Source organism: Paracoccus aerius (assembly GCF_014656455.1).
In the GTDB taxonomy this organism is placed as follows: domain Bacteria; phylum Pseudomonadota; class Alphaproteobacteria; order Rhodobacterales; family Rhodobacteraceae; genus Paracoccus; species Paracoccus aerius.
This window is the reverse complement of the sequence record NZ_BNCL01000003.1, coordinates 110398-164808: the sequence shown is the minus strand read 5'-3', so window position 1 is coordinate 164808 and position 54411 is coordinate 110398. Positions and strand designations below refer to the sequence as shown.

Here is a 54411-nt window from a genome sequence, read left to right as displayed (position 1 = left end):
GACCGTAGGCAGTATCTTCGCATACTGGCGTGCAGGCCCTGCGGCAAGGCCGGCACCGCCGGTTGATGAATGAAGGATGGTTGAATGAGCAAGTCGCCCGCTTTCCAGGAAGGCGCCAAGGAACTGCGCAAGGCCCGCGCCGCGGGCCTGCCGCTGCTGGGCGCGGTGGCGCTGTTTTCGGCGGTCGTGAACCTGCTGATGCTGACCGGTCCGCTGTTCATGCTGCAGGTCTATGACCGCGTCCTGGCATCCCGGTCGGTCGAGACGCTGACGGCGCTGTTCGTGCTGGTGGTGTTCCTGTTCCTGCTGATGGGGTTCGTGGACTTCATCCGGGCGCGCGTGATGCAGCGGCTGGCCGCGCGTTTCCAGGACAAGCTGGAAGGGCGGGTCTTCACCGCCGCCCTGCGCGAGGGTGCGATCTCGGGCGACGAATCTGCGGCGGCGGCCAGCGGGATGCGCGACCTGGACACGGTCCAGCGGCTGATCGGATCGCCGGTGCTTCTGGCGGTTTTCGACCTGCCCTGGGCGCCCCTGTTCCTGGCGGCCGTCTATATCTTCCACCCGCTGCTGGGCGTGGTGGCGACCATCGGCGGCGCGATCCTTGTCGTGTCCACGCTTGCCAACCGAACCCTGACGAAGACGCCGCTGCAGCAATCCAATGTCGCTTCGGCCCAGGCCCAGCGCATGGCGGATCTGTACCGGGACGAGGGCGAGGTCATCGGCGCCCTGGGGATGCGCGGCGCGACCTATGCCCGCTGGCGCAAGGCCAGGGCCGAGGCGCAAGAGCAATCGGTCCGCGGGGCAGACCTTCAGTCCGGCTTCACGGTCTTTTCGAAAAGCTTCCGGCTGTTCCTGCAAAGCGCGATGCTGGCCGCAGGCGCATGGCTTGTGCTGCAGCAGGCGGTGACGCCCGGCGCGATGATCGCAAGCTCGATCATGATGGGCCGCGCGCTTGCGCCGGTGGAGCAACTGGTCGGCGGCTGGCCAATGGTGCAGGCTGCGCAGGATGCCTGGGAACGGCTGGCCCGCCTGCTGTCGCGCCAGCCCGCCCAGGTGCCGCAGACGCCCCTGCCCCGCCCCGAGGCCGTGATCGAGGTGCGCCAGTTGTCGGTCGCGCCTCCGGGGCAGAACGTGGCGACCGTGCGCGGCGTGACCTTCGCCGTGGCGCCGGGGCAGGCGCTTGGCGTGATCGGCCCGTCGGGTGCCGGCAAATCGACCCTGGCCAAGGCGCTGATCGGCGCATGGCCGGTTGGCGCGGGCTCGATACGGCTGGGCGGCGCGACGCTGGACCAATATGACCCCGACGTGCTGGGCAACATGATCGGCTATCTGCCGCAGCAGGTGACGCTGTTCGACGGCACCATTGCCGAAAACATCGCGCGCCTGTCGCCCGACATGGACCCGGCCCGCGTGGTTCGCGCCGCCCAGGCGGCTGCGGCGCACCAGATGATCCTGGATTTGCCGCAGGGCTATGACACGCGGATCAGCCAGGCGACGGGCCGGCTGTCGGGCGGCCAGATCCAGCGGGTCGGCCTGGCGCGGGCGCTGTATCCGGACCCGGTCATGCTGGTGCTGGACGAGCCCAACTCGAACCTCGACAACGAGGGGTCGATGGCGCTGAACGCGGCGATCCGCCGGATCAAGGCGCAGAACGGCTGCGTCATCATCATGGCCCACCGGCCGGCGGCGATCAACGAATGCGACCTGCTGCTGGTCATGGAACAAGGAATGCGACGTGCCTTCGGGCCGCGCGACAAGGTGTTGCAGGAAATGGTGCAGAACTCGGCACAGATTCTCAAGTCCCAGGAAGCCGGTCGCACGGGGGGCGTATCATGAGCGACGACCAGAAGAAGCCCGAAGGCGGCCAGACCCCCGCCCCGCGTCCCGGCGGGATACAGACCGGCATCCTGTCCAGCCGCATCGCGCCGCCGGTCGACGCGCCGGTTCCCGGACCTCAACCGCGCCCCGCCGCGGCCCCCGCGCAGCCGGCCCCGCCGGTCGAGCCGCCGCAGCCCCCCGCCCCGCCCCGGCCGATCGCGCCGCCGGACCCGTCCCGCTGGTCCGTGCGCGGCGCGATGATCGCGGGGCTGGCCGCCATTGCCCTGCTGTTGGGCGGCTTCGCGGTTTGGGCAATCCAGAGCCGCATTGCCGGCGCGGTCGTCGCCTCGGGCCAGGTCGAGGTCGAACAGCAGCGCCAGGTCGTGCAGCATCCCGACGGCGGCGTGGTCGAGGAAATCCTGGTCAAGGACGGCCAGTCGGTCAAGGCGGGACAAACCCTGATGCGCCTGGACGGCAGCCTTTTGCGCACGGAACATGCCATCGTCGAGGGCCAGTATTTCGAGATCCTCGCCCGCCGCGGCCGGCTGGAAGCCGAACGCGCCGATGCCGAGACCATGGAAGTCCCACAGCAGTTGCTGGACGCGGCCTCGGGCAACGCCGAACTGCAGGAGCTGGTCGAAGGACAGCGCAGCCTGTTCGAGACCCGCCGCGACACGTTGCGCCAGTCGATCGAGCAGCTCGAAAAGCAGTCCGAGCAGGTCCGCCAGCAGGTCGACGGCATCGACGCGCAGATCGTCGCGCTCGACCGGCAGCGCGAACTGATCGGCGAGGAACTGGAGGACCAGCAATCGCTGCTGGATCGCGGTCTGGCCCAAGCCTCGCGCGTGCTGGCGCTTGAGCGCGAGGCGGCAAGTCTCGACGGCCGGCTGGGCGAGTTGAAGGCCAGCCGCGCGGCCGCCGAGACGCGCCAGACCGAATTGGATATCCAGCGGCTGCGCCTGGGGGCCGAACGCCGCGAGGAAGCGGAAACGGAACTGCGCGACCTGGGTTACCGGGAACTGGAACTGGCCGAACGCCGGCGCGGCCTAACCGAACAGATCGACCGGCTGGACATTCGCGCGCCCGCCGCAGGCGTCATCTACAACCTCCAGGTGACCACGCCCCGTTCGGTGATCCGCCCTGCCGACCCCGTGCTTTACGTGATCCCGCAGGACCGCCCGCTGGTCGTCAGCGCGCGCCTGGCCACGATCAACGTGGACGAGGTTCAGGTGGGCCAGCCGGTGGTGCTGCGGTTCTCGGCCTTTTCGTCGCGCACGACGCCGGAAATCGACGGGGTTCTGGGCCGCGTCTCGGCCGATGCCCTGACCGACGAGGCGACGCAGATGCCCTATTACCGCGCCGAGGTCACGATCCCGGCCGATCAGCTTGAAAAGCTGGGCGACCTGGCCCTGGTCCCGGGGATGCCGGTCGAGGTCTTCATCCAGACCGGAGAGCGCAGCCCGATGGATTACCTGATGAAGCCCCTGGCGGACTACTTCAACAGGGCCTTCCGGGAAAGCTGACGGCGTGGGGGGCCAGCTCCCCACGCCCCCCGGGATATTGTCGCCAAGATGAAGAGGCGCCTAGCGCTTGCGGCGGCGCTTGGTCGCGCGCTTGATTTCCGAAAGCCGGGACTTGGTGGACATGGGACGCGGTCCGCGCCTGCCCTTGCCCTTCTGCGGGCTTCGCGGCAGGGGCTGGCCCTCCAACTCCAGCAGGTCCAGCGTCAAGCCTCCGGTCATCGGGACTGCCTCGGCCAGGCGCACGGTGACCCGCTGACCCAGCCCGATTTCCAGCCCCGTATCGCTGCCGATCAGCATCTGCGCGTCAGGATCGAAGTGGAAATATTCGTTCCCGATGGCGCGGATCGGCAGAAGCCCATCGGCCCCGGTCTCGTCCAGCTTGACGAAGGCGCCGAATTTCTGGACGCCGCTGATCCGGCCGGTCATCTCGGTGCCCACGCGTTCGGACAGGAAGGCCGCCAGATAGCGGTCCGTCGTGTCGCGTTCGGCGGCCATGCTGCGGCGTTCGGTTTCGCTGATATGGGTGGCGGTTTCAGACAGGCGGTCCATGTCCTGGGGGCTGAGGCCGTCCTTGCCCCAGCCATGGCCGCTGATCAGCGCCCGGTGCACCACCAGGTCGGAATAGCGCCGGATGGGCGAGGTGAAATGGGCATAGCTTTTCAGCGCAAGCCCGAAATGGCCGAAGTTTTCCGGATGGTAATAGGCCTGCGTCATGGACCGCAGCGTGCTGATGTTGATCAGCTCGTCGAAATCGGTGCCTTCTGACTGGGCCAGCAGGCGGTTCAGGTGGCTGGTATGCAGCACCTGCCCCTTGGCCAGCGTAAAGCCCGAAGCCTGGGCCACCTCGCGCAGCGCGTCGATCTTGGCGAGGCTCGGTTCCTCATGCACCCGGAACAGAAGCGGGCGCTGGCGGCGGGTCAGTTCCTCGGCCGCGGCGACATTGGCCAAGACCATGAACTCCTCGATCAGGCGATGGGCATCGAAGCGTTCGCGGAAGTTGACCGACTTGACGCGGCCGTCCGGGGTCAGTTCGATCCGGCGTTCCGGAAGGTCCAGATCCAGCGGCTGGCGACGGGCGCGGGCATCCTTAAGCAGACCGTAGGCGTGCCACAGCGGGCGGATCACGTTGTCCATCAGCGGCTCGGACTGCGCATCCGGGTTGCCGTCGGCTGCCGCCTGCGCCTGTTCATAGGCAAGGCTGGCGCGGCTGTTCATCATGCCGCGATGGAAATTGTGGCTGATCTTGTTGCCCTGCGCGTCCAGCCGCATCCGCACCGCGATGACCGGCCGGTCCACGCCTTCGTGCAGCGAACACAGGTCGGCCGACAGCGCCTCGGGCAGCATCGGCACGACGCGGTCGGGGAAATAGGTGGAATTGCCGCGCAGCCATGCCTCGCGATCAAGGGCGCTGCCGGGGGTGACGTAATGGGCGACATCGGCGATGGCGACCCAGATGGTGGCGCCGCCGTCATCCTCGATATGGGCGGCCACCGCGTCGTCATGGTCGCGCGCATCCGAGGGGTCGATGGTCACCAGGGGCAGGTCGCGCAGATCCTCGCGCCCCTTCATGGTGGCGGGCTTGGCGCCCTCGGCCTCGGCGATCACGGCGTCGGGGAAATCGTCGGGAATACCGTGCTGGTGGATGGCAATCAGGCTGACCGCGCGGGGGGCGGAAGGATCGCCCAGCCGCTCGATGATCCGCGCACTGGGCAGGCCCAGCCGGCCCTTGGGTCCGACCTGTTCGGCCTGAACCAGTTCGCCGTTCTGCGCGCCCTGCGTGGCGTCATGGCGGACGCGCCATTCCTTGTCCTGGCCCTTGTCGATGGGGATGATCCGGCCGCCCTCGGCCTCCTTGCGGAAGATGCCGGTGATGCGGTGGGGCGCGGCCGTGATGCGGCGGATCAGACGGGCCTGATACTGGTAATCCTCGCCCTGCACTTCGACCAGGCGGCCCAGGAAGCGGTCTCCCCTGCCAAGCGCGGGGTCGCTGTCGCGCGGGGCGTAAAGGATGCGTGGCATCGGGCCGTCGCCCTGCCATTCCATCGGCCGCGCGAACAGGTCGCCCGACCCGTCCGGCGGCAGAAGTTCCAGCACCGTCACCGGCGGCAGGCGTTCCGCGTCAAGGTAATGACGGCGGCGGCGTTCCAGATGACCCTCGCCTTCCAGTTCCTTCAGCAGGCGCTTCAACTCGATCCGCTCGGCGCCCTTGATGCCGAAGGCCTTGGCGATGTCGCGCTTGGAATTGGCGTCGGGATGTTCCGCGACCCATTCCATGATCTGTTCCTTGCTGGGAAGCTGGGCCATGTTTCGGTCCTTCAAAGGTCGCGGGTCATGTCACGATGCGGGATTCCGGCATCGTCGTAAACCGGACCATAAGCGGTGAAGCCCAGCTTTTCGTAAAAGCCAAGCGCATGGGTCTGCGCCCCCAGCTTGGCGCGCGTGATGCCCGGCTGGACCCGCAGCACGTCAAGCGCGGCCCGGATCAGCGCCGCGCCCAGGCCCGTGCCGCGCGCCTGCGGCAGCACGCAGACGCGGCCGATCTTGCCCGTGTCGCCGTCCAGCAGGATGCGGGCGCTGCCGATGGGCTGGCCGTCCTTGGTCGCCAGCAGGTGGAGGGCGCTGTCGTCCAGCCCGTCGATCTCGCGATCCTCGGGGACGCGCTGCTCCTCGATGAACACGGTGCGGCGCAGGGCAAGGCAGGCGGCAAGGTCGGTGGTCTGTTCGATCTTCATTCGAAATATTTTTCCAGGATCCGCTGGTAGATGGTCTTGAGTTGCTGGACCTGCGCCACGGGCACGCGTTCGTCCACCTGGTGCATATAGGCGCCGACAAGGCCGAATTCGACCACCGGGCAGTGGTTCTTGACAAAGCGCGCGTCGGATGTGCCGCCGCTGGTGGACAGGACCGGCTGGCGGTTGGTTTCCTGCGTGACGACGCTTTGCACCAGATCGACGAAGGGGCCGGGCTGGGTCAGGAAGGCCTCGCCGCTGACATAGCTGTCGATGGTCAGGCTGACGCCGGTCGCCTCGGTCACGCGGGCAGCGCGGGTCTTCAGTTCGGCTTCCAGGCTGGCCCCGGTATGCAGGTCGTTGAAGCGGATGTTGACCACGGCGCGCGCCGTTTCGGGGATCACGTTGGACGCAGGATTGCCGCAGTCGATACTGGTGATCTGCAACCCTGTCGGGTCGAAGTGGTCGGTGCCTGCGTCCAGTGGCGCGGCGATCAGGTCGTTCAGGTATGCCGTCAGCGCGTGCAGCGGGTTTTTCGCGCGGTGCGGATAGGCCGCGTGACCCTGCTTGCCCTTGGCGGTCACGGTATAGGTCGCCGAGCCGCGGCGGCCGATCTTCATCATCTCGCCCATGTATTCGGGGTTGGACGGTTCGCCCACGATGCAGGCCTCCATCCGCTCGCCATTCGCCTCCATCCAGTCGAGGATCGCGATGGTGCCGTCGCGCGAGGTTCCCTCCTCGTCCCCGGTGATGGTCAGGATCACGGCACCGTCGGGGGGCGTCTGGCGCACGAAGTCGATGGCGGCGGCGACAAAGGCCGCGACGCCCGACTTCATGTCGGTGGCACCGCGTCCCCAGATGATGCCGTCCTCGACATGGCCGCTGAAGGGGGGATGGGTCCAGGACCCAAGGTCACCGGGGGGGACCACGTCGGTATGGCCGTTGAAGCCCAAGGCACGCGCGCCCTTGGCCCCCCAGCGGGCGAACAGGTTGGGCGTGCTGTTGCGATCGACGCGGTGGACCTCGAACCCCGCATCGGCCAAAAGGTCGCCCAGCAGCACCAAGGCACCGCCTTCTTCCGGCGTGACGGAAGGGCATCGGATCAGGCGAGCGGTCAGGTCGGCGGCATCGATCATGTCAAATCCAGTCTGAGAAGGCGCGGCGGACAAGGTTCAGGCCGGTGATGACCAGCAGGATCAGCGTCCAGCGGCGAAATTGCGCGACATCCATGCGGTCCTGCAAGGCAAAGCCCGCCAGCATCCCCCCGAAGGCAGGGATGCACAGGGCCGCGGACAAGGGAATGGTCTGCGCGTTGAGGATGCCCGAAACCAGGTGGGCCAAGGTCAGTCCGGTCGCCCCCAGCAGGAAGACCACGCCCTGCACGCGGACCTGTTCGCGCTTGTCCACCCCCAGCGACAGCAGCAGCACGACCAGCGGCGGCCCCCAGATGCCGGACACGCCGCCGTAAAGCCCGCCGACGATGCCGGTCGCGATCTCGGCCCGGCGGCGGTGGTGGATGGACAGGGTCATCGGCCGGCCTGCCAGTTGCCACAGCGCGAAGCCCAGGATCGGCAGGCCCAGCAGCGCATACATCAGCCCCTGCGGGATCTGGCGCGCCATTCCCGCCGACAGCATCAGGAAGACCAGCACCATCGCGATGTGCCAGCGGAAGTTGCGCACCGACTGGGCGGCGGCTGCCGGTCCCTGGCGAAGGGCCTGGTGGACGTTGGTGGTCAGCACCGGCAGGATCAGCGCCGCAAGCGCCACCTGCGGCGGCAGGATGGACGCGAAGGCCGAGGCCATGATCAGCGGCATGGCAAAGCCGATCGCCCCCTTCACGAAGCCCGCAAAGCCCGTCACGGCGAAGATCGTCCAGAATTGCCAGGGATCCAGTCCAAACATGCTTGGCAAGCTAGCCGTCCTTGCAGGGAATGAAAATGCCACATCCCTCGCAACCCGTCTCGACATATTCGTTCAATCTGAAAGGTTGAACCGCATTAATCTTGCGCTGCGCATGCGAAGGCGCTACCCATGCTGCAATGCCGCAAAAGGGTCGAATCCATGAAAGACATGCCGCACCAGTTCGAAACCGTCCTGTCCGAGCTTGCCGACCTCCAGTCACACGCGACCGAGGGGCTGCGTGCCAGCGTTTCGGCCAATGGCAAGGTGGATGCCGAGGCCCTGGAACGCCACCAGCACGCGGCCCATGCGCTGTCCTGGCTTGCGACCTATGTCAAATCGCTGCGCCAGCTTGCGGGATGGTCCGGCCGCGTCAGCGGAGAGATCGAGGATCTGATCACGCGGATCGGCTTTGGCGAATACCTGACCCAGATTGCGGGCGGTATCCCGATGAGCCAGACTGAATTCGCCCGCCTGTCCGACCTGGGCGTGGACTGGCAGCCGTCCGATGCGGCCCGCGCCCTGATGGCCGGCAACACGCCCGAGGCCCGCGCCCGCCTTGCCGCCCTGATCGCCGAGAACAAGGGCAGCGCGACATTCGGCGCCTCGGGCCTGGACGAGGATCTGGAAATGATCCGCGACCAGTTCCGCCGCTGGACCGACGACAAGGTTGTGCCCCATGCCCATGGCTGGCATCTGAAGGACAAGTTGATCCCCATGGAGATCATCACCGAGCTGGCAGAGCTTGGCGTCTTCGGCCTGACCATCCCCGAGGAGTTCGGCGGCCTCGGCATGTCGAAGGCGGCGATGGTGGTTGTCAGCGAGGAACTGTCGCGCGGCTATATTGGCGTGGGTTCGCTGGGCACGCGGTCCGAAATCGCCGCCGAACTGATCCTGGGCGGCGGCACCGACGCGCAGAAGGCCCACTGGCTGCCCCGCCTGGCATCGGGGGAAACCCTGCCAACGGCGGTTTTCACCGAGCCCAACACCGGCAGCGACCTGGGCAGCCTTCGCACGCGGGCCGTGAAGGATGGCGACACCTGGACGATCACCGGAAACAAGACCTGGATCACCCATGCCGCGCGCACCCATGTGATGACCCTGCTGGCCCGCACCGATCCCGACACCACCGATTACCGCGGCCTGTCGATGTTCCTGGCTGAAAAGACGCCGGGCACGGACGACAACCCCTTCCCCACCCCCGGCATGAGTGGCGGAGAGATCGAGGTGCTGGGCTATCGCGGCATGAAGGAATACGAGCTTGGCTTCGACGGCTTCACCGTCAGCGCCGAAAACCTGCTGGGCGGCGTGACCGGCCAGGGCTTCAAGCAGTTGATGCAGACCTTCGAATCCGCGCGCATCCAGACGGCGGCGCGGGCTATTGGCGTCGCACAGAACGCCCTGGAACTGGGCCTGCAATATGCGCTGGACCGCAAGCAGTTCGGCAAGCCGCTGATCGCCTTTCCGCGCGTGGCCGACAAGCTAGCGATGATGGCGGTGGAAATCATGATCGCGCGGCAGCTGACCTATTTCAGTGCCTGGGAAAAGGACCACGGCCACCGCTGCGACCTGGAGGCCGGAATGGCCAAGCTGCTTGGCGCGCGCGTGGCCTGGGCATCGGCCGACAACGCGCTGCAAATCCATGGTGGCAACGGCTTCGCCCTTGAATACCAGATCAGCCGTGTGTTGTGCGATGCACGCATCCTCAATATTTTTGAAGGCGCGGCGGAAATTCAGGCGCAAGTGATCGCCCGGCGTCTGTTAGGCTAGTGGCGTTTGCTCTAGGGTGCTGCAACCAAAGCGGTTTTGCCGCATTCCCCTTTGACGATCGCCCACAGGAGCCTTGATCATGTCCCGCCCTGCCCGATTTGGCACATTCGGCGCCCTGACCGCCGCAGCCTTCGCCCTTGCCGCCTGCGAACCCACCACGCCGCCCGTGGATCCTGCCAACGACCGCGGCTTCATTCCGGGCGGCAGCTATGCCCTGGTCGGCATGGATGGCGCGACCGTGCCGCTGCGCAACATGACGCTGACCATCGCCGAGAAAAGCGTGTCCGGCCGCGGCCCCTGCAACGGCTATGGCGCGGTCAACAATGCCGAACTGCCGCTGGTGGCCCTGTCGCCCCTGCAGACCACCGGCGTTCCCTGCGGCAAGAACACCACCATCGAGAACCGTTTCTTCCAGGTCCTGCAATCCGCGACCGAGATGGAATATTATGGCGGCGTCCTGAAGGTGAAGTCGCCCCAGACCTGGCTGATCTTCGAACGCGGCGTGACCGAGGCGCAAGCGCAGGTGACCGCACTGGACCAGGCCCGCGCGGGTCAGTAACCGGGTTTCTGCTGGCCCCGCGCCAGCCGGTCCACAAGACGCTGGCGGGCCGCCGGAACGGGCCGGCCCACCAGTTCACCGGCAATGCGCGTGGTCAGGAAATGGCCGGTGATCGCCAGCCCTTCTGCCAGACCCTGGCCGCGATTGTCGCCCGCCCCGCCCAGCATCCCCGGCAGGGGCAGCAGGCGGTCTGCCCATTCCCCCGCCCCTTCCCGGCTGACCGCGCGCCCGGACCGAGGGCTGACATAGGCCAGCCCGTCGCGCGCGCCTGTCACCGCGCAGGCCGACAGGTCAAGACCGAAGCCCATCTCCTCCAGCAGGCGGATTTCCCAGTGCAGGTAGTCGGCGCCCCAGTCGGCACCCGTTTCCATCCGGTCCAGCAGGCGTTCCGTGTCACTGACAAGGGCCGGGTGCGGGTCGCGTTCGGGCAGTGCGAAGACCAGCAGCGAACAGACCGCGTTCAGCCCGGCAAGCGCCAGAGGATCGGCCATCAGCCCCGACCGCAGGCGCACGGGTTCGACGGCAAAGGTGCCAAGCTGGTCGTCGCGCCGCGCCCGCCATCGCAGATCCAGCCGCGTGCCGGGTTGCAGCATCGCCGCGCGCTTTTGCGACACGCCGCCGGGCACCAGCCCGGAATGGCGGCCGTGCAGGTCGGTCAAGACGTCCAGGATCACCGCCGTCTCGCCGTGGGTCCGGCGGGCCAGGACGGTGCCTTCGGCCTGCCACTCCATCAGGCGCCGGGCAGGGTCAGCGACCCGTCGGCGGACAGGGGCCAGAAGGGATTGGTCGCGATTTCCCAGACATGTCCGTCGGGATCGGCGAAATAGCCGGAGTAACCGCCCCAGAAGACCTTTTCGGGCCGTTTCAGGACCGTCGCGCCCGCGTCCACCGCCGCCCGGAAGACCGCATCGGTTTCCGCATCATCCGTGCAATTCTGTGCCAGCGTCACCGCCCCCGTGCCAAGGGCCACACCGGGCCGCCCCTGGTCGGCGGCCAGATCGGCAAGCCCGAACAAGGCCAGAACCGCGCCGTTCATCTGGTAGAAGGTGACGCCCGGCTGGGAACCGGCGTGCGGCACCCATCCCCAGCCTTCATAGAACCACCGGGCGCGGTCCATGTCGGCGACGCCCAAGGTGACAAGCGTGATGCGCTGACGGGTCAGGGACATGGAACCTCCGATCGCAGCTTGGCACGAGGCCGGGTGACTGCCAAGTCAGGACATCGCCCGGCGCCGCGCCCCTGCGCCACGCAGCATCGACAGCGTATAGATCACCAAGGCCGCCCAGATCATCGGAAAGGCGATCATCTGTGCCGCGCCGAAGGGTTCGTCAAAGATCAGCACCGCGGTCAGGAAGATCATCGTCGGCGCGATGTATTGCAGGATGCCGATGGTCGACAGCCGCAACTGCTTGGCAGCCGTCGCATAGCAGATCAGGGGTACTGCCGTCACCGGCCCGCAGGCGATCAGCAGCAGCGTGTCGGCCAGGCTTCCCGACGCGAAATGCGACTGCCCGCTTGCCCCCAGCCAAAGGACATAGGCCAGGGCGAATGGCGTCAGCAGCAGCACTTCCAGCGTGAAGCCCTGGGTCGGCCCCAGCGGCAGGCTTTTCTTGCAGAAGGCATAGAAGCCCCAGGTCAGCATCAGCCCGATCGCCACCAGCGGCAGCCGCCCAAGCTGCACCGTCAGCACCACGACCGCCAGCGAGGCAAGCGCGATTGCCACCATCTGCGCCCGGTTCAGGCGTTCGCGCAGCAGCGTGGCCCCCATCAGGACGCTGAACAGCGGGTTGATGTAGTATCCAAGCGCTGCGTCAAGCGCGTGGTTGTTGCCCACGGCCCAGACATAGATCATCCAGTTCACCGAGATCAGCGCGGCGGTGATCAGCGCCATGCCCAGCAGGCGCGGCTGGCGCAAGGCGCCCGCGACCTCTCGCCAGCGGCGCTGCAGCAGCAGGACCGCAAGCGCGATGGGCAGCGACCACAGGACGCGATGGGCGATCACCTCGGACGGGGGAACGTGGGCCAGTTCCTTCATGAACAGCGGCAGAAAGCCCCACATGACATAGGTCGCGATGGCCAGGATCAGGCCACGGGGCGAATCAGCGGGTTGGGAAAGGCTGCTCATGCCGATTGCATAGGCTGCAAAAGAGGCCCGCGCCAGATGGATCAGGCAAGCCCGGCTTCGTCCAGCAGCGTCCGGCCATCGCGGTTTTCGATCTCGATCACCCACAGGTCGGGGTCGAAGCCGCGCTGCCGGGCGATGGCCTCATCGACCTCGCGTTCCGGGCCCTGGGCGATGACCTGCCAAGGGCGGCTGTCGCTGTCGAAGTCCCATTCGCGGCCATAAAGCGCGGCGGTTCCGTTTAGCATGGCGCATTTCACCAGAACCGCGCCGGCCGTTCCGTCGCCCCGCGCGGTCACATAGGCCGGGATATGGGCAAGCCCCAGCCGCGCCAGATAGGCCGAGACCCAGATGCCTGTCGCGAGCCTCGGCTCAGGCATCGCCGTCGCGGAAATCGAGTCCCATCTCGTTGTAGCGCTCGGCCTCGTCCAGCCAGTTCTCGCGCACCTTCACCTGCAGGAACAGGTGGACGCGGCGGCCCATGAATTCTTCCAGTTCGGCGCGCGCGGCCTGGCCCACGGCCTTGATCGTCTCGCCGCCCTTGCCCAGGACGATGCCCTTGTGGCCCGCGCGGGCGACATAGACGACCTGGTCGACCTTGGCGGACCCGTCCTTGCGTTCCTCCCAGGCTTCGGTTTCCACCGTCAGTTGATAGGGGATTTCCTCGTGCAGGCGCAGGGTCAGCTTTTCGCGGGTGATTTCCGCCGCGATCATGCGCATGGGCAGGTCGGCGATCTGGTCCTCGGGGTAAAGCCAGGGGCTTTCCGGCAGCGTTCCGGCCAGCCAGTCGCGCAACTGGTCGCAGCCATAGCCCTTCTCGGCGCTGATCATGAAGGTCTGCACAAAGGGGAAGGCAGCGTTCAGTTCGGCCGACAGGGCCAGCAGGGTTTCGGCCTTCACGCGGTCGATCTTGTTGATGACAAGCCCCACGGGGGTCTGGCTGTCCAGTCCCTTCAGCGATTCGATGATCGCCTTGGCGCCTTCGGTCAGTCCGCGATGCGCCTCGACCAGCAGCAGGATGATGTCGGCGTCGGCCGCCCCGCCCCAGGCGGCCTTGACCATGGACCGGTCCAGCCGGCGGCGCGGGCGGAAGATGCCCGGCGTGTCCACGAAGACGATCTGCGCCGCGTCATGGATGGCGATGCCGCGGATGCGGGCGCGGGTGGTCTGCACCTTGTGGGTGACGATGCTGACCTTGGCGCCGACCATTTGGTTCAGCAGCGTGGATTTTCCGGCATTGGGCTCGCCGATCAGGGCGACGAAGCCGGCGCGGGTGGATGTGTTGTCGGTCATGCGCGGCCCTCCAGCCGGTCCAGCAGCGCCTGCGCCGCCGCCTGTTCGATGCTGCGTTTCGTGCCCGCGCCCTGGGCCTGCGCCTCGCGACCGTCGGCCAGGCGCGCGGTGATCAGGAAGACGGGCGCGTGATCCGGACCGCTGCGTTCGGTCTGTTCATAGGCGGGCGGAGGCATTCCGTTTGCCTGCGCCCATTCCTGAAGCGCCGTCTTGGCGTCGCGGGGATCGTCCTCGAGCGTATCGAGGCGGCCGCCCCACAGGCGCAGCACGATCCGGCGCGCCGCTTCAAAGCCCGCGTCCAGATAGACAGCGGCCAGCACGGCCTCCATCGCGTCTGCCAGCAGGGCTTCCTTGCGGCGGCCGCCCGACATCATCTCGGACCGTCCCAGCTTCAGCACGTCGCCCAGCCCGATCTCGCGCGCAATGGAGGCGCAGGTTTCACCGCGGACAAGCGCGTTGTAGCGGGGGGCAAGCTGGCCTTCGCTGGCGGACTTGTCGGCGTCGAACAGCGCCTCGGCCATTACCAGGCCCAGGACGCGGTCGCCCAGGAACTCCAGCCGCTGGTTGTCCGGCCGGGTGGCGCTGGCGATGGATCCGTGGGTCAGCGCGCGCACCAGCAGTTCGGGACGCGCGAAGTCGTGCCCCAGCCGGGCCATGAAGGCGCGGATGTCGGCGCCGGGTTTCAATCGACCGCCTTGAAGAAGCGGTCCGCCCGCCAGGTCCAGAAATACAGAAGCGACCGCCCCGCGGACGAGAACATGATCCGGTCGGCGCGGCCGATCAGGTATTGCGACGGCACGAAGCCAAGGCCACCGATTTCCTGCGGAAAACGCGAATCCTCGGAATTGTCGCGGTTGTCGCCCATGAAGAAATACTGGCCTTCGGGGACCGTGAAGGTGGGCGTGTCGTCGGCGAATGCGCCGTCCTGGATGTTCAGGATGTCGTGGCTGCGTCCGCCGGGCAGGGTCTCGGTGAAACGCTGCTTGATGCACTGGCCACCCTCAGCGACCGGATCGTTGACGCAGCGCGGGATCAGCCCTTGCGGCCCCTGCTGTTCCTTGATTTCCACGAACTCGCCTGCGGGGGTGACGGGCACTTCCTCGCCGTTGATCCACAGCCGGCCGTTGCGCATCTGGATCGTGTCGCCCGGCAGGCCGATCAGCCGCTTGATGAAATCGACCCCCCGCGTGGGGTGGCGGAAGACGACCACGTCGCCCCGTTCGGGTTCCGATGCCAGGATGCGGCCGCTGATCGGGCAGATCGAGAAAGGGCAGGAATACTGAGAATAGCCGTAAGCCATCTTGTTGACGAACAGGAAGTCGCCGATCAGCAGCGTGTCCTTCATTGACCCGGACGGAATCCAGAAGGGCTGGAAGAACAGCGTGCGGAAGATGCCCGCAATGACAAGCGCCCAGAAGACGGTCTTGACCGTTTCCCACAGGCCTTCCTTTTTCTTGCCCGCCGTGCTGTCGGCCATGATGTCGTCCTTCGTCAACTAAGCGCGGGCGATTGGCCGCATTGGCGCGTTCATGGTCCCCGGCGGGGGGCAAAGTCAAGATTGGCCGGGACCGGGACGCGCCTCGATCACCACGAAAGCCTGCGCCCAGGGGTGATCGTCGGTCAAGGTGACGTGAACGATCGCGTGGTGGCCCGGCGGCGTCATCGCGGCCAGGCGGTCGGCGGCCCAGCCGGTCAGTTCCATCACCGGCTGGCCCGACCGCAGGTTGCTCACTGCCATGTCGCGCCAACTGATCCCCATGGCAAGCCCGGTGCCAAGCGCCTTGCTGCACGCCTCCTTGGCGGCCCATCGCTTGGCCAGCGTCCCGGCCTCGTCCCGGCGGCGGGCGGCCTTGGCCAGTTCCGTGGGCGTGAAGACGCGATGGCGAAAGCGGTCGCCGAAGCGGTCGAGCGTGCCGGCGATGCGCTCGATATTGGCAAGGTCCGTGCCGATGCCCAGGATCATGCGGCCTGTCCGATGCTGAAGGGGGCCGTCATTCCCGCACCTCGGTCCCGATCTCTCCGGTCTGCTGGTTGATCGTGACGACCAGCGTATAGGGTTCGCCCTCGGGCGCGGCGTCGGCATAGCGGGTTGCGCGAAACGTCACCACCAGCTCCTGCTGGGGATCGTAGGTCGCCCGGCGCGAAGCGAAATCCAGGCCATAGAAGCCGATCCCGTCCGCCCCGATGACGCGGCATTGCCGCAGCCCCAACTCGTCGCGCGGTGGGCTGATGACGACCAGCTTCCAGGCGCCACCGGCGGGTTCCACCATGTCCAGCAACACAAGGCGGACCTCGCCATTGGCATAGGTTGCCGTGTTCTGCTCCCACGGCTCGGCGATGGTATCGACACGCGGGCCGTCGCCGCAGGGCGTCACCTCGACCTGCTGGGATTGCGCTGCGCCCCCAAGCAGCGTCAAGGCGGCTGCCAGATGGATCATCCCCAGCCGGATCATGCCCGGGCCTCGTCCATGCAGCGCCGCATTTCCCGGATCGCGCCGTCAAGGCCGATGAAGACCGATTCCGCGATCAGGAAATGGCCGATGTTGAGTTCCTTGACCTGCGGGATGGCGGCGATGGGGCCGACGGTGTCGAAGGTCAGGCCGTGGCCTGCGTGAACCTCCAGCCCCAGGCTGGCGGCCAGCCGCGCGCCCTCGACCAGGCCCGCCAGTTCGCGGTCACGGTCGGTGTGGCGGCCCTCGGTGTCGTAATCGCAATAGGCGCCGGTATGCAGTTCCACGACCGCCGCGCCGATCCGCGCCGAGGCCTCGATCTGCGCCGGGTCATGGCCGATGAACAGCGACACGCGGCAGCCGGCATCCCGCAGGGGGGCGATGTAGTCGGCCAGCATCGCCTCGTTTCCCGCCACGTCCAGACCGCCTTCGGTGGTGCGTTCCTCTCGCTTTTCCGGGACGATGCAGACCGCATGGGGGCGGTGGCGCAGGGCAATGGCCTGCATTTCCGGGGTCGCGGCCATTTCCAGGTTCAGGGGCAGCGTCAGGTTCGCCATCAGGGCGTCGATGTCGGCGTCGCTGATATGGCGGCGATCCTCGCGCAGGTGGGCGGTGATGCCGTCGGCGCCTGCCGCCTCGGCCATGCGGGCGGCGCGCAGCGGATCGGGCCAGGGCGTGCCGCGGGCGTTGCGAATGGTTGCGACGTGATCGATGTTGACGCCAAGACGCAGCATGAAATCCCTCGTGCGGTTTTCGCCAGCTTAACGGGGCGCGGGCGGCGGTGCCAGTTCCGTGGCGACGGCCCACCAGCCATGCTGTTTCAACACGGTGGCGGAAATGCTGGCGCGTTCGGCAGTGTCGAAAAGCCCGAAGCAGGTGGCCCCGGAACCCGACATCCGCGCAAATGCCGCGCCTGTCGCCCGCAACGCCTTAAGCACCTGGCCGATCAGCGGCGCGATGGCCTGGGCAGGCGCTTCCAGGTCATTGCGGGTGGCGGCCAGCCAGTCCGCCAGGTCCGCAAGGCCGGTAAACGGCGGGATCGGCGGCAAGGGGTCGTTCTCTCGCCGCTCCATGGCGGCGAAAACCTGCGGCGTGGACACCGCCACGCCGGGATTGACCAGCACCAGCGGGATGGCGGGCAGCGGCGGAAGGGGTGTCACGATTTCGCCCACCCCCTGCATCCGGGCGGGGCGCGAGCCGATGCAGACCGGCACATCGGCGCCAAGCCGTTCGGGATGGTGGGGCATCGGTTGGCCCATCCGCGCCAGCCCGCGCAGGACGGCCGCCGCATCGGCCGAGCCGCCGCCGATGCCCGAGGCGACGGGCAGGTTCTTGGTCAGCCGGATCGCGGCCTCGCCGCCCGCCAGCCGCGCGGCGTGCAGGCAAAGGTTGTTCTCGGTCGAAAGGCCTGCCGCGAACGGCCCGTCGATCCGCAGCGACAATGGCCCCGGCTCCAGCATCACCCTGTCGCCCATGCCTGCAAAGGCCACCAGCGAATCCAGCAGGTGATAGCCGTCGGCGCGGCGGCCGGTCACATGCAGCGCAAGGTTCAGCTTGGCCGGCGCAGCCTCAAGGATGGGCATGGATCAGTTGTTCGCGGCCTGCGGGGCGGGGGCCGGGGTCTGGACCGCGCCTGCGGCTTCCTCGGCAAGGACGGCGTCCAGGCCGCGATCCAGCTTGGCGCGAAGCCGGTCGGGATCGACATCGTCGGTCTCGGTCGGGTCCAGCGACAGGGCGCGCTGCCACTGGATCTCGGCCTCGCGATAGCGGCCGACCTTCCAGTAGATGTCGCCCAGGTGGTCATTGACCAGCGGGTCCTGCGACATGGTCAGGATCGCCTTTTCCATCGGCGCGACCGCTTCCTGATAGCGGCCCAGCCGGTAATAGGCCCAGGCCAGAGAGTCGAGGATGTAGCCATCGTCCGGCGACAGCTCGACCGCCTTCTTGATGAGGTCGAGCGCCTGGTCCAGGTTCTCGTTCCGGTCGATCCAGCTATAGCCCAGGTAGTTCAGCAGGCTGGCCTGGTTCGGTCGGATCTCGATCGCGGCCAGGAAATCGGCCTCGGCCCGGTCGAACTGCCGGGACCGTTCCAGGGCGATGCCGCGCGCGTAAAGCGGGAACCACCGCGCGTCGTCGGGGGCACCTTCCAGCAGGGCCAGCGCCTTGTCATAGGCCGGCACGGCCTGGGCGAACTTCTCCTGCTGGCGCAGAAGATCGCCAAGCGCGATCCAGGCCTGGGCCAGGTCGGGATAAGCTGCAGTCAGCGACAAGGCGGCCTTGCCGGCCTCGTCCGTGCGGCCTGCGCGCGACAGGGTGTCGATGCGCGCCAGTTCCGCCGCGGGCCGCATCTGGCCCATGCGGCGCAAGGCGTCGTATTCGGGTTCAGCCAGGTCGAACTGCTGACGTTCCTGCAGGATCTGGGCCACCATCAGCCGCGCCTCGGCGGTTTCGGGCGACAGCCAGGCGGCCAGCCGGGCATGGATCAGCGACAGCGGTTCGGGATCCGGGCTGCTGACCAGGGCCGAGGCGAAGGTCAGGAAAACCTGCGATATGCCGTCGGCTGGCGTCTTGACCACATCGAAGGTGACCGGCTGGCCCGCCTTGATCCGGTCGCGCAGGGCCAGAAGCTGCGGCTCGGCCTCGACGCCGGGCACGGCCTCGATCATGGCAACGGCCTCGTCGCGGCGTTCCAGTTGCGCCAGGATCTGCGCCCGGGCGGTGAAGCCCAGGATATGGGCGCCGGTCAGGTCGTCCGCCAGCAGTGATTCGGCCCCTTCGTAGTCGCCGACAAGCGCGCGGGCCAGGGCCAGGTGATAATTCACCATCGGCGCCACGCCCTCGACGCGGGCCAGACGTTCGAACTCGGCAAGCGCCTCGGACGCCTTGCCGGCGCCCAGCAGCCCCCAACCGCGCAGCATCCCGGCCAGCAGGTCGGCCTCGGAATCCGGATCGGTGGGGGTGCCGACATCGGCCAGAAGCCCGGTCCAGTCGCCGGAATGGACCAGCTTTGCCCGGTCGATCAGGCGCGACAGTTCGGTCGGCTCGCCCTCGGACCCGATGCGGGTGGCAAGGGCCACGGCGCGGTCGATTTCCCCTGCCGAAACCAGGGCCACAAGGGCGCTGTCCTGCAGGAAACGGTCGTCGGGATCATGGGCCACGGCCTGCACGAAAAAGCGCGCGGCGGCCTGGAAGTCGTTTTCCACCGTCGCCATGCGCGCCGCCAGGAACGGCCCGGCCAGGCCAAAGGTCACGGGCGCCGGACCGGATACGGGCGCCTCGGCGGCAGGGGCGTCACCCTCGGGGCGCGGATCGGGGCGATCCTGGGCCTGGGCAGGCAGCGACATCGCCGCCAGAAGGGCTGCGATCAGGGCCAGGTTCGGGCGGGTTAGGGTCACGGCATCCATCCCGGAAAGTCACGAAAGCGTTTGACCGACCCTAGCCTGCGCCCCGGCGCGGGGCAACGCCGGGGTCCGCCCTTCTCATCACATATTCGGGTAATTCGGCCCGTCGCCGCCCTGCGGGGTCGTCCAGACGATGTTCTGGCTGGGGTCCTTGATGTCGCAGGTCTTGCAGTGGACGCAGTTCTGGAAGTTGATCACGAAGCGCGGGCCGTTGGCGTCCTCGACCACCTCATAGACGCCCGCCGGGCAATAGCGCTGCGCGGGTTCCGCATATTCAGGCAGGTTGACCGCAATCGGAATCGAGGGATCCTTCAGCTTCAGGTGGCAGGGCTGGCTTTCCTCGTGGTTGGTAAAGGAAAAGGCCACGTTGGTCAGCCGGTCGAAGGACAGCCTGCCGTCGGGCTTGGGATAGTCGATGGGCTTGAACTTGGCGGCCTTGCCCGTGGCCTCGGCATCCGTCTTGCCGTGCTTCCAGGTCCGCAGGATGTTGCGGCCCGTCAGCCCGGCCCCCCACATGTCCATGCCGCCCAGCACCAGCGATGGCCAGAGCCCATAGCGCGACCAGGCCGGCTTGACGTTGCGCACCTTCCTGAGATCCTGGCCGATGGCGCCCGTCCGCACGGCGGTGTCGTAATCCGTCAGCCGGTCGCCCTCGCGCCCCGCGGCAATCGCCGCCGCCGCCGCCTCGGCCGCCTCGATCCCCGAGATCATGGCGTTGTGGTTGCCCTTGATGCGCGGCACGTTGACCATGCCCGCCGAACAGCCCAGCAGCACGCCGCCCGCAAAGGACAGCTCCGGCAGCGACTGGTAGCCGCCTTCGGAGATCGCGCGGGCGCCATAGGAGATGCGCTTGCCGCCTTCCAGCAGTTCCGCCACCATCGGGTGGTGCTTGAAGCGCTGGAACTCCATGTAGGGATAAAGATAGGGGTTCTCGTAGTTCAGGTGGACCACGAAGCCCACCATCACCAGGTTGTCCTCGTAGTGATAGATGAAGGAGCCGCCGCCGGTGTTCTTGCCCAGGGGCCAGCCCATCGTGTGGACCACGCGGCCCTTCTGGAACTTCGAAGGATCGACCTCCCAGATCTCCTTCATGCCGAGGCCGTATTTCTGCGGCTCGTGGCCCTCGGAAAGGTTCAGGCGGTTGATGATCTCCTTGGCCAGGCTGCCGCGCACGCCTTCGCCGATGAAGACATATTTCCCGTGCAGCTCCATGCCGGGTTCATAATGGGGGCCGGGGGTGCCGTCGGACTGCAACCCCATCTCGCCCGCGACCACGCCCTTCACGCGCTCGCCATCCCAGACGACCTGCGACGCCGCCATGCCGGGGAAGATCTCGACGCCCAGTTCCTCGGCCTGTTCGGCCAGCCAGCGACAGACGCTGCCCATGCTGACGATATAGTTGCCGTGGTTGTTCATCAGGCGCGGCATCGGCCAGTTCGGCACGCGGACCTGCCCCGCCTCGCCCAGGACATAGAAGTTGTCGTCGACGACCTCGGTCTTGACCGGGGCGCCGCGTTCCTTCCAGTCGGGGATCAGGCGGTTCAGCCCGATGGGATCCAGCACCGCGCCCGACAGGATATGCGCGCCGACCTCGGACCCCTTTTCCAGGACCACCACGGACAGATCCGGGTCGATCTGCTTCAGCCGGATCGCCGCGGACAGACCCGAAGGTCCCGCCCCCACGATCACGACGTCATACTCCATCGACTCGCGCTCGGGCTGCGTGGTGACGGTCATGGCTCGGCTCCCCCTTGCTTGGCTTTTGTCATGTAGCGATTCTGCCGCGCTGCGGCAATGCTGACGCGACGGCCAAAAACTGCCGGGGATCCGGCCTCTGGTCTTGCAATGGCACGGCAGTTCGGGGCACTTTGCCTCCAACCAAGGTCGCGCCCCTGCCATTCGGATGGCAGGGGCGTTGCCTTAGCATTTGGACGAAACCGCATCCCGCAAAGGTTTGCATCCCGCAGAGGATTGGGCAGCGATGGACAAGATTCCGATGACCCGCAGCGGCTATGCCGCGCTTGAACGCGAATTGGGCGAGCTGAAGTCCAAGGAACGCCCCGCGATCATCCGCCAGATCGCCGAGGCGCGCGAACATGGCGACCTGTCGGAAAACGCCGAATACCACGCCGCGCGCGAAAAGCAGGGCTTCATCGAGGGCCGGATCAAGGAACTGGAATCGATCCTGTCGAGGGCCGAGCAGATCGACCCGTCCAAGCTGTCGGGTTCCGTCAAGTTCGGCGCAATCGTCAACCTTGTGGACGAGGACACCGACGAGGAACGCACCTACCAGATCGTGGGCGAGGCCGAAGCGAATATCGAAAGCGGGCTTTTGAACATCCGCTCGCCCCTGGCCCGCGCGCTGATCGGCAAGGACGTGGGCGACAGCGTCGAGGTGGCGACACCGGGTGGGCAGCGCAGCTATGAAATCCTGGCAATCCGGTACGAATAGCCCATGTCCCTGGTCGCCCGCATCACCTCTCTGGCGCAGCGCGACGCGCTGAGCGTCACCGGCATCGCGCTGTCCGCGGCCTGGCTGTTCCTTGTGGCGCTGTTCTGGCTGATGTCCCCGGGCGGCGAGGGCAGCCAGGGCGGGATCGCCAGGCTGGTCACGATCATGGGCGCGATCCTGCCGCTGGTCCTGATCTGGCTGGCCGTCGGCATGGCCCGCGCCCTGGCCGTCCTGCGCGCCGAGGCGGACGACCTGCGCCATCGCCTGGTCCAGCTTCGCGATGCCGCAGCGACCCGAGGCGCCCCTCTGCAGCGCCCGGCCGCGGAAGGGGCCGTCGCCGAGGACGCCGATTCCCTGCCCCGCACGCCCGCGCCCATGCCTGCACCCGCGCCCTCGCGTCCGGCGCCGCGCCCTGCGGAACAGCGCGCCCTGCCCCCCAGGGCCGAGCCTGCCCCTGCCGCGCCGGTCGATCCCGACACGCTGATCCGCGCGCTGAACTTTCCCGATGGCGCGGATGATGCGCCCGCCATCGCCGCGCTGCGCACGGCCTTGCAGGACCCCGATCATGCCCGCGTCCTGCGCGCGGCGCAGGATGTGGTGACGCTGCTGGCAGGCCAGGATCTGTATATGGACGACCTGTTGCCGGATCCCGCGCCCCTGCCTGCCTGGCGGCGTTATGCCCAGGGCGAAAGAGGCAGCGCGGTCGCGCCCTTGGGCGGCATCCAGGATCCGGTTGCCCTGGACATCGCGGCGGGCCTTCTGCAGCGCGACGAGATCTTCCGCGACACGGCCCACCATTTCCTGCGCCATTTCGACGGGATGCTTGCCCGGCAACTGCCGCAGATGGACGACGCGCAGATCGCCGTGCTGGCCGAAACCCGGTCCGCCCGGGCCTTCATGCTGCTGGGCCGGCTTTCCGGCAACTTCGGCTGATCCCGGGCCGGCCTAGACGGGCCGGCGCAGCAGGGCGACGGGTCCCGACCACGGCCAGCCAAAGCGACCGCGCCCGATCTCGGCAAAGCCCAGGGCGGCATAAAAGGCCATGGCGGCGTGGTTCCTGACCTCGACTTCGGCCCGCAAGCCGGGATGGCCCGATCGGCGCGCGGCACCGGACGCGTTTTCCAGCAGCGCCCGCCCGACACCCTGCCCCCGCCTTGCCGCAACGATCCCGTCGATCACAAGGTCGGCCGTGGGCGGCGCGGCGCGGTAAAGCAGCCGCGCCGCCATGGGCAGGCCGGCAAGAAAGCCGCCGCCCGAGTCGCGAAGCCCTGCCACGCCACCAAGCCGGCCTGCCGCATCGATGGCCGCGATGCCGTGGCAGGCGCGGACAAGGGGCGGGCCGGGCGACAAGGGCGGGGCAAAGGCTGCCCACCAAAGCTGCGCGGCGGGGATCAGGTAGGCGGCGGGAATGGGGCTTGCGATCTTCACCCGGCCTTGCCTTCCGTTTGCGCATCGTGCAACCAAGGTGCCGCGTTCCCGTCTGATGCGAAAGCCCCCATGTCCCCGATCCCCCATCCCGGCGCGTCGTCGCGGCAAGCCCCCGCCGATGCGGCCGAGGCACGGCCTCCTCGCGCGATGTTCCTGCAGGGCGCGGTCAAGTCCTTGCCCTTCCTGATCGTGATGATCCCCTTCGCCGTCCTGTTCGGCGTCGTCGCGACCGAGGCGGGCATGGATATCGCGCAGGTCATGGGCTTTTCCGTGCTGGTGCTGGCGGGGGCGTCCCAATTCACGGCGGTCCAGCTTCTGTCCGACAACGCCTCGGTCGTGATCGTGATCCTGTCCTGCCTTGCGGTGAACCTGCGGATGGCGATGTATTCGGCCTCGCTGGTGCCCTGGCTGCGCCATGCCAGCGGCGGGCAAAAGGCTTGGGTCGCCTATGCCCTAGTGGACCAGAGCTATGCCCTGTCCATCCAGGAATACGAGGCCGACCCCGCGATGAGCCTGCCGCAGCGGCTGGCCTTCTTCGCAGGCGTGGCGACGGTTGTCTGCCTGCCCTGGATGATCTGTTCCTGGATCGGCGCAACCGTGGGCCAGGCCATCCCCGATGGCATCGCGCTTGATTTCGCCATGCCCATCACCTTCCTGGCGATGATCGCGCCGATGCTGCGCACGCCCGCGCATCTGGCCGCCTGCTTCGTGGCGATCGCGGCGGCGCTGCTGCTGGCGGGGCTGCCCTCGGGGCTGGGGCTGCTGATCGCGGCGCCCCTGGGCATGGCCACCGGGGCCATCATCGAGACGCGGGCGAAGGGGAAGGCTGCGGCATGACGAACGGACCTTCCGACCTGACCATCTGGCTGGTGATCGTGGTGCTGGGCATCGGCACCTTCCTGATCCGCTGGTCCTTCCTGGGCGCGCTTGGCAACCGGGACATGCCGCCCTGGGTGCTGCGGATGCTGCGCTATACGCCCGTGGCGGTGCTGCCCGCGCTTGTGGCGCCGCTGGTGGTCTGGCCCGCCGCGACCGGCGGTCAGCCCGACCCGGCGCGGATGGCCGCCGCCACGGTGACGGTGGCGGTCGGCCTGTGGACGAAGAACATGATCGTCGCGATCCTTGCGGGCGCGATCACCCTGTTCGGCCTGCTTTACATGTTGTAGCCGACGATCCGGCCGTCCTTCTGGCGCAGAAGCACGTCATGGTTGTTGGCCGGGTCGCCATCCATGTGGCGCTTCGACTGGACATTGGGCAGGGTCAGGAACCAGTTGCGCAGCTTGATCGGGCTGAAGCCCGTCGGCGCGTTTTCAAACCCCGGCACGCGGCGCAGGGCCTTGCCGCTGTTGACCGCGCAATAGCTTTTGGGCGAAGCGCCCTGCATCTCGACCGAACGGATCGCGGCATCGGCGACCTCGCGGCTGACGAAGACGGTATCCTCGGCCACCCAATAGGTGCTGCGGGCGTGATAATCGATATAGAAGTTCTTGAAGTTGTCGGTGATCCCGTACAGCACGTCGTTGCGTTCGGGGATGCGCGGATGTTCCCAGCTTCCCGCCGGGTCATAGATCACCCGCTGGCTGCCATTGATCATCAGCCCGGAATGACCGCCTTCGCCCCGCGGGATGCCGATCACGGTCAGCAGCGTGATCGACGGCGGCTCGTCCGAGACGAAACGCGCGGCCCGCAGTTCCTCGTCGGTGTCCCAGACGCGTTGGGCGCCGCAGGCGGCAAGGGCGGCAGGCAGCGCGGCCGCAAGGAAAACCCGTCTTTTCATGAATGAAAGCCCGTCGGATCAGCTATTGGCCAGGGCCAGGAAGATCAGCACCAGGATCGACAGGATCGTGGTCCAGGTCGCAAGCTTGATGAAGCCCGCGAAGGTCCGCTGCTGTTCGCTGATGTCCATGGTCCCGACCTTGTGCTCGGTGGTCTCGTGATGATGCGTGGCCATAGGCTGCCCTCCTGTTCCGCTTTGATCCTGCGATAGCCGAAACCGCCTGTCCTGTCACGCCCCCCACAGCAGGGCGCCGTCGCGCTCGCCCATCTGTGACACGATCCCCTGCCGGCGCAGGTGGTTCACATGGGCCACAGCCTCAACCAGGGCCAGGCCGAATTCGCCCGCACCGATCCGGCGCTTGAACAGGATGTCGAAGCAGCCGACCGCGCTGCGCGGTTCTTCCCGCAGGGCCGCGACAAGCCGCGCAAGCGCGCTGTGATGGTTTTCGATCAGTTGCCGCAGCCGCGTGGGCAGGCCGGTGAAGGGCAGCTTGTGGCCGGGCAGGACCAGGTGCCGCGCCTGTGCCAGGTCCAGCATCCGGCCGCAGCTTTCGATCCATTCGCCCACCGGATCGGCCTCGGGCTCGGTCGGGTAGACCCCCAGGTTGGGCGATATCGAGGGCAGAAGCTGGTCGCCCCCGATCACCAGGTCGTCGTCCAGCGACCAGAAGGTCGCGTGGCAGGGCGCGTGCCCGTGACCCATCGCCACCCGCCAGCGGCGGCCCCCGAAGGCAACCTGCTGGCCGTCCACCAGCCGGGTAAAGCCCAAAGGCAGGGGGTGGACGCAATCGGCGAAGTTGAAGGGCCGTTCTGCCGCGCGCTTGTCCAGCATGGCCCCCGGCATCCCGGCACGGCGCCAGAAGGCCAGCGATTCAGGCGTGGCCCGGTCCTGCCGGTCCAGGACCAGCATCCGCGCCGTCAGCCAGGCCGTGCGGCTGATCATCAGTTCGGCCCCGTCCCGCGCCATGAACCAGCCTGCCAGACCGACATGGTCGGGATGATGATGGGTGCCGATGACCCGCAGGATCGGACGCCCCCCCAACGGACCCGCCAGCAGGGCGGCCCAGGCGTCCCGGCCCGCCGGGGTGTCGAAGCCGGTATCGACCAGCGTCCAGCCCTCACCCTCGGCCAGGGCATAGACATTGACGTGATCCAGCGCCATCGGCAGCGGCAGGCGCATCCACAAGACGCCCGGCGCCACCGTCACGGCTTCGCCGGTGGCAGGCGGGGCGTCGAACGGATAGGCGATCACGCCGCCACGTCGCCCGCAAGCGCCGCGTCGCTGATCCCGGCCAGGTCATCCACCCCAGCCAGGGCCTCGGCCAGGTCCGACGCATGGCGCGGCAGGACGCGCGCCATGAAGACCCGCGCCAGGGCCAGTTGCGCCTCGCCCCCCGCCTGCACCGCGCGCAGGTGGTAGAGCCCGCCCAGCACGCGCGCGAAGGCCGTCAGATAGGGCACCGCCCCGGCAAAGCGCACCGGCATCTCGCGCTCGAGCAGCGCATGGGTCGCCTCGCGCAGCGTTTCCGCCGCCTGCCATAGCTGATTGGCCATCTGCGGATGATCGGCCTGCGCGGCCTTGGCGCCGTCCGCGATTTCGTCCAGCAGGCGCAGGGCAGCGTCGCCGCCGTCGGACAGCTTGCGGCCCACAAGATCCATCGCCTGGATGCCGTTTGTGCCTTCGTAGATCGGCGTGATGCGCACGTCGCGCAGATACTGGGCCGCGCCGGTTTCCTCGACATAGCCCATGCCGCCATGCACCTGCACGCCGATATCGGCCACCCGGCAGCCGACATCGGTGCCGTAAGCCTTGGCGATGGGCGTCAGGAAGGCCGCGCGGGCGGCGTGGACCGCATCGCCCGTAGCGCGTTCCAGGTCGATGGCGGTGGCGCAGGCCAAGCCTATGGCGCGGGCGGCGAACACCTCGGCCCGGGCGGTGGCCAGCATCCGGCGCACGTCGGGATGCTGAATGATCGGTCCCATCTGGTTGCGGTCCTGGGCATAGGCGACCGCCTGCTGCAATGCGGCCTCGGCCACGCCCACGCCTTGCATCCCCACGCCAAGGCGGGCCACGTTCATCATCGTGAACATGGCGGCCATGCCCTTGTGTTCGCCGCCCACCAGCCAGCCGGTCGCGCCCTCGAAGCTCATCACGCAGGTGGGGCTGCCGTGGATGCCCAGCTTTTCCTCGAGGCTGACGACCTTGAGGCTGTTGGCAACCCCAGGACGGCCCTGGTCGTCGGGGATCAGCTTCGGCACCATGAACAGGCTGATGCCCTTGGTCCCCTTCGGCGCGCCGGGCAGGCGGGCCAGCACCAGGTGGCAGACGTTTTCCGTCACGTCGCTGTCGCCCCAGGTGATATAGATCTTCTGCCCCGTCACTCGATAGGTGCCGTCGCCATTCGGTTCCGCCTTGGTCACCAGCGCGCCGACGTCACTGCCTGCACCGGGTTCGGTCAGGTTCATCGTGCCAGACCATTCGCCGGAAATCAGCTTGGGCAGATACAGCGCCTTCAGGTCGTCGCTGGCGTGATGTTCAAGCGCCTCGATCTGGCCCTGGGTCAGCAGGGGGTTCAGTTGCAGCGCAAGGCAGGCGCCCGACATCATCTCGGCCACGGCCATGTTCAGGGCCTGGGGCAGGCCCATGCCGCCATGGTGTGGATCGGCCGAAAGCCCGATCCAGCCGCCCTCGGCAATGGCACGGAACCCCTCGGCATAGCCGGGCGACGACCGGACGCGGCCATTCTCCAACACTGCGGGATGTTCGTCGCCCGCGCGGTTCAAGGGGGCCAGCACGTTGGTCGCAAGCTTGCCCGCCTCGGCCAGGATGGCGGCGGCGGTCTCGGCCGTCGCCTCGGCAAAGCGGTCGGTCCGGGCAAGTTCGGGGAACGGCACGACATGGTTCAGGATGAAGTCGATCTGCGCGACCGGTGCCTTGTAGCTCATCTGGATCCCTCTCCCTCGGCGCCTTGGCATTCGGTCCCGGCGCGACTATCAGACTGTCACAAGCCATCTTATGGGGCTTGGAACAAGGCTCAACCGAAACCCGGCGTCACGGATGCAGACCGAACAGCTGTTGCCAGATCAGATGGGCCTGGCCCGCGCGGCGATCCTGCTGGCGGGCGGCGATGTCGTGGCCATCCCGACCGAGACGGTTTACGGCCTTGCAGGGGACGCCCGCAACGGACAGGCAGTCGCGCGGATCTATGCCGCCAAGGGCCGCCCGTCCTTCAACCCGCTGATCGTGCATGTGCCGGATCTGGATGCGGCGCGCCCCATCGCCCAGATCACGCCCGAGGCCGAAGCCCTGGCCGAAGCCTTCTGGCCCGGCGCGCTGACGCTGGTCCTGCCGCTGCGCCCGGATTCAGGCATCGCCTCGCTGGTCACGGCGGGCCTCGATACCATCGCGATCCGCGTGCCCGCCCATCCCGTCGCGCAGGCGCTGCTGCGGCTGACGGGTCCGCTGGCCGCGCCCTCGGCCAATGCCTCGGGCCGGATCAGCCCGACAAGCGCCGCGCATGTGCTGGACCCCGACGGAGGGCTTGACGGCCGCATCGCAGCCATCCTCGATGCCGGACCCTGCGCGGTAGGCCTTGAGTCCACCATCCTGGGCTGGCCGGGGGGCCGCGCCACATTGCTGCGCCCTGGCGGCATCCCTGCCGAAGCCATCGCGGAAAGGCTGGGCCGCCCTCTGGCCCTCCACGAGGCCGATCCCACCGCGCCCAACGCCCCGGGCCAACTGACCAGCCATTACGCGCCGAACGCGACGCTGCGCCTTGACGCCGTCGATCCTCGCGGGGACGAGACGCATGTCGCCTTCGGCCAGCCCGGTCCCTTTTCCCTGTCCGAAACCGGCGACCTGGCCCAAGCCGCGGCGCGCCTGTTCGACACGCTGCGCCGTGCCGACCGGGAAGGCCGTCCTATTGCCGTGGCCCCCATCCCGGACCACGGGCTGGGCGCCGCGATCAACGACCGCCTGCGCCGGGCCTCCGCCCCGCGCGACTGACGACTTATCTTCTGTGCCGAACTATCCCGGGGGAAGTCTGCAGGACGGGGGGGCAGCGCCCCCCTGCCCCGGTCACAGGCCCAGCGAACCGTAGACGTTCGAGATCCGCCGGATCGCCACGACATACCCGGCCGTGCGCATGTCATCGACCTTGGGATTGGACATCCAGACCTCCTTCATCTTCTTGAAGGCCTCGCGCATGGTGTCATCCAGGCCCGACCGCACCAGATCCAGCTCGTCCGCGCCATGCAGGAAGGCCTCCTTGAAGCCCCGCGCCAGCTCGAAGTTGGTTCCCGTGTCGGCCGAAATCCGTTCCAACTCTTCGATCAGCAGGCGCGCGCGGGCCTCCTCGTGGCGGCGCTCAAGCCGGCCCAGGCTGATCTGGGACAGGTTCTTGACCCATTCGAAATAGCTGACCGTGACGCCACCCGCGTTGGCATACATGTCGGGGATGATGACCACGCCCTTGCGCTTCAGGATGGCATCGGCATCAGCGGTCACGGGACCATTGGCCGCCTCGATGATCAGCTTGCACCTGATGCGATCGGCATTTTCGGCATGGATCACGCTTTCGATCGCCGCAGGGATCAGGATGTCGCACTCATCCTCAAGGGCGGCCAGGCCGTTCTCGTTGTAGTCGCCGCCCGAAAAGCCCTTGATGCCCCCGGTCGCGCGGATATGGCCGCGCAGGGCGTCGATGTTGATCCCCTGCGGGTTGCGGATCGCGCCGTCGCGCTCGATCACGCAGGTGATCAGGGCCTTGTCCTCGGCCGACAGGAACTGCGCCGCGTGATAGCCCACATTGCCCAGGCCCTGCACGATCACCCGCTTGCCACCCAGGCCGCCTTCCAGCCCGGCCTTCTTCATCACGTCGGCGTGGCGGAAGAACTCGCGCAGCGCGTATTGCACGCCACGGCCCGTGGCTTCGACCCGGCCCTCGATCCCACCGGCATGGCGCGGCTTGCCGGTGACGCAGGCCTTGGCGTTGATGTCGTCGGGATGCAGCCGCTTGTAGGCATCGGCCATCCAGGCCATCTCGCGTTCGCCCGTCCCCATGTCCGGCGCCGGGACGTTCTGGCTGGGCGAGATCAGATTGCGCCGCGACAGTTCATAGGTGAAGCGGCGGGTGATCCGCTCCAGCTCATCCTCGTTCCAGGCGCGCGGGTCGATGCAAAGACCCCCCTTCGATCCGCCGAAGGGCACCTCGACCAGGGCGCATTTATAGGTCATCAGCGCGGCCAGGGCCTCGACCTCGTCCTGGTTCACGTCCAGCGAATAGCGGATACCGCCCTTCACGGGCTCCATATGTTCCGAATGGACGGACCGATAGCCGGTGAAGGTGTGGATCTGGCCGCGCAGCCGGACCCCGAAGCGCACCGTATAGGTCGAGTTGCAGACCCTGATCTTTTCTTCCAGGCCCGGCTGAAGGTCCATCAGGCTTGCGGCATGGGTGAACATCCGCTCGACTGAATCGCGGAAGGATACATGGGGGATCGCCATCAACAGCTCCTGATATTCGCTGGCTCGGTTCGGTGGTTGCCCAGAGGCTATGCCAGTGCGCCAGAGGGTCCAAGACCAAACTGAACAAAAACAAGGCATCTTCTCTGCTTCTTGCCCGGCATTGCCCCATCAGGGTCCATATCCGAAAGGAATCGACTGCAACCTTGGACGCTCATTCGGGGTTGAAGCCGCAGCCCTCGGTGATAGGCATGTTCCATTTGGGGATAAAAGATGGCCAAATGTCAGGCGGTTAGTCCAGGCCGCAAGTTCGATCAGGTCATTCGCGGCGCCACCGCGATCTTTCTGCGCGACGGGTTCGCCGGGGCAAGCGTCGATGACATCGCGGCCGAGGCGCAGGTGTCCAAGGCGACGCTCTACAGCTATTTCCCGGACAAGACGGCCATGTTCCAGGAAGCCATGCGCGCAGAAGCGGCCCGCCTCGAGGATGGCTTTGCCCTGGACATCGACACGGATCTGTCCCCCGACCAAGCCCTGCCCCTGATCATCGCCGCGATTGCCGCATGGATGGCGGATCCCGCGCGCATCAACTTCCTTCGTCTTCACCTGGCCGAGGCGGGCCGCTGCGGCACCCCGCCGGGGGGCGGGCGGGACCGGCTGGTGCGGATCATCCAGGACGCGGTCCAGCCCCACCTGGATCGCTGGGCACGAAGCGGGCAGCTTGCGATCGAGGACACGGGCCTTGCCACGCGCCAGCTTGTCGCGCTGTCCCTTTCGGGCATTGTGGACGGCCTTCTGTTCGATCCCCGGTCAAGGATGGCCAAGGCCGATACCGATGTGGTGGCACGCTCGGCCGCGCAGCTGTTCCTCCGGGCCTTCATGCCGGCCAGCCCGCCCGAACGCCGCCGCCGCGCCGGCGGGCAATGATGCAAACGTGACGGCCGCGACGCCTTCTCAAGGCAGGGCGCGGCCTGTATCATCCGCAAGCCAAGCCCGCGACAGACGGGCGCTCCCGAGGGAATATCGACGATCATGAAGATTATCACGATTCTGCTGCCGCTTGCCGCTGCCAGCCTGGTATCGGCCTGCATGGCCCCGGCCCCGGTTCCGGCGCCGATCCCCGAACCCGCGCCGGTGGCCTATGTGCCCCCCGCGCCCACGCCCGCGCTTGGCGTGTCGGGCCTGACCGAACGCAAGCCCGACCTGTGCGGCGCGACCAAGAACTATGGCTCGTCGGTCGGCCAGCCGGGCAGCGTGATCCCGACCCTTGGCATCACCAAGGACTATCGCGTGGTCGAATATCGCGGGATCGAGCCGCAGGACTATGACCCCAACCGGATCGTCTTCCGCCTGGATGCGGCCGGAACCATCACCAATGTCGATTGCGGGTGACGCCATGACTGCCAGAAGCCTTATCCTTGCCCTGACCGCCACCGCCATCCTTGCCGCCTGCGAGCCGGTGCCGGTCGAGCCCCTGCCCGACACGCCCCCCGACGACTGCCGGGCCTCGGCCTACCAGGGGCTTGTGGGCCAGCCGGTATCCGTCCTGACGGCCATGACCTTCCCGATCGGCACCCGCCAGATCGGACCGGACGATGCCGTCACCTCGGATTTCCGGCCCGAGCGTCTGAACATCGAATACGGCCGCACCGGCTTGATCGAGAAAGTCAGCTGCTACTGACCCAGGCAAGGGCGGCAAGGCGCCGCCCTTTTCGCCATTGCCTTGCGGCACGGCGGGTGTCACCATCCTGACATGATGAATGCCGGCCCGCCGTTTCAAGCCGATCCCGATCGCGTCGTCTTTGACCGTGCGGAACTGTCGCTGATCCTGTCGGTCTATGGCCGCTTCGTCGCGGCGGGCGAATGGCGCGACTATGCCATGTCCTTCCTGCGCGACGCGGCCGTCTTCAGCGTCTTCCGCCGCGCGACCGAACACCCGCTTTACCGGATCGAGAAGCGCCCCCGCCTGCGCGCGGCCCAGGGCGCCTATTCCGTGATCGGCATGGACGGGCGGATCCTGAAGCGCGGGCATGACCTGGCCCAGGTTCTGCGGGTGCTGGACAAGGCGCTGATCCGGTCGGTGGACTAGGTTCCGCGCGGCTTGGCCCGCGTGGTGGGATCGGCCTCTCGCGGGTCCTCGGGCCAGGGGTGTCGGGGATAGCGGCCGCGCATGTCCTTTCTGACATCGGCATAGGATGACGCCCAGAAACCCGGCAGGTCCGTCGTCACCTGCACGGGCTTGCCGCCCGGCGACAGCAGGCTGATTCGCAAGGGCCGCCCGCCCACGACCGGGTGGCGCGTCACGCCGAACAATTCCTGCAGGCGCAGCTCGATCGAGGGCTGTTCGTGGTCATAGTCGATCGGCACCTTGCGGCCTAGGGGCGTGACGAAATGCGCCGGAACCTCGCGGTCCAGCCGCTGCTGGCCGTCCCAGCCGATGCGCGCCTTCAGGGGCTCGACCAGATCCAGCCCGCGCAGATCAGCCAGTGTCCTCGCCCCGCCCAGCAAGGGCAGCAGCCAGTCCGCGTCGGCCAGAAGGCTTGCATCGTCCACCGGCCCCAGATCCGGCAACAGCGCGATCCGCGCCCGCAACCGTGCCGCAGCCTGCGTCCAGGTCAGCCCGTCCAGCCGCAGCCCTTCCAGGGCGGCCCGGGCGACAGCTTCTTCCGGGACTTCGGGCCAGGCCCGATCCGACAGGACCAAGGCTCCCAGTCGTTCCTGCACCCGAGCCAGCACGCGCCCCTCGCGCCGCGACCATTCGCAGATCCCGGCCGCTTCGATCCTGTCGCCATGCAAGTCGCGCAGGCTGGACTCATCCAGCCGTGCCGCCATGCGGATGCGGGCTTCGCGTCCGTCACCGTCCAGATCGACGGCCACGATCAGCCGCTGCGCGGCCATCGGGTCGCTCCCCTCCATCACCGCACCCTTGCCGCCCGACAGCACGAAGCGCGGCTCGTCCCCCTTGCGGCGCAGACCGATCCGATCGGGATAGGCCAGCGAGACGATGCCGCCCAGTTCTTCTTCACGCAGATATCCCGGGGGGACCGAGGGGCTGGCCCCCCGGCCGTCGCGGGACGCAACCAGCCGCCGCAGCCGCGCAGCCTCGTCGCGGATCTGCTGGACGACTGCCCGGTTCGCCTCGAACGGATGACGGGCAGCAAAAGCCTTGGGATCGCGCAGCGCCGACAGCCGCAGGGACAGATCGACCGGCGCCCCCCGCAGCGGATCGCGGTTCGACAACAGCGCCGCGACATCGGCCGCATCCGGCCCCGCCAGCGTCAGCATATGCGCCAGCCGGGGATGCAGCGGCAACCGGGCCAAGGCGCGGCCGTGATCGGTGATCCGCCCCGCCGCGTCCAGGGCCTGAAGCCCCCGCAGCAATGCCCGCGCCTCGGCCAGGGCGCCTTCGGGCGGTGGCGTCAGGAAGTCCAGGTCGTCCGGCTCGGATCCCCAGGCGGCCAGTTCCAGGGCAAGGCCCGCCAGGTCGGCCACGGCAATCTCGGGCGGGGCAAAGGCGGGCAGCGCGCCTTCCTCGGCCCGCGCCCACAGGCGATAGCAGATGCCTGGCGCCACGCGGCCCGCGCGGCCCCGGCGCTGCTCGGCCTCGGCCCGGCTGACGCGTTCCGTCACCAGCCGCGACATCCCCGACCCCGGATCGAAGCGCGCCCGCCGCGCCCGGCCCGCATCGACCACCACACGCACCGCCGGGATGGTCAGCGAGGTTTCGGCGATCGCCGTCGCCAGCACGATCCGGCGCCGCGCGCCGGGGGGCGACAGGGCCGCCCGCTGCTCGGCAGGCTTCAGCGCACCGTAAAGCGGCAACACCTCGCACCCGTCACCAAGCTGCGCCATGACGCGGCGGATCTCTCCCTCGCCGGGCAGGAAGGCCAGGATCGTGCCTCCGGTCTCGCGCGTTTCGGCTTCGGCTTGCGCAATCAACCGCGCGGCTTCGTCGACCAGCCGCGCGCCGGCAGGCAGCGGGCGGGGCAGCCAGCGGGTCTCGACCGGAAAGGCACGGCCTTCGGACCGGATCACCGGGGCGTCGTCCAGAAGGGCGGCAACAGGTTCGGCCTCCAGCGTGGCGGACATGACCAGCACCGCCAGATCCTCGCGCAGGGCACCCTTCGCCTCCCACACCAGGGCCAGGCCCAGGTCCGCGTTCAGGTTGCGTTCGTGGAATTCGTCGAAGATCACGCAGCCGATGCCGTCCAGCGAGGGGTCGGACTGGATCATCCGCGTCAGGATCCCCTCGGTCACCACCTCGATCCGGCTGCCCGGCACCGATTCGCCGCGCATCCGGTAACCGACGCGCGTGCCCACGGCCTCGCCCAACTGTTCCGCCAGCCGCTCGGCCGCGGCCCGTGCGGCCAGCCGCCGCGGCTCCAGCATCACGATCCTGCCCGCGACCCGGTCCAGCAGCGCCAGCGGCACGCGCGTGGTCTTGCCCGCGCCGGGCGGGGCCACAAGCACCGCCCGGCCATGCGCGGCAAGCGCATCGCACAGCGGGGCAAGAACATCGTCGATAGGCAACCGATCGGGCATGGCCGCGTTATGTCGCAACGGCGGGCCAAGCGGAACCCCGGCCCGCCGCCCTATTCAAACCCCATCCCGGAGCCTATCTTCCGGAAAAGACGGCAAGACACAGGCAGGCGGAATGGGTATCGGCAGCACATTGATGGCAGGCATCGGCCTGGGCGATCCGGTGATCCGGCTGGGGGTCACGGGCCTGTCGCGGGCGGGCAAGACCGTGTTCATCACGTCGCTGGTCGCCAACCTGATGGACCGGGGGCGGATGCATTCGCTGCGCGCCGCAGCCGACGGCAGCATCAAGGCGGCCTGGCTGCAACCCCAGCCCGACGACACCGTGCCCCGCTTTGACTTCGAACGCCACCTGGCGGCCCTCACCGGCGCAGCCCCCCATTGGCCCGAAGGCACGCGCCATGTCAGCCAGTTGCGCCTGTCTCTGCGGCTGGACGGCAAGGGCCTGCTGGGGGGTCTGACCGGCCCGCGCACCGTGCATCTGGACATCGTCGATTATCCTGGCGAATGGCTTCTGGACCTGCGCCTGATGGAGCGGGACTTTTCGGAATGGTCGGCCGAGGTTCTGGACCGCATGGAAGGCCGCCCCGGCGCCGACGATTATCAGGCGGCCCTGGCCGGCCTTGACGGCGACAGCTTCGACGAACCGACGGCCCAGATGCTGGCCGCGACCTATACCGCCCATCTTCACGCCGCGCGCGAGGCAGGCTGGTCCGACTGCACCCCCGGCCGGTTCCTGATCCCCGGAGAGATGGAGGGATCGCCCGCGCTGACCTTCGCGCCCCTGCCCGCCTCTTTCGCGGACGGGCGGCTGCACAAGGAATTCCGCCGCCGCTTCGACGCCTACAAGTCACGGGTGGTGAAGCCCTTCTTCCGCGAACATTTCGCCCGCATCGACCGGCAGGTGGTGCTGGTGGATGTCTTGGGCGCCATCCACCAGGGCCCCCGCGCGGTCGAGGACATGCGCCGTGCCATGGCCGATATCCTGACCGCCTTCCGCCCCGGCCGCGCGGGCTGGCTGTCCCAGCTTCTGGGCACGCGGCGGGTGGAACGCATCCTGTTCGCCGCCACCAAGGCCGACCACCTGCACCACATCCAGCATAACCGCCTGACCGCGATCCTGTCCGCCATGCTGCGAGAAGCGCGCGACCGCGCCGACTTCAGCGGCGCCCGGACCGAGGCCATGTCCATCGCCGCCCTGCGCGCCACGACCGAGGACACGATCCGCCAGAACGGCGAGGAACTGCCCGCCGTGCGCGGCCGGCTGATGGACGGGCGTCAGGCGGCCTTCTATCCGGGCGAGCTTCCCGCCGACCCCGCCGCCCTGCTGCATCCGGCCCGCGACGGGGCGCAGGACTGGCTGGACGGCGATTACGCGATCATGAACTTCGCCCCCGCCCCCATGACCGCGCGGCCCGGCGACGGGCCCCCGCATATCCGGCTGGACCGCGCCGCAGACTTCCTGATCGGAGACCGGCTGTGAGCGATAGCCCCCGCACCCGTGGCCCCGTCCTGATCGAACTGGACGCGCCCAAGCCCGCAGAAGCCCGCTCTGCCCCGGCCGAGGAAACCCGGCCCGAGGCGCTGAACCCCGCCGATGCCCCGCCCATCGACGCGGCCGATCCGCTGCTGCCCCGCCCCCGCACGATGGAGATGGTGACGCGCCTTGTCGGGCGCCCCCCGTCGAAGCTGACGCGCTTCTTCATCAATTCGGGCGTGGCGCTGTTCACCTTTCTTCTGTCCATCGCCGCGCTGAACTTCATCAACGACCTTCTGAACCGCTATCCGGTGCTGGGCTGGATCGGGGTGGCGCTGTTCGCGCTGTTCACGCTGGCCGCGCTTGGCATGGCCTGGCGCGAATACCGGGCCTGGGCGCGGTTCGCGCGCATCGACGCGATCCAGCGGCGGGCGGGCGCGGCGCTTGCCGACGACAGCATGGACAAGGCCCGCGCCGTGGCCGACGACCTTCTGGCGCTGTATCGCGACCGGCCGGAAATGGAGTGGAACCGCAAGCGCCTTTCAGACAATCGCGGCGATGTCTTCGACGCGCGCACCTTGCTGACCATGGCGGAAACGGAACTGCTGGCCAGTCTTGACCAGGACGCGCGGCGAGAGATCGAGGCCGCGGCCCGCACGGTCGCCACCGCCACCGCGCTGATCCCGCTGGCCCTGGCCGATGTTGCCGCCGCCCTTGCCGCGAACCTGCGGATGATTCGCCGCATGGCCGAGATCTATGGAGGCCGCGCCGGCGCTGTCGGCGGCTGGCGTCTGGCGCGAACGGTCATGACCCACCTGGTCGCCACCGGCGCTGTCGCGGCGGGCGACGATCTGATCGAAACGGTAGCCGGGGGCGGGATTCTGTCCAAGGTTTCCCGCCGCTTTGGAGAGGGCGTGGTCAACGGCGCCCTGACCGCCCGCGTCGGCATCGCCGCGATGGAGGTCTGCCGCCCCCTGCCTTTCCTGGCCCAGCCGCGTCCCAAGGTCGGCAACCTGGTGACGCGGGGCTTGCGCGGTCTGTTCGGATCGGACGAACGCAGCTAGAACCTGTCCTGCAAGCGGGGGACAGCGGATGGCGTTCTTTCTGGGAATCGACGGCGGCGGCACCGGATGCCGCGCGGCCATGGCGGATGCGGATGGCCGGATCATCGGCCAGGGGCGGGGCGGTCCGGCCAATATCAACACAGATGTCGAAGGCGCTGCGGTGAATATCCTTGCCGCGACGGCCGAAGCCCTGGAAGGCACCGGCGCCGATCCCCGCGACCTGATTGCGACCCTTGGCCTTGCCGGCGGCACGATGGCGGCTGCGACCGAGCGGCTGGCGGGGCTGCTGCCCTTTGCCCGGATGCAGATCGTCAACGACGCGGTGACGGCGGCGCGGGGGGCGCTTGGCGCGGGCGACGGCATCCTGGCCGCGATCGGCACCGGATCGGTCTTTGCCGTGCAGCGCGGCGGCGATCTGCGGCAGGTCGGCGGGCGCGGTTTCCTGATGGGCGATGAAGGATCCGGCGCGGTGCTGGGCCGCTCGCTTCTGTCGCTGGCGATCCGGGCCGAGGACGGCTTTGCCCCCATGACCCCCCTGCTGCAACAGGTGCTCGAGGAGTTCGGAGGGATCGAGGGGATCATCCGCTTTGGCAACAGCGCAGCCCCCGCCGACTTTGCCCGGCTGGCCCCGCGCATCGTCACCGGCGACGACCCTGCGGCGCGGCAGGTCTTCGATGCCGCGGTGGCCGAGGTCCGCCACATCCTGACCGTGCTGCAGGGGGATGCGCCGCTGCCGGTGGTCTTCCTGGGCGGACTTGGCCCGGCCTATGCGGCGCGGCTGACGCAATGGCCCCAGCGGCCGGCGCTTGGGTCGGGGGTGGACGGCGCGCTGCTGATGGCGCGGCAGATGGCCGGGGCGGCATAAGCGCCCCGGCGTCGCCTGCGAACCATCTGGATCGCAGGCTGGCCGTTACTCGGGAATGACGCGCACCGCGCCGCGCGCGGCACTGGTGGTCAGTGCGGCATAGGCTTTCAGCGCGGTGGACACCTGACGCTGGCGCGGCTTGGCGGGCTTCCAGCCCTCGGCGTCGCGTTTCGCGCGGCGTGCGGCCAGGGTCGCGTCGTCGACGTCCAGGTGGATCACCCGGTTCGGAATGTCGATCACGATCCGGTCGCCCTGTTCCACCAGGCCGATGGTGCCGCCCTCGGCCGCCTCGGGCGAGACATGGCCGATCGACAGCCCCGACGAGCCGCCCGAGAAGCGGCCATCCGTCACCAGGGCGCAGGCCTTCCCCAGCCCCTTCGATTTCAGATAGCTGGTCGGATACAGCATTTCCTGCATCCCCGGCCCGCCGCGCGGTCCTTCATAGCGGATCAGGACGACCTCTCCCGGCTTGACCTTGCCGGTCAGGATGGCGCTGACACTATCGTCCTGGCTTTCAAAGATGTGGGCCGGGCCCTCGAACTTCAGGATGGATTCGTCCACGCCCGCCGTCTTCACGATGCAGCCGTCCTCGGCCAGATTGCCATAAAGCACCGCCAAGCCGCCATCCTGCGAAAAGGCGTGCTCGGCCGCGCGGATCACGCCCCCCTTGCGGTCGGTATCGACCGAATCATAGCGGCGTTCCTGCGAAAAGGCGACCTGCGTGGGCACCCCACCCGGCGCCGCGCGATAGAAGTCGTGGACCGTGGCCGCGTCGGTGCGCACCACGTCCCAGCGGTCCAGCGCCTCGGCCAGCGACCCGGCATGGACGCTGCCCGCGTCGGTATGCAGCAGGCCCGCGCGGTCCAGCTCGCCCAGGATGCCCATGATGCCGCCCGCGCGGTGGACATCCTCCATATGCACGTCGTCCTTGGCGGGCGCGACCTTGCACAGCACCGGCACGCGCCGCGACAGGCGGTCGATATCGGACATGGTGAAGTCGATGCCGCCTTCATGGGCTGCGGCCAGCAGGTGCAGCACCGTGTTGGTGGACCCGCCCATGGCGATGTCCAGCGTCATCGCGTTCTCAAATGCCTCGAAGCTGGCGATGGAACGCGGCAGGACGGAGGCATCGTCGCCTTCGTAGTAACGGCGGGCAAGGTCCACGATCAGATGGCCCGCCTCGACGAACAGGCGCTTGCGGTCGGCATGGGTCGCGAGCGTCGATCCGTTGCCCGGCAGAGCCAGGCCAAGCGCCTCGGTCAGGCAGTTCATCGAATTGGCGGTGAACATCCCCGAGCATGACCCACAGGTCGGGCAGGCCGAGCGTTCGATGACCTCGACCTCGGCATCCGAGACGCGGTCGTCGGCGGCGGCGACCATGGCATCGACCAGATCCAGCGCCTTGACCTTGCCGTCTTCCAGCACGACCTTGCCGGCCTCCATCGGGCCGCCGGACACGAAGACGACGGGGATGTTCAGCCGCAGCGCGGCCATCAGCATCCCCGGCGTGATCTTGTCGCAATTGCTGATGCAGACCATGGCGTCGGCGCAATGGGCGTTGACCATGTATTCCACGCTGTCCGCGATGATCTCGCGCGAGGGCAAGGAATACAGCATCCCGTCATGGCCCATGGCGATGCCGTCATCGACCGCGATGGTGTTGAATTCCTTGGCGATGCCACCCGCCGCCTCGACCTCGCGCGCGACAAGCTGGCCCAGGTCCTTCAGGTGGACATGGCCCGGCACGAACTGGGTGAAGCTGTTGACGATGGCGATGATCGGCTTGCCGAAGTCGCTGTCCTTCACCCCCGTGGCCCGCCACAGGCCGCGCGCGCCCGCCATGTTGCGGCCGTGGGTGGTGGTGCGGGAACGATAGGCGGGCATGGCGAAGACTCCTTTGGATGGCGAGGAGGTTTAACATCCTTGGCAACGGAAGGAAATTGCCGAATGCGTGCGTTTTGGGATCGTTTACGCCCTTATGAGGCCAATTTCATCGTGATGATGCCGGCGAGGATCAGGGCGGCGGCCGTGACGCGGGCGGGCGTGGCCGGTTCGCCGAACAGCACGATGCCCAGAAGAAAGGCGCCGACCGCGCCGATGCCCACCCAGACGGTGTAAGAGGTGCCCAGCGGCAGCGTCCGCATCGCCACCGCCAGCAGCCAGAAGGACGCGACCATGCCGACAACCATGACGGCCGTGGGCAAGGGGCGCGTGAAGCCCGCGGATTGCTTCATCGCGACGGCCCAGACGATTTCCAGAAGACCGGCGAGAACAAGATAGAACCAGGCCATGACGAACCTCTTGCTGGCCGGGCCGTCCCGGCATGATCGCCCGTCAGGGGGAGGTCGTCCTCTGGCACCCTAGATACGGGTGCGGGCGCGGTGGATCAAGGTTGCAGTCGGTCGACCCGGGCGTTTTCGACAAGCTGGGTCTTGGCGCCCAGCAGGCGCTCTGCCAGAAGCTTGGCACCCGAGATCAGCAGGTTGCTGCCGTCCCACAACTCGGCCGAAACGGGCCGGACGGTGATGACACGCAGGTCGGGATTGTCGGGCGACTTGAAAAACGTCTCGTCGCTGAAGCGCCAGACATCGCGGGCCTTTTCCGGATCGTGGCGGGCCTCGGCCATGCCGTTGATCACGACGTAATCATTCGCGCGTTCATCCGAAAAGGCCAGCGAGACATGGGCATTCGCCTCGATCTGGTCCAGCTTGCAGCCCTTGCTGTCGGACAGGACGTAGATCGCGCCTTCGTCGCGCCGAACGCGGGCATAGACGGGGCGGACACGCTGGCCGTCGCCATCGCGGGTCACGAACATGCAGGGGTCCAGCTTGTCGGCAATGGTCCAGATGCGGTCGATCACGTCGCTGTCGGACATTGGAGCCTCCGGTCAGGGTTCTGCGGTCAGGGCGAACGCTGCAATGCGCGGCAGCGTTCCCCGTCAGCGCATCCCCAGACCGGCCCGCATCATCAGCCGCCGCACCGGGGCAATGCCGTATAGCCCCCCAAGCGCCGCCGCGCGCAGGTCGCGCAGCGGGCGGATGCCGGTCTGGCTTGCACGGTTCAGCGCGTCGATGCCCAGCAGCCGGGCATAGGCCTCGGGTCGGCGGGCGCGGTCGTAGGCCGCAAGGCCGTCGGGATGGCCCGGCTCGTCCCCCGACAGGTCAAGAAGGGCCGACAGGTCCGCAAGGCTCATGTTCAGCCCCTGCGCGCCGATGGGCGGGACGACATGGGCGGCCTCGGCGATCAGGGCTGTGCGGGGGCCGGTGAAGCGATGGGCGATCTGGCTGATGATCGGCCATTGGGTCAGGCGCGTGGCCAGCGTCAGATGGCCCAGCACGCCAGCGGACCGGGCGTTCAGTTCCGCCTCGAATGCGTCTGGCGACAAGGCGGCAAGGCGGGCGACCTCGCCTCCGCTTTCCATCCAGACCACCGCCGAACAGGGCTTGCCGTCACGGTCGGGCAGCGGGACCAACGTGAAGGGCCCGCCGGATCGGTGAACCTCGGTCGAGACATTGTGGTGGGGCACCTCATGCGTGACGGCGAATGCCAGGGCCTTCTGGCCATAGCGGAAGGTCCGCACGCCGATGCCAAGCGCCTGCCGGACCGGCGAATTGCGCCCGTCCGCGCCGACCAGAAGCCGGGCGCGGATGCGCCGCCCGTCTGACAGGGTCACGATGGCGCCTTCGTCGCGGGTCACGACGCCGGCCGTGCCGGTGCCGGGCTGGAAGCGGACATTGTCCATCTCGGCCAGGCGGGCGGACATCTCTCGCCGCAGGAGCCAGTTGGGCAGGTTCCAGCCAAAGGGCTGGTCGCCGATCTCGGAGGCGTCGAAGTCGCGGATCAGGCGCGCCACAGGCTGGGCGCCGCCCGCATCGACGATCCGCATCACCTGAAGGGGCGTGGCATGGGGCGCCAGCCTGTCCCACAGACCGATCCGCCGCAAAAGCGCGACCGAGGGCGTCAGGAAGGCCGTGGTGCGCAGATCGGCGCCGTCGGCCCCTTCATCCGTCACCGGCGGGGCGGGATCGACGCAACGGACCGAAAATCCCTGCGCCCCGAAGGCGGCTGCCGCGACCAGCCCGGCAATGCCGCCGCCTGACACAAGGACGTCGGTCTGATGAGTTTCGCCTGCGATCATATGCCGCGCCTAGTTGCCGGCCGTGAACAGCAGCATCACGGCGAAAACGACCACCGTCAGCAGCAGCCCCAGCAGGCCCAGCACCGGCAGGCCGAAGGTGGCGACGGCCAGGACGGCGATCGCGACCACCACCAGAAGCAGGGCAAGGACCAGAAAAGTCAGGCGATTTCCGCCATTGTCGGCTGTATGGGTCATGACAAACCTATGGGTTGGCGCGCGTCCTGCCGGATTGTGGCGCAATCAGCGGCCCGGGGCAATCTGGCGCAGGAAACCCGTCAGGTCGTGGATGTGGAGATCCACATGGGCGGGCACCGCGCCCGGCATCGGATCCGGCCCGTGCCGCCCCGGTCCGACCAGGATCGTGCGCATCCCCAGCTCATGGGGAACGGCAAGATTGCGGGGGTCATCCTCGAAAAACGCGGCGCGGGTGGGGTCGATCCCCGCAAGGCCGATCACGGCCTCGAAGGCCTCGCGCATGGGCTTGGGGTGGAAATGGGTTTCGGCGATGCCATAGATCGCCTCGAAGAGGGGCGCGGGCACGTCGTCATCGACCACGCCTAATCCCCGCGCGCGCAGCACCTTCACCGCATAGGCGGCATCGGCATTGGTGTGGACCAGCTTGCGGCCCGGCAGCGCGGCAATGGCCGCAGCCAGGTCGGGGGCGGGCAGCAGGGGCGCGAAGTCGATGTCGTGGACATCGTCCAGATAGGCCACCGGATCGATGGCATGTTCGGCCATCAGCCCCGCCAGCGTGGTCCCGTGCCGCATCCACCAGTCGCGCCGCATCTGGTCGGCGGCATCGCGTTCGACTGCCAGCGTGCGCATGACGTAATCCGTCATCCGCGACTCGATCTGCGGGAACAGCGCCATTTCCGGCGGGTAGAGCGTGTTGTCCAGATCGAAGATCCAGGTGTCGACATGCGCGAAGTCCATGGCTGCCGGATAAACCGGCAAGGCCGTGCTTGCAATCGGCTGCGGCGCGGCCAATCGTGGCCGCCATGAAGGACGCATATTCCCTGATCCTGGCCGCGATCGAAGCCGGCACCTATCGCCCCGGCGACCGGCTGGTCGAATCGGAACTGGCCGAACGGTTCGGCGTCAGCCGCACCCCCGTGCGCGAGGCGCTGCAACGCCTGGAAACCCAGGCCATGCTGGTGCGCGACGGGCGCAGCCTGATCATCGCATCGCTGGACCACAACCAGCTGGCCGAGCTTTACACGGTGCGCGCCGAACTGGAGGCCCTGGCCGCCCGCCTGGCCGCCCGCCATGCCACGCCCGAGGAAGTGCGCGTGCTGGCCCAGATGGTCGAGGACGACCAGAAGGCCGTGCGCGACCCCGAAGCGCTTGCCCGCGCCAACAAGCGCTTCCACCACCAGATCCACTTGGCGTCCCACAACCGCTATCTGGTCCAGCAGCTTGACCTTGTGCATCGGTCGATGGCGCTGATGGCACGCACCTCGCTGGCCGCCGAAGGACGCAGCGAAACCGCCCTGGCCGAGCACAGGCGGATCGTCGAGGCGATCGCGGCGGGCGATGGGACGGCGGCGGACAAGGCCTTGAGGCAGCATATCTCCATGGCCTGGGAAACGCGGTTGAAGCTGGAAGCCGCAGTGGACCGTGACTGAGGCGGCACGCCTGATCCGCAGCCAGGCCGACCTCGAGGAAGGCGCGGCCTGGCTGGCTGCGGCCTGCCCTGTCTGGGCACGCGTCCTGCCCGGCCTTGGCCCCCTGCCCTTGCTGCGGCGAGAGGACGGATTTGCCGCCTTGGCCGATGCGGTGGTGGGGCAGTTGATCTCGATCACGGCGGCGGCGGCGATCTCGGGGCGGCTAGGGGCGGCGGGGCTGATGACGCCCGAGGCCATGGCCGCCGCGCCGGAGGACAGGCTGCGCGCGATGGGCCTGTCGCGGCCCAAGATCCGCTGCCTGAAGGGCATCGCGGCTGCAGGTCTGGACTGGGACGGCTTGCGCGGCCTGGACGACGACACCGCGCGAGCCACCCTGACCGCCCTGCCCGGCATCGGCGCCTGGACGGCCGAGATCTATCTGATGATGGCGCTTGGTCGGGCCGATGTCCTGGCCGCGGGCGATCTGGCCCTGCAGGAAGGCGCGCGGCTGATGTATGGGCTGGACAACCGCCCGACCGCCGCCAGGTTGCGCCGCATGGCCGAGCCCTGGCAGCCCTGGCGCGCGGTTGCAGCGCGGGGGCTGTGGGCCTATTACCTGAAGGCCAAAGGCCGCGAGGGACTGACATGACCGTTCTGAAATCTGCCCGCAAGGGTCCTGCCAAGGCCGATGCGGTTGTCGTGTTCCTGCACGGCTATGGCGCGGACGGGGCCGACCTGCTGGGCCTGGCCGATCCCCTGTCGGCGCATCTGCCGGGCGTGGCCTTCCATGCCCCAGACGCGCCGGAACGCAGCATCAACAATCCCTTCGGCTTCCAGTGGTTTCCGATCCCCTGGCTCGACGGCTCGACCGAGGCGCAGGCCCGGGAATCGATGGGCCGGTCGATCGGGCTGCTGGACGCCTGGCTCGACAAGGTGCTGGCCGACGAGGGGCTGACGGCGGACCGGATGGTCGTCGTGGGCTTTTCGCAGGGCACGATGATGGCGCTGCATGTGCTGCCGCGTCGCGACAAGCCGGTTGCAGGCATCATCGGCTTTTCCGGCCGGCTGCTGGCGCCCGAGCTGCTGGCGACCGAGGCCAGGGTCAAGCCGCCGGTCCTGCTGCTGCATGGCGACCAAGACCAGATGGTGCCCTTCCAGGACATGCAACTGGCCGGCGAGGCCTTGGAGGCAGCGGGCTTTACCGTCTATGGCCATGTGATGAAGGGCACCGGCCACGGCATTTCCCCGGACGGGCTGTCGGTGGCGCTGAGTTTCGTGAAGGACCGGCTGGGCAAGTAGCCGGCGGCCGAGGGTTTCACATCCCCGGACCTCCACGGGATATTTCAGCACAGAAGCTGAGGCCGGTCAGCCCCAGATCGCCGGGTCGGCCAGTTCGATCGAGTTGCCTGCGGGATCGCGCACATAGATCGACCGTGCGCCGTTGGGCCAATGGAAGTCGGCCTCGATCGGAATGCCTTTCGCGATCAGGTGGGTGCGCCAGGGTTCCAGTTGCTCGGGGGCCACGGCAAGGCAGAAATGGCCAGGGCCGTGCGCGCCATGCGGGGGGACCGGCAGGCGGGCATCGGGCCGCGGCGGCTGCCCGGTTGCGGCGGGGTTGAAGACCAGCAGGACCTGCCCCGGCGCCACCCGGAAAAAGACATGCCGCCCCGGCACGGTCTGGAACGGATCAAGTCCCATCACGTCGCGCCAGAAGCGGGTCGCAGCCTCAAGATCCTCGGCGTAGAGCGCCGATTCCAGCGTGCCTTGGACGGGGGGCGCAGAGCGGGTCATGGGGTCAGCCTGCCAGTTCGCCGGGCAGCGGGCAAGCCGCCGTCATGCCAGCGTCACGGGCCGGGGCTATGCAGGCCCCAGGCGGACAGATTGGGGGCTTGCCAGATCCCCGACGCGATATATAGTCGGTTTGAAGGATCTGACGGGCGCCCCCGACCACCCCGCGGGGGAGACGGGAAGGCTTATGCTTGACGACCGACACCAGACGGATTTCCGAACCCAGTTCGTGCGCGAGCCCGCAAGCCTGCGCCATTATCCCGCGCTTGTGCTGAACGCGGATTATCGGCCACTGTCCTATTACCCCCTGTCGCTCTGGCCCTGGCAAGAGGCGATCAAGGCGGCTTTCCTGGACCGCGTGGACATCATCGCCGAATATGACCAGGTGGTGCGAAGTCAGCGACAAGCGTTCCGGCTGCCCTCGGTCGTTGTTCTAAAGGACTATGTAAAACCCCAGAAGCGCGTGGCATTCACGCGCTTCAATCTTTTTCTGCGGGACGAGTTCTGCTGCCAGTATTGCGGGGCCAAGGGAGACTTGACCTTCGACCATGTCGTGCCCCGGTCGCGCGGCGGGGTGACAAGCTGGGACAATGTCGTGGCCGCCTGTTCGCCCTGCAACCTGCGCAAGGCCAACCGCAGCCTGCGCCATTCGGGAATGAGCCTGCGCCGCAAGCCCCGTCAGCCCACCCCCGAGGAAATGCACGCGGCAGGCCGGCGCTTTCCGCCGAATCACCTGCATGACAGCTGGATGGATTTCCTGTACTGGGATGCCGAGCTGGAAAGCTGACCAGTCGCCTCGCCCCAGGGTCTGGCTGACGCCTCAGGCGTCGTGGTCGTGCCTGTCGCCCTGCGCCAGATGCACCAGCACCGCCCCGGACAGCGCGATAAGCGCCAGCGCCACCAGCGGAACACCCGCAGTGAAGGATGCCCACAGTGTCAGGGCAGCGACCAGGATAACTGCGGCGATCAGGAACAGGAAATGCGGCAGGGGCATGGCGATCGTCTCCTCATCCCCAATATGGGGCGCAAGGGACCGCTTGAAAAGACGACCGTGAGAATCTGTCGCAGTTTTCCGCCGCGCCCGCCTCTCTGCCCTGCCCTGGCCTGCCGGCGTGACCGTCAGATCAGGCCCGCGTGCTCCAGCGCCGCGTCAATCTGGCGCTTCACCGGATCGGTCAGCCCCACCAGCGGCAGGCGCACCCGTTCGTCGCAAAGGCCCAGGCGAGACATCGCGTATTTCGCGCCGACCAGCCCCGGTTCCAGGAAGATGGCGATGTGCAGCGGCATCAGCCGATCCTGGTATTCCAGAGCCTTGGCGTAATCGCCCGCCAGCGTCGCCTCTTGGAATTCGGCACACAGCTTCGGCGCGACATTGGCCGTCACGCTGATGCAGCCCACGCCGCCATGGGCGTTGAAGCCAAGGGCGGTGCCATCCTCGCCAGACAGTTGCACGAAATCGGTGCCGCAGGTCATGCGCTGCTGGCTCACACGCTCCAGCTTGCCGGTGGCGTCCTTGACGCCGATGATGGTGGGCAGCTTGGCCAGTTCGCCCATGGTTTCGGGCGTCATGTCCACCACGGACCGGCCGGGAATGTTGTAGATGATGATCGGCAGGTCGGATGCCTCGGCCAGGGCGGTGAAATGGGCGATCAGACCCGCCTGGGTGGGCTTGTTGTAATAGGGCGTGACGACAAGGGCAGCGTCGGCGCCGACCTCGGCCGCGTGCCGCACCAGGCCGATGCCTTCGCGCGTGCTGTTCGACCCGGCGCCGGCGATCACCGGGATGCGGCCATTCACGGCGCGCACGACCTCCTCGATCACCAGGCGGTGTTCGTCATGGGTCAGGGTCGGGCTTTCGCCGGTGGTGCCCACGGGGACAAGGCCGTGGCTGCCTTGGTCGATGTGCCAGTCGACCAGCTTCTTCAGCGTGTCCAGATCCAGTTCGCCGTCCGGGGTGAACGGCGTGACCAGTGCGGGCAGGGATCCCTTGAACATGACACGCTTCCTTGCAGGTTTGGTTTGCCGGCCTGATTAACGGGGCGGGCGGAACTTGCCAAGGTTGTGAATTGCGTCGGGCGCATGGGGCGGCGACACAAGGCGGGTGATGCGACTTCTGCGCGACATGATTGCAGCCGGGCTTCTGGTCCTTGCCACCCTTGCCCCCGCCCGGGCCGAGGATGCGGGGGCGATGGCGCTTGCCTTGTCGGCGGCGGATGCGCGCGACTGGGTGACGGCCCGCGACGCGGCGCGGCGCTCGGGACCGATGGCCGAGGCCCTGGTGGGCTGGCAGGCGATGCGCGCGGGTCACGGGCAGATCGGCGATTACATCGATTTCGTCCGCGCCTATGGCGACTGGCCAGGGCTGGCGCTGCTGCGGGAACGGGGGGACGCCAAGCTGCGCCCCGACCTGCCACCGCAGGACATCCGCGACTGGTTGGGGAACCGCCTTCCGGACACGCTGGCGGCGGAGAACGGCTACCTCGCCACGCTGGACCCGCAGGCAGCCGTGGCCGAACGCGCCCGCTTCTGGACCACCGTGCCCCTGACCGCGCCCGAGGAGACCGCCTTCCTGGCCGCGCACGAGGACGAACTGGCGCCCCTGATGACCGCGCGTGCCGTCGCGATGCTGGACCGGCAGGAATGGGCGCAGGCCGAACGCCTGCTGCCGCGCCTGCCGGAACCGGACCGTCCCCTTCTGGCCGCGCGGATTGCGTTGCAGGCGGGCCGCGCGGGCGTGGACGACCTGATCCTGGCCCTGCCCGAGCCCGCCCGGGCCGATCCCGGCCTGACAATGGACCGCTATCTGTGGCGGGTCCGCGCCAAGCAGCACGATGGCGCGCAGGCGCTGATGCTGGAGGCATCCACCAGTGCCGAGGCTTTGCGCGATCCTGCCGCCTGGGCGCAGATGCGGGTAGATTACGCCCGCCTTGCGATGCGCAACGGTGACTGGGCCCGGGCCGAGGCTTTGGCCCGGCCGCATTTCCTGCCGCCGGACAACCGCCATTACGCGGATCTGGAATGGCTGGCGGGCTTTGCCGCGCTGAAGCAGGGCGCGGCGGATCGGGCGCTTGCGCATTTCCTGCATCTGGAAACCGTGGTGGGCAGCCAGATCAGCCGGTCTCGTGCCTTCTATTGGCAGGGCCGCGCGCATGGGGCGCTTGGCGACCAGGCGGCGGCGGATGCTGCCTATGCCCAAGCGGCCGCCATGCCCGGCACCTATTACGGCCAGCTTGCCGCCGAACGGATCGGCGCGACCATGCCCGCCGATTACGCCGCCCCCGGCCCCCTGCCCGACTGGCGCGGCGCGGCCTTGGGCAACAGCACCGTCTTCCAGGCGGGACTGTGGCTGCTGGCGACCGGGCGGGCGGACGAGGCGCAGCGGTTCTTCCTGCACCTGTCGGAAACCGCCGACCCGCAGGACACGCTGCGCATGGCCCGCCTGATGGCCGAGGCCGGGATGCCCTGGCACAGCCTGCGCCTGTCCAAGCGCGCCGCCGACAAGGGCGTGATCCATCCGGGCGCGCATTTTCCCCTGACCGGGCTTCACGACAGCGACTTCGGCGTGCCGGCCGAGTTGGTGCTGTCCATCGCGCGCCAGGAATCCGAGTTCAATCCGGCCGCCCGCAGCCCGGTCGGCGCACGTGGCCTGATGCAGGTGATGCCCGGCACGGCCGAGGAAATGGCCCGCAGGATCCGCGAACCTTATGACGTGGCCCGGCTGACCCAGGACGGAGCCTATAACGCACGATTGGGGGCGGCTTATCTGGCGGGGCTGCGCGACCGCTTCGGGGCGTCGACGGCGCTGATCGCCTCGGGCTACAATGCGGGGCCGGGGCGTCCCGCCCGCTGGCTGCGCGACTTCGGCGACCTGCGCCGGGACATGGACCCGGTCGAATGGGTCGAACTGATCCCCTTTGACGAAACCCGCAACTATGTCATGCGCGTGACCGAGGCGATGCCCGTCTATCGCGCCCGCATCCTGGGCCATCCCGCGCCAATCGTCCCCACATGGGACCTGACCGGCGGCGGACTGATGCCGCCCCCGGTGGCGCGGTTGACGCTGGCCTTGTCGGCCCGTCCGGCGGGCAAGCCCTTCATCGGGCCAAGGCTGCCCGAGGGCTGGCAGCCAACCTCGATCGAGGCATCGGCCCGGTAAGCGTAGGTGATTGCACGCACGCTACGCGGCTTTGACCCTTGCGCGCCACAGGGTAAACAGCCCGGCCCCGACCACGATGACCGCGCCGATCACCACGTTCATGTGCAGCACTTCACCAAAGACCAGGACGCCGATCACGCTGACCCAGACCAGTTGCGTATAGGCGAAGGGTTGCAGGGCCGAAGCCTCGGCCAGTTCATAGGCGCGGATCAGCAGGTAGTGGGACAGGGTGCCAAGGGCGCAAAGGATCCCCAGCCAGATCCAGTCCGTCGGCGCCAGCCATTCCCAATGCCAGATTCCCAGGATCGTGCCAGTGACGGCCCCAGCGATGCCGGTCCAGAAAAAGCTGACCTGCGCAGGGTCGTCGCGCGCCACGTGCCGCGTCAGCAAGCCGTAGACCGCGAACATCAACGCCGCGGCGAAGGCCAGCAGCGCGCCCGGGTTCAACGCCGTGCTGCCCGGCTGCAGGATGATGAGGATGCCCGCGAAGCCCACGCCGATCGCGGTCCACCGGCGCCAGCCGACCCGCTCTCCCAGGATCGGGCCTGAAAGCGCCGCGACCAGCAGCGGATAAGCCGTGAAGATCGCATGGGTGCCGACCAGGCCGAGGCGCACGAAGGCCTCGATCATGATGGTGGTCTCGATCACCAGAAGGGCGCCGCGCAGGATTTGCGTTTTGGGGCGCCTTGTGCGGATCGCCCTGCGCAGTCCGCCCGGCTGGCGCGAGACCATGGCGATCACGAAGACCCCGAAGACCCAATATCGGATCATGACGATCAGCAGCGGCGGATATTCGGACCCGAGGATGCGCGAAAACGCGTCCTGACCGGCGAAGATCAGGCTGGTCGCGCACATCAGAAGGATCGCAAGCCCGGTCCGGTCGGGACTTCCGCCCAGGGCGGACGGGATCGGCGGCGCGGCCGATGCGGCCGCAGCCGAGACGGCGCAAGGCAGGCTGGTCTTCTGGTGTGGCATGGCATGTCCCCGGATCGACAACCGCCATGCGCCCCCGCTGCCGCAAGGTCAAGACCGGCCTTGCAGATGATGCAAGTCAGTCGCGGCTGCGGATGACCTTGGCCAGCGGCTCGAAGATCTGCGGGTTGGCGGCGATCAGGCGGCCCGATTCCAGCGGATCGTCGCCGTCGCGGATGCCTTCCACGAAGCCGCCTGCCTCGCGCACCAGCAGGATGCCTGCAGCCACGTCCCAAGGCTTGTTGCCGCGTTCCCAGTATCCGTCGTACCGGCCCGCCGCCACATAGGCCAGGTCAAGCGCGGCCGCGCCCAGCCGGCGCACCCCGGCTGTCAGCGGCATCAGGCGCGCCAGATCCTGCAGCGCGGCAGGCAGCGGGCCGTTGCCGGCAAAGGGAATGCCGGTGGCGAACAGCGACTCCTCCATCCGGCGACGGCCGGACACGCGCAGCCGCTGGTCGTTCATGAAGGCGCCGCCGCCCTTTTCGGCCACGAACAATTCATCCTTGGCGGCGTCGAAGATCACGGCGGCGACGATCTCGCCCTTGTGCTCCAGGGCGATGCTGACGGCCCAATGGGGCAGGCCGTGCAGGAAGTTGGTGGTGCCGTCCAGAGGATCGACGATCCAGCGGCGGGTGGGATCCTCGCCCGCATCCTCGCCGGTTTCCTCGCCCAGCCAGCCATAGTTGGGACGCGCGCCGCGCAGTTCCTCCTTGATGATCCGCTCGGCCTCCTGGTCGGCCTTGGTGACGAAGTCGCCCGCGCCCTTGACGCTGACCTGAAGGTTCTCGACCTCGCGGAAATCCTTGACAAGGCTGCGCCCGGCCTTGCGGGCGGCCTTGATCATGACGTTCAGATTGGCGCTTGCCATCACATACCTCGGGACATGGGGTTGCAGGCGTCATAGGGGCAAGCGCGGGGAATGTGAAGCGCAAGGGCTTCAGGCGGCGGCGCCCCGCAGCATCCGCAACGGTTCGGTGCGCGACAGGCGCAGGACATGGGCCATGTAGGGCTGGTTCAGGTCGTCCTGGCGCACGGCGGCGTAAAGGCGCCGGATGATGCCGGTGCGCGTCAGCGGCAGCATGGCGATTTCCGCATTGGCGGATTCGCGGCGCAGCACCCAGTCGGGCATCACTGCCACCCCGCGACCCGAGGCGACCAGCATCAGCGACACGGCGGTCAGTTCCACGGTGCGCTGCTGGGCGGGCTCAATCCCGGCGGGGGTCAGGAACTGGCTGAAGACATCCAGCCGCGCCCGGTCCATCGGATAGGTGATCAGCGTCTCCCCCGCCAGGTCGGCAGGGTCGGCATAGCCTTTTGCGACCAGCGGGTGTTCCGCGGGCACCACGAGCGTGGGGGAATAGTCGAACAGCGGCTGATAGGCGATGCCCGCCATCTCCTCGGGGTCCGACGAGATGACCAGGTCCACCTCTTGCCGGGCCAGGGCGGGCAAGGCGCCGAAGGCCAGCCGCTGGCGGATGTCCAGGTCCACCTCGGGCCAGGTCCGGCGGAAGATGTCCAGCACCGGCAGCAGCCAGTCGAAGCAGGCATGGCACTCCATGGCGATGTGCAGCCGCCCGATGCGGCCTGCCTCGACGCCCTTGAACTCGGCCTCGGTGGCGGCGACCAGGGGCAGCACCTGTTCGGCCAGGCGCAGCAGCCGCATCCCGGCGGGCGACAGGCGCATGGGCTTGGCGCGGCGGACGAACAGATCGACGCCCGCCTGTTCCTCCAATGCCTTGACCTGATGGGACAAGGCCGACTGCGTGATGTTCAGGACCTCGGCCGCGCGGGCCAGGCCGCCTTGTTCATGGATGGCGCGGACGGTGCGCAGGTGGCGCAGTTCCAGATGCATGGTGAGCAGGACTCATGTTGATCTTGAGGATTATGAATTTGTCTCACGCAATGCCGCATGGCACAAGCGCCCAAAGCCAAAGGAATCGCCATGTCCCGCCCGCAGATCAGTTTCGAGTTCTTTCCGCCGAAGACGCTGGATGCGTCCTTCCGGTTGTGGGAAACGGCACGGGCCCTGGCGCCGCTGGCCCCGGATTTCGTATCCGTCACCTATGGCGCGGGCGGCACGACCCGCAAGCTGACGCATGAGGCGGTGACGACCATCCACCGCCATTACGGCATCCCGGTTGCCGCCCACCTGACCTGCGTCGAGGCCACGCGGGCCGAGACGATGGAGATCGTGCAAGCCTATGCCGATGCCGGGATCCGAGAGATCGTGGCCCTGCGTGGCGACGCGCCCAAGGGCCAGGACCGCTTTACCCCTCATCCCGAAGGCTTTTCCAATACGGTCGAGTTGATCGAGGCGATCGCTGCGCGCGGCGACATGACGATCCGCGTCGGCGCATACCCCGAGCCGCATCCGGACAGCAGCGGCACGGATGCCGACGTGGCCTGGCTGAAGCGCAAGGTGGATGCGGGCGCGACAAGCGCGATCACGCAGTTCTTCTTTGACGCCGACACCTTCTTCCGCTTCCGCGACAAATGCGCGGCGGCGGGCATCGACGCGCCGATCATCCCCGGCATTTTGCCGATCCAGGGCTGGGCGGGGGCAAAACGCTTTGCCGCGACCTGCGGCACCAGCGTGCCGGCCTGGGCGGAAGAGGCGTTTTCAAAGGCTGCCGCCCAAGGCCCCGCGGCGGAACGCGCCTTGTCGGAACAGGCCTGCGTCAAGCTGTGCCGGGACTTGCTGGACGGCGGCGTGGACCGGCTGCATTTCTATACGCTGAACCGGCCGGACCTGACGCTGGCGGTCTGCGGGGCGCTTGGGGTCGAGCCGTTGCGCGATCTGGGCGCGGTGGCGTGACCGGGGGACTTCACGTCCCCCAGACCCCCCTGGGATATTTGAGCCAAGGTAAAAAGGTTATTCGAAGCCCATGACCGTGGCGCGGGTCATCGCGCCAAAGCCGTTGAATCGAGTGTTGGTGACCATGGAATAGGCCCCGGCGCCGTGGAAGATGACATAGTCGTCTTCGGCAAGGTCGTCCGGCAGGCCCAGCTCGCCCGGCAAGCGGTCCAGCGAATCGCAGGTCGGGCCGAAGACCACCCGGCCGATCCGGGCGCCAGTGCGGGGCTTGCCCTGCGGGGTCAGCACCTCGATCCGGTCGAGATTGCC

At 68.0% G+C, this 54411-nt stretch carries 59 protein-coding genes (1 of these 59 only partly in view); 22 read left to right on the top strand and 37 right to left on the bottom strand.

What is annotated here, in order from left to right:
• The first annotated feature begins 84 nt into the window (after nt 1-84).
• Nucleotides 85-1836, top strand: a complete 1752-nt coding sequence (locus IE224_RS05015; protein WP_167621232.1) for a type I secretion system permease/ATPase — start codon at nt 85-87, stop codon at nt 1834-1836.
• Between the two features lie 239 nt (nt 1837-2075).
• Nucleotides 2076-3341 (top strand): HlyD family type I secretion periplasmic adaptor subunit, encoded by a 1266-nt coding sequence (locus IE224_RS05010; protein ID WP_235986171.1) that lies wholly within the window; start codon nt 2076-2078, stop codon nt 3339-3341.
• Nucleotides 3342-3401: 60 nt separating this feature from the next.
• Here the strand turns inward: IE224_RS05010 and rnr are convergent, their stop codons facing one another.
• The 4 genes from rnr to IE224_RS04990 are packed head-to-tail and all read right to left on the bottom strand — an operon-like array spanning nt 3402 to nt 7972.
• Nucleotides 3402-5645: a ribonuclease R gene (rnr, locus tag IE224_RS05005; RefSeq protein ID WP_191308507.1), complete on the bottom strand. Its 2244-nt coding sequence runs from the start codon at nt 5643-5645 to the stop codon at nt 3402-3404.
• 11 nt (nt 5646-5656) lie between these two features.
• Nucleotides 5657-6073: a GNAT family N-acetyltransferase gene (locus tag IE224_RS05000; RefSeq protein WP_167621230.1), complete on the bottom strand. Its 417-nt coding sequence runs from the start codon at nt 6071-6073 to the stop codon at nt 5657-5659.
• Nucleotides 6070-7206 carry a succinyl-diaminopimelate desuccinylase gene (gene dapE / locus IE224_RS04995; RefSeq protein WP_191308505.1) on the bottom strand — a complete coding sequence of 379 codons (1137 nt, stop codon included), beginning with the start codon at nt 7204-7206 and terminating at the stop codon, nt 6070-6072. Before dapE ends, IE224_RS05000 begins: the two co-directional genes overlap by 4 nt.
• A 1-nt stretch (nt 7207) precedes the next feature.
• The gene (locus tag IE224_RS04990) at nt 7208-7972 is read right to left on the bottom strand and encodes a sulfite exporter TauE/SafE family protein (RefSeq protein ID WP_191308735.1); all 765 of its coding nucleotides are present in this window, start codon (nt 7970-7972) and stop codon (nt 7208-7210) included.
• A 168-nt stretch (nt 7973-8140) separates the two neighbouring features.
• Between IE224_RS04990 and IE224_RS04985 the strand changes: the two genes are divergently transcribed.
• Together IE224_RS04985 and IE224_RS04980 are read left to right on the top strand one after the other, a co-directional pair.
• Nucleotides 8141-9739, top strand: coding sequence for an acyl-CoA dehydrogenase family protein (locus IE224_RS04985; RefSeq protein ID WP_191308733.1), 1599 nt, complete (start codon nt 8141-8143; stop codon nt 9737-9739).
• Between the two features lie 79 nt (nt 9740-9818).
• Nucleotides 9819-10298, top strand: a complete 480-nt coding sequence (locus IE224_RS04980) for an META domain-containing protein (RefSeq protein WP_167621227.1) — start codon at nt 9819-9821, stop codon at nt 10296-10298.
• Here the strand turns inward: IE224_RS04980 and recO are convergent.
• From recO to IE224_RS04915, 13 genes are all read right to left on the bottom strand, one after another.
• On the bottom strand, nt 10292-11029 hold the full coding sequence (gene recO, locus IE224_RS04975; RefSeq protein ID WP_191308503.1) for a DNA repair protein RecO: 738 nt from the start codon (nt 11027-11029) through the stop codon (nt 10292-10294). The genes IE224_RS04980 and recO overlap by 7 nt on opposite strands.
• Complete coding sequence (locus IE224_RS04970; protein WP_191308732.1) at nt 11029-11460, bottom strand: VOC family protein; 432 nt, start codon at nt 11458-11460, stop codon at nt 11029-11031. Before IE224_RS04970 ends, recO begins: the two co-directional genes overlap by 1 nt.
• A 51-nt stretch (nt 11461-11511) precedes the next feature.
• Nucleotides 11512-12423 carry an EamA family transporter RarD gene (gene rarD, locus IE224_RS04965; RefSeq protein ID WP_191308502.1) on the bottom strand — a complete coding sequence of 304 codons (912 nt, stop codon included), beginning with the start codon at nt 12421-12423 and terminating at the stop codon, nt 11512-11514.
• Between the two features lie 41 nt (nt 12424-12464).
• On the bottom strand, nt 12465-12800 hold the full coding sequence (locus IE224_RS04960; RefSeq protein WP_191308500.1) for a DUF1491 family protein: 336 nt from the start codon (nt 12798-12800) through the stop codon (nt 12465-12467).
• A complete protein-coding gene (gene era / locus IE224_RS04955; protein WP_191308499.1) occupies nt 12793-13713 on the bottom strand; it encodes a GTPase Era in 921 nt (306 codons plus the stop codon). The genes IE224_RS04960 and era overlap by 8 nt, the downstream gene beginning before the upstream one ends.
• Complete coding sequence (gene rnc, locus IE224_RS04950; protein ID WP_167621222.1) at nt 13710-14399, bottom strand: ribonuclease III; 690 nt, start codon at nt 14397-14399, stop codon at nt 13710-13712. The genes era and rnc overlap by 4 nt, the downstream gene beginning before the upstream one ends.
• The gene (gene lepB / locus IE224_RS04945; protein WP_167621221.1) at nt 14396-15190 is read right to left on the bottom strand and encodes a signal peptidase I; all 795 of its coding nucleotides are present in this window, start codon (nt 15188-15190) and stop codon (nt 14396-14398) included. The genes rnc and lepB overlap by 4 nt, the downstream gene beginning before the upstream one ends.
• 75 nt (nt 15191-15265) lie before the next feature.
• Nucleotides 15266-15676, bottom strand: coding sequence for a holo-ACP synthase (gene acpS, locus IE224_RS04940; protein ID WP_191308497.1), 411 nt, complete (start codon nt 15674-15676; stop codon nt 15266-15268).
• 28 nt (nt 15677-15704) lie between these two features.
• Nucleotides 15705-16166, bottom strand: a complete 462-nt coding sequence (locus IE224_RS04935) for a hypothetical protein (protein WP_191308495.1) — start codon at nt 16164-16166, stop codon at nt 15705-15707.
• Nucleotides 16163-16897, bottom strand: coding sequence for a pyridoxine 5'-phosphate synthase (locus IE224_RS04930; protein WP_191308493.1), 735 nt, complete (start codon nt 16895-16897; stop codon nt 16163-16165). Before IE224_RS04930 ends, IE224_RS04935 begins: the two co-directional genes overlap by 4 nt.
• A 27-nt stretch (nt 16898-16924) precedes the next feature.
• Nucleotides 16925-17746 (bottom strand): 4-(cytidine 5'-diphospho)-2-C-methyl-D-erythritol kinase, encoded by an 822-nt coding sequence (locus tag IE224_RS04925; protein ID WP_191308492.1) that lies wholly within the window; start codon nt 17744-17746, stop codon nt 16925-16927.
• Nucleotides 17747-17749: 3 nt separating this feature from the next.
• Nucleotides 17750-19558, bottom strand: a complete 1809-nt coding sequence (locus IE224_RS04920) for a tetratricopeptide repeat protein (protein ID WP_229849248.1) — start codon at nt 19556-19558, stop codon at nt 17750-17752.
• Between the two features lie 87 nt (nt 19559-19645).
• Complete coding sequence (locus tag IE224_RS04915; protein ID WP_191308488.1) at nt 19646-21301, bottom strand: electron transfer flavoprotein-ubiquinone oxidoreductase; 1656 nt, start codon at nt 21299-21301, stop codon at nt 19646-19648.
• 244 nt (nt 21302-21545) lie between these two features.
• Here IE224_RS04915 and greA point away from each other — a divergent pair, with 244 nt between their 5' ends.
• Both greA and IE224_RS04905 read left to right on the top strand, forming a co-directional pair.
• Complete coding sequence (gene greA / locus IE224_RS04910; protein ID WP_167621214.1) at nt 21546-22016, top strand: transcription elongation factor GreA; 471 nt, start codon at nt 21546-21548, stop codon at nt 22014-22016.
• A gap of 3 nt (nt 22017-22019) precedes the next feature.
• On the top strand, nt 22020-22949 hold the full coding sequence (locus tag IE224_RS04905) for a hypothetical protein (protein ID WP_191308487.1): 930 nt from the start codon (nt 22020-22022) through the stop codon (nt 22947-22949).
• A gap of 12 nt (nt 22950-22961) precedes the next feature.
• Here the strand turns inward: IE224_RS04905 and IE224_RS04900 are convergent, their stop codons facing one another.
• Nucleotides 22962-23444, bottom strand: coding sequence for a GNAT family N-acetyltransferase (locus IE224_RS04900; protein ID WP_191308485.1), 483 nt, complete (start codon nt 23442-23444; stop codon nt 22962-22964).
• Nucleotides 23445-23513: 69 nt separating this feature from the next.
• On the opposite strand from IE224_RS04900, the gene IE224_RS04895 reads away from it, so the two are divergent.
• Together IE224_RS04895 and IE224_RS04890 are read left to right on the top strand one after the other, a co-directional pair.
• Entirely contained in the window at nt 23514-24281 is a 768-nt protein-coding gene (locus tag IE224_RS04895) for an AzlC family ABC transporter permease (RefSeq protein ID WP_191308483.1), read from the top strand.
• Entirely contained in the window at nt 24278-24610 is a 333-nt protein-coding gene (locus IE224_RS04890) for an AzlD domain-containing protein (RefSeq protein ID WP_191308481.1), read from the top strand. Before IE224_RS04895 ends, IE224_RS04890 begins: the two co-directional genes overlap by 4 nt.
• Here IE224_RS04890 and IE224_RS04885 read toward each other — a convergent pair.
• From IE224_RS04885 to IE224_RS04870, 4 genes are read right to left on the bottom strand one after another with little or no spacing between them, the layout of a single operon-like run.
• Complete coding sequence (locus IE224_RS04885; protein ID WP_167621210.1) at nt 24598-25221, bottom strand: hypothetical protein; 624 nt, start codon at nt 25219-25221, stop codon at nt 24598-24600. The two genes, IE224_RS04890 and IE224_RS04885, sit on opposite strands and share 13 nt — an antisense overlap.
• An 18-nt stretch (nt 25222-25239) precedes the next feature.
• Complete coding sequence (locus IE224_RS04880) at nt 25240-25395, bottom strand: aa3-type cytochrome c oxidase subunit IV (RefSeq protein WP_167621209.1); 156 nt, start codon at nt 25393-25395, stop codon at nt 25240-25242.
• A gap of 54 nt (nt 25396-25449) precedes the next feature.
• Complete coding sequence (locus IE224_RS04875) at nt 25450-26472, bottom strand: MBL fold metallo-hydrolase (RefSeq protein ID WP_229849247.1); 1023 nt, start codon at nt 26470-26472, stop codon at nt 25450-25452.
• Nucleotides 26469-28166 carry an acyl-CoA dehydrogenase family protein gene (locus IE224_RS04870; protein ID WP_191308480.1) on the bottom strand — a complete coding sequence of 566 codons (1698 nt, stop codon included), beginning with the start codon at nt 28164-28166 and terminating at the stop codon, nt 26469-26471. The genes IE224_RS04875 and IE224_RS04870 overlap by 4 nt, the downstream gene beginning before the upstream one ends.
• Before the next feature lie 112 nt (nt 28167-28278).
• Between IE224_RS04870 and IE224_RS04865 the strand changes: the two genes are divergently transcribed.
• A complete protein-coding gene (locus tag IE224_RS04865; protein ID WP_191308478.1) occupies nt 28279-29226 on the top strand; it encodes an L-threonylcarbamoyladenylate synthase in 948 nt (315 codons plus the stop codon).
• A 72-nt stretch (nt 29227-29298) separates the two neighbouring features.
• Here the strand turns inward: IE224_RS04865 and IE224_RS04860 are convergent, their stop codons facing one another.
• Nucleotides 29299-30726, bottom strand: coding sequence for a Glu/Leu/Phe/Val family dehydrogenase (locus IE224_RS04860; RefSeq protein WP_167621206.1), 1428 nt, complete (start codon nt 30724-30726; stop codon nt 29299-29301).
• A gap of 231 nt (nt 30727-30957) precedes the next feature.
• Here IE224_RS04860 and IE224_RS04855 point away from each other — a divergent pair, with 231 nt between their 5' ends.
• The 4 genes from IE224_RS04855 to IE224_RS04840 all read left to right on the top strand — a co-directional run bounded on the left by IE224_RS04855 (nt 30958) and on the right by IE224_RS04840 (nt 32773).
• Nucleotides 30958-31611, top strand: a complete 654-nt coding sequence (locus IE224_RS04855; protein ID WP_191308477.1) for a TetR/AcrR family transcriptional regulator — start codon at nt 30958-30960, stop codon at nt 31609-31611.
• Between the two features lie 105 nt (nt 31612-31716).
• Nucleotides 31717-32076, top strand: coding sequence for a hypothetical protein (locus IE224_RS04850; RefSeq protein ID WP_229849246.1), 360 nt, complete (start codon nt 31717-31719; stop codon nt 32074-32076).
• Between the two features lie 4 nt (nt 32077-32080).
• Nucleotides 32081-32365, top strand: coding sequence for an I78 family peptidase inhibitor (locus IE224_RS04845; protein WP_167621204.1), 285 nt, complete (start codon nt 32081-32083; stop codon nt 32363-32365).
• 75 nt (nt 32366-32440) lie between these two features.
• Nucleotides 32441-32773 (top strand): DUF2794 domain-containing protein, encoded by a 333-nt coding sequence (locus IE224_RS04840; protein ID WP_167623352.1) that lies wholly within the window; start codon nt 32441-32443, stop codon nt 32771-32773.
• On the opposite strand, the gene hrpB is transcribed toward IE224_RS04840, so the two are convergent.
• Nucleotides 32770-35226 (bottom strand): ATP-dependent helicase HrpB, encoded by a 2457-nt coding sequence (gene hrpB / locus IE224_RS04835; RefSeq protein WP_191308475.1) that lies wholly within the window; start codon nt 35224-35226, stop codon nt 32770-32772. The two genes, IE224_RS04840 and hrpB, sit on opposite strands and share 4 nt — an antisense overlap.
• Nucleotides 35227-35338: 112 nt before the next feature.
• Here hrpB and IE224_RS04830 point away from each other — a divergent pair, with 112 nt between their 5' ends.
• The 3 genes from IE224_RS04830 to IE224_RS04820 are packed head-to-tail and all read left to right on the top strand — an operon-like array spanning nt 35339 to nt 38629.
• Entirely contained in the window at nt 35339-36706 is a 1368-nt protein-coding gene (locus IE224_RS04830) for a YcjX family GTP-binding protein (protein ID WP_191308473.1), read from the top strand.
• On the top strand, nt 36703-37764 hold the full coding sequence (locus IE224_RS04825; protein WP_191308471.1) for a YcjF family protein: 1062 nt from the start codon (nt 36703-36705) through the stop codon (nt 37762-37764). Before IE224_RS04830 ends, IE224_RS04825 begins: the two co-directional genes overlap by 4 nt.
• Nucleotides 37765-37792: 28 nt before the next feature.
• Nucleotides 37793-38629 (top strand): glucosamine kinase nucleotide-binding domain-containing protein, encoded by an 837-nt coding sequence (locus IE224_RS04820; protein ID WP_191308469.1) that lies wholly within the window; start codon nt 37793-37795, stop codon nt 38627-38629.
• Nucleotides 38630-38674: 45 nt separating this feature from the next.
• Here the strand turns inward: IE224_RS04820 and ilvD are convergent, their stop codons facing one another.
• From ilvD to IE224_RS04790, 6 genes are all read right to left on the bottom strand, one after another.
• A complete protein-coding gene (gene ilvD, locus IE224_RS04815; protein ID WP_191308468.1) occupies nt 38675-40513 on the bottom strand; it encodes a dihydroxy-acid dehydratase in 1839 nt (612 codons plus the stop codon).
• Between the two features lie 92 nt (nt 40514-40605).
• Complete coding sequence (locus IE224_RS04810; RefSeq protein ID WP_191308466.1) at nt 40606-40920, bottom strand: DMT family transporter; 315 nt, start codon at nt 40918-40920, stop codon at nt 40606-40608.
• 95 nt (nt 40921-41015) lie between these two features.
• Nucleotides 41016-41504, bottom strand: a complete 489-nt coding sequence (locus IE224_RS04805) for a pyridoxamine 5'-phosphate oxidase family protein (protein WP_191308464.1) — start codon at nt 41502-41504, stop codon at nt 41016-41018.
• Nucleotides 41505-41567: 63 nt separating this feature from the next.
• Nucleotides 41568-42767 carry a UbiH/UbiF family hydroxylase gene (locus IE224_RS04800; protein ID WP_191308462.1) on the bottom strand — a complete coding sequence of 400 codons (1200 nt, stop codon included), beginning with the start codon at nt 42765-42767 and terminating at the stop codon, nt 41568-41570.
• A gap of 9 nt (nt 42768-42776) precedes the next feature.
• A complete protein-coding gene (locus IE224_RS04795; RefSeq protein ID WP_167621196.1) occupies nt 42777-42962 on the bottom strand; it encodes a hypothetical protein in 186 nt (61 codons plus the stop codon).
• 45 nt (nt 42963-43007) lie between these two features.
• Nucleotides 43008-43721 (bottom strand): pyrimidine 5'-nucleotidase, encoded by a 714-nt coding sequence (locus tag IE224_RS04790; RefSeq protein WP_308434840.1) that lies wholly within the window; start codon nt 43719-43721, stop codon nt 43008-43010.
• A 44-nt stretch (nt 43722-43765) separates the two neighbouring features.
• Here IE224_RS04790 and IE224_RS04785 point away from each other — a divergent pair, with 44 nt between their 5' ends.
• Genes IE224_RS04785 through IE224_RS04775 form a run of 3 tightly spaced genes read left to right on the top strand, consistent with a single transcriptional unit; the run spans nt 43766 to nt 45670 of the window.
• Nucleotides 43766-44392, top strand: coding sequence for a GntR family transcriptional regulator (locus tag IE224_RS04785; protein ID WP_167621194.1), 627 nt, complete (start codon nt 43766-43768; stop codon nt 44390-44392).
• Nucleotides 44385-45020: a DNA-3-methyladenine glycosylase family protein gene (locus IE224_RS04780; RefSeq protein ID WP_191308461.1), complete on the top strand. Its 636-nt coding sequence runs from the start codon at nt 44385-44387 to the stop codon at nt 45018-45020. The genes IE224_RS04785 and IE224_RS04780 overlap by 8 nt, the downstream gene beginning before the upstream one ends.
• Nucleotides 45017-45670 carry an alpha/beta hydrolase gene (locus tag IE224_RS04775; protein WP_191308459.1) on the top strand — a complete coding sequence of 218 codons (654 nt, stop codon included), beginning with the start codon at nt 45017-45019 and terminating at the stop codon, nt 45668-45670. Before IE224_RS04780 ends, IE224_RS04775 begins: the two co-directional genes overlap by 4 nt.
• 66 nt (nt 45671-45736) lie before the next feature.
• Here the strand turns inward: IE224_RS04775 and IE224_RS04770 are convergent, their stop codons facing one another.
• Nucleotides 45737-46162, bottom strand: coding sequence for a VOC family protein (locus tag IE224_RS04770; RefSeq protein ID WP_167621191.1), 426 nt, complete (start codon nt 46160-46162; stop codon nt 45737-45739).
• A 184-nt stretch (nt 46163-46346) separates the two neighbouring features.
• On the opposite strand from IE224_RS04770, the gene IE224_RS04765 reads away from it, so the two are divergent.
• Nucleotides 46347-46946: an HNH endonuclease gene (locus tag IE224_RS04765; RefSeq protein WP_167621190.1), complete on the top strand. Its 600-nt coding sequence runs from the start codon at nt 46347-46349 to the stop codon at nt 46944-46946.
• 33 nt (nt 46947-46979) lie between these two features.
• Here the strand turns inward: IE224_RS04765 and IE224_RS04760 are convergent, their stop codons facing one another.
• Nucleotides 46980-47153 (bottom strand): hypothetical protein, encoded by a 174-nt coding sequence (locus IE224_RS04760; RefSeq protein WP_167621189.1) that lies wholly within the window; start codon nt 47151-47153, stop codon nt 46980-46982.
• Nucleotides 47154-47278: 125 nt separating this feature from the next.
• The gene (gene dapA, locus IE224_RS04755; RefSeq protein WP_191308457.1) at nt 47279-48154 is read right to left on the bottom strand and encodes a 4-hydroxy-tetrahydrodipicolinate synthase; all 876 of its coding nucleotides are present in this window, start codon (nt 48152-48154) and stop codon (nt 47279-47281) included.
• A 109-nt stretch (nt 48155-48263) separates the two neighbouring features.
• Here dapA and IE224_RS04750 point away from each other — a divergent pair, with 109 nt between their 5' ends.
• Complete coding sequence (locus tag IE224_RS04750) at nt 48264-50315, top strand: lytic transglycosylase domain-containing protein (RefSeq protein WP_191308455.1); 2052 nt, start codon at nt 48264-48266, stop codon at nt 50313-50315.
• A 21-nt stretch (nt 50316-50336) separates the two neighbouring features.
• On the opposite strand, the gene IE224_RS04745 is transcribed toward IE224_RS04750, so the two are convergent.
• From IE224_RS04745 to IE224_RS04735, 3 genes are all read right to left on the bottom strand, one after another.
• Complete coding sequence (locus IE224_RS04745; RefSeq protein ID WP_167621186.1) at nt 50337-51290, bottom strand: DMT family transporter; 954 nt, start codon at nt 51288-51290, stop codon at nt 50337-50339.
• Between the two features lie 76 nt (nt 51291-51366).
• A complete protein-coding gene (locus tag IE224_RS04740; RefSeq protein WP_191308453.1) occupies nt 51367-52158 on the bottom strand; it encodes an inositol monophosphatase family protein in 792 nt (263 codons plus the stop codon).
• A gap of 66 nt (nt 52159-52224) precedes the next feature.
• Nucleotides 52225-53139, bottom strand: a complete 915-nt coding sequence (locus tag IE224_RS04735) for a LysR family transcriptional regulator (RefSeq protein WP_191308451.1) — start codon at nt 53137-53139, stop codon at nt 52225-52227.
• Nucleotides 53140-53229: 90 nt separating this feature from the next.
• Between IE224_RS04735 and metF the strand changes: the two genes are divergently transcribed.
• Complete coding sequence (metF, locus tag IE224_RS04730; RefSeq protein ID WP_191308450.1) at nt 53230-54102, top strand: methylenetetrahydrofolate reductase [NAD(P)H]; 873 nt, start codon at nt 53230-53232, stop codon at nt 54100-54102.
• A gap of 57 nt (nt 54103-54159) precedes the next feature.
• On the opposite strand, the gene IE224_RS04725 is transcribed toward metF, so the two are convergent.
• A protein-coding gene (locus tag IE224_RS04725; protein WP_191308448.1) for a type III PLP-dependent enzyme crosses the window boundary here: on the bottom strand, nt 54160-54411 show its final stretch. The gene runs 903 nt beyond the window's last position; only the last 252 of its 1155 coding nucleotides appear in the window; the start codon falls outside the window, past its right edge; it ends in the stop codon at nt 54160-54162.

What these genes read in the sequence shown, in the direction of transcription:
- dapE (WP_191308505.1), bottom strand. Translation starts at nt 7,206, where the DNA reads ATGATCGATGCCGCCGACCTGACCGCTCGCCTGATCCGATGCCCTTCC.
- IE224_RS04830 (WP_191308473.1), top strand. Translation starts at nt 35,339, where the DNA reads ATGGGTATCGGCAGCACATTGATGGCAGGCATCGGCCTGGGCGATCCG.
- ilvD (WP_191308468.1), bottom strand. Translation starts at nt 40,513, where the DNA reads ATGCCCGCCTATCGTTCCCGCACCACCACCCACGGCCGCAACATGGCG.
- rarD (WP_191308502.1), bottom strand. Translation starts at nt 12,423, where the DNA reads ATGAGCAGCCTTTCCCAACCCGCTGATTCGCCCCGTGGCCTGATCCTG.
- acpS (WP_191308497.1), bottom strand. Translation starts at nt 15,676, where the DNA reads ATGATCCTGGGCATCGGCACGGACCTTGCCAATATCGAGCGCATCGCC.
- lepB (WP_167621221.1), bottom strand. Translation starts at nt 15,190, where the DNA reads ATGGCCGACAGCACGGCGGGCAAGAAAAAGGAAGGCCTGTGGGAAACG.
- IE224_RS04890 (WP_191308481.1), top strand. Translation starts at nt 24,278, where the DNA reads ATGACGAACGGACCTTCCGACCTGACCATCTGGCTGGTGATCGTGGTG.
- IE224_RS04735 (WP_191308451.1), bottom strand. Translation starts at nt 53,139, where the DNA reads ATGCATCTGGAACTGCGCCACCTGCGCACCGTCCGCGCCATCCATGAA.
- era (WP_191308499.1), bottom strand. Translation starts at nt 13,713, where the DNA reads ATGACCGACAACACATCCACCCGCGCCGGCTTCGTCGCCCTGATCGGC.
- IE224_RS04860 (WP_167621206.1), bottom strand. Translation starts at nt 30,726, where the DNA reads ATGGCGATCCCCCATGTATCCTTCCGCGATTCAGTCGAGCGGATGTTC.
- IE224_RS04905 (WP_191308487.1), top strand. Translation starts at nt 22,020, where the DNA reads ATGTCCCTGGTCGCCCGCATCACCTCTCTGGCGCAGCGCGACGCGCTG.
- IE224_RS04840 (WP_167623352.1), top strand. Translation starts at nt 32,441, where the DNA reads ATGAATGCCGGCCCGCCGTTTCAAGCCGATCCCGATCGCGTCGTCTTT.
- IE224_RS04855 (WP_191308477.1), top strand. Translation starts at nt 30,958, where the DNA reads ATGGCCAAATGTCAGGCGGTTAGTCCAGGCCGCAAGTTCGATCAGGTC.
- recO (WP_191308503.1), bottom strand. Translation starts at nt 11,029, where the DNA reads ATGGAGTGGCAGGCCGAAGGCACCGTCCTGGCCCGCCGGACCCACGGC.
- IE224_RS04810 (WP_191308466.1), bottom strand. Translation starts at nt 40,920, where the DNA reads ATGGCCTGGTTCTATCTTGTTCTCGCCGGTCTTCTGGAAATCGTCTGG.
- IE224_RS04865 (WP_191308478.1), top strand. Translation starts at nt 28,279, where the DNA reads ATGCAGACCGAACAGCTGTTGCCAGATCAGATGGGCCTGGCCCGCGCG.
- IE224_RS04820 (WP_191308469.1), top strand. Translation starts at nt 37,793, where the DNA reads ATGGCGTTCTTTCTGGGAATCGACGGCGGCGGCACCGGATGCCGCGCG.
- metF (WP_191308450.1), top strand. Translation starts at nt 53,230, where the DNA reads ATGTCCCGCCCGCAGATCAGTTTCGAGTTCTTTCCGCCGAAGACGCTG.
- IE224_RS04795 (WP_167621196.1), bottom strand. Translation starts at nt 42,962, where the DNA reads ATGACCCATACAGCCGACAATGGCGGAAATCGCCTGACTTTTCTGGTC.
- IE224_RS04925 (WP_191308492.1), bottom strand. Translation starts at nt 17,746, where the DNA reads ATGCCCATCCTTGAGGCTGCGCCGGCCAAGCTGAACCTTGCGCTGCAT.
- IE224_RS04960 (WP_191308500.1), bottom strand. Translation starts at nt 12,800, where the DNA reads ATGCCTGAGCCGAGGCTCGCGACAGGCATCTGGGTCTCGGCCTATCTG.
- IE224_RS04850 (WP_229849246.1), top strand. Translation starts at nt 31,717, where the DNA reads ATGAAGATTATCACGATTCTGCTGCCGCTTGCCGCTGCCAGCCTGGTA.
- greA (WP_167621214.1), top strand. Translation starts at nt 21,546, where the DNA reads ATGGACAAGATTCCGATGACCCGCAGCGGCTATGCCGCGCTTGAACGC.
- dapA (WP_191308457.1), bottom strand. Translation starts at nt 48,154, where the DNA reads ATGTTCAAGGGATCCCTGCCCGCACTGGTCACGCCGTTCACCCCGGAC.
- IE224_RS04895 (WP_191308483.1), top strand. Translation starts at nt 23,514, where the DNA reads ATGTCCCCGATCCCCCATCCCGGCGCGTCGTCGCGGCAAGCCCCCGCC.
- hrpB (WP_191308475.1), bottom strand. Translation starts at nt 35,226, where the DNA reads ATGCCCGATCGGTTGCCTATCGACGATGTTCTTGCCCCGCTGTGCGAT.
- IE224_RS04745 (WP_167621186.1), bottom strand. Translation starts at nt 51,290, where the DNA reads ATGCCACACCAGAAGACCAGCCTGCCTTGCGCCGTCTCGGCTGCGGCC.
- rnr (WP_191308507.1), bottom strand. Translation starts at nt 5,645, where the DNA reads ATGGCCCAGCTTCCCAGCAAGGAACAGATCATGGAATGGGTCGCGGAA.
- IE224_RS04775 (WP_191308459.1), top strand. Translation starts at nt 45,017, where the DNA reads ATGACCGTTCTGAAATCTGCCCGCAAGGGTCCTGCCAAGGCCGATGCG.
- IE224_RS04845 (WP_167621204.1), top strand. Translation starts at nt 32,081, where the DNA reads ATGACTGCCAGAAGCCTTATCCTTGCCCTGACCGCCACCGCCATCCTT.
- IE224_RS04880 (WP_167621209.1), bottom strand. Translation starts at nt 25,395, where the DNA reads ATGGCCACGCATCATCACGAGACCACCGAGCACAAGGTCGGGACCATG.
- IE224_RS04760 (WP_167621189.1), bottom strand. Translation starts at nt 47,153, where the DNA reads ATGCCCCTGCCGCATTTCCTGTTCCTGATCGCCGCAGTTATCCTGGTC.
- IE224_RS04765 (WP_167621190.1), top strand. Translation starts at nt 46,347, where the DNA reads ATGCTTGACGACCGACACCAGACGGATTTCCGAACCCAGTTCGTGCGC.
- IE224_RS04935 (WP_191308495.1), bottom strand. Translation starts at nt 16,166, where the DNA reads ATGATCCGGCTGGGGATGATCCATCTGGCAGCCGCCTTGACGCTGCTT.
- IE224_RS04915 (WP_191308488.1), bottom strand. Translation starts at nt 21,301, where the DNA reads ATGACCGTCACCACGCAGCCCGAGCGCGAGTCGATGGAGTATGACGTC.
- IE224_RS04980 (WP_167621227.1), top strand. Translation starts at nt 9,819, where the DNA reads ATGTCCCGCCCTGCCCGATTTGGCACATTCGGCGCCCTGACCGCCGCA.
- IE224_RS04785 (WP_167621194.1), top strand. Translation starts at nt 43,766, where the DNA reads ATGAAGGACGCATATTCCCTGATCCTGGCCGCGATCGAAGCCGGCACC.
- IE224_RS04930 (WP_191308493.1), bottom strand. Translation starts at nt 16,897, where the DNA reads ATGCTGCGTCTTGGCGTCAACATCGATCACGTCGCAACCATTCGCAAC.
- IE224_RS04870 (WP_191308480.1), bottom strand. Translation starts at nt 28,166, where the DNA reads ATGAGCTACAAGGCACCGGTCGCGCAGATCGACTTCATCCTGAACCAT.
- IE224_RS04750 (WP_191308455.1), top strand. Translation starts at nt 48,264, where the DNA reads ATGCGACTTCTGCGCGACATGATTGCAGCCGGGCTTCTGGTCCTTGCC.
- IE224_RS05010 (WP_235986171.1), top strand. Translation starts at nt 2,076, where the DNA reads ATGATCGCGGGGCTGGCCGCCATTGCCCTGCTGTTGGGCGGCTTCGCG.
- IE224_RS05015 (WP_167621232.1), top strand. Translation starts at nt 85, where the DNA reads ATGAGCAAGTCGCCCGCTTTCCAGGAAGGCGCCAAGGAACTGCGCAAG.
- IE224_RS05000 (WP_167621230.1), bottom strand. Translation starts at nt 6,073, where the DNA reads ATGAAGATCGAACAGACCACCGACCTTGCCGCCTGCCTTGCCCTGCGC.
- IE224_RS04990 (WP_191308735.1), bottom strand. Translation starts at nt 7,972, where the DNA reads ATGTTTGGACTGGATCCCTGGCAATTCTGGACGATCTTCGCCGTGACG.
- IE224_RS04985 (WP_191308733.1), top strand. Translation starts at nt 8,141, where the DNA reads ATGCCGCACCAGTTCGAAACCGTCCTGTCCGAGCTTGCCGACCTCCAG.
- IE224_RS04800 (WP_191308462.1), bottom strand. Translation starts at nt 42,767, where the DNA reads ATGATCGCAGGCGAAACTCATCAGACCGACGTCCTTGTGTCAGGCGGC.
- IE224_RS04885 (WP_167621210.1), bottom strand. Translation starts at nt 25,221, where the DNA reads ATGAAAAGACGGGTTTTCCTTGCGGCCGCGCTGCCTGCCGCCCTTGCC.
- IE224_RS04770 (WP_167621191.1), bottom strand. Translation starts at nt 46,162, where the DNA reads ATGACCCGCTCTGCGCCCCCCGTCCAAGGCACGCTGGAATCGGCGCTC.
- IE224_RS04805 (WP_191308464.1), bottom strand. Translation starts at nt 41,504, where the DNA reads ATGTCCGACAGCGACGTGATCGACCGCATCTGGACCATTGCCGACAAG.